This is a genomic window from Saccharothrix luteola (genome assembly GCF_020859565.1).
GTDB classification, from domain to species: Bacteria; Actinomycetota; Actinomycetes; order Mycobacteriales; family Pseudonocardiaceae; genus Actinosynnema; species Actinosynnema luteola.
The window spans coordinates 115,343-170,865 of sequence record NZ_JAJHUO010000017.1 but is presented as its reverse complement, the minus strand read 5'-3'; the positions used below and the strand labels follow the sequence as shown (position 1 = coordinate 170,865).

General features: G+C 72.5%; 58 protein-coding genes and 2 pseudogenes (2 of these 60 running past the window's edge). 30 read left to right on the top strand and 30 right to left on the bottom strand.

Annotated features, from left to right (window positions below):
• The 3 genes in view from LNK82_RS24095 to LNK82_RS24085 are tightly spaced (at most 22 nt apart) and all read right to left on the bottom strand, a layout consistent with a single transcriptional unit that may run on beyond the window.
• Positions 1–785, bottom strand: partial view of a glutamate-cysteine ligase family protein gene (locus LNK82_RS24095; RefSeq protein WP_230569258.1) — the 5' portion only. It extends 694 nt beyond the left edge of the window; 785 of the gene's 1,479 nt are visible here — the first part of the coding sequence; its start codon is at positions 783–785; its stop codon lies beyond the left edge, outside the window.
• A 22-nt stretch (positions 786–807) separates the two neighbouring features.
• Positions 808–1,467: a 4'-phosphopantetheinyl transferase family protein gene (locus tag LNK82_RS24090; RefSeq protein ID WP_230569257.1), complete on the bottom strand. Its 660-nt coding sequence runs from the start codon at positions 1,465–1,467 to the stop codon at positions 808–810.
• On the bottom strand, positions 1,464–2,309 hold the full coding sequence (locus tag LNK82_RS24085) for a metallophosphoesterase family protein (RefSeq protein WP_230569256.1): 846 nt from the start codon (positions 2,307–2,309) through the stop codon (positions 1,464–1,466). The genes LNK82_RS24090 and LNK82_RS24085 overlap by 4 nt, the downstream gene beginning before the upstream one ends.
• Before the next feature lie 417 nt (positions 2,310–2,726).
• Between LNK82_RS24085 and LNK82_RS24080 the strand changes: the two are divergent.
• Both LNK82_RS24080 and LNK82_RS24075 read left to right on the top strand, forming a co-directional pair.
• Positions 2,727–3,068, top strand: a pseudogene (locus LNK82_RS24080) (transposase); the annotation flags it as partial.
• A gap of 102 nt (positions 3,069–3,170) precedes the next feature.
• The gene (locus tag LNK82_RS24075) at positions 3,171–3,422 is read left to right on the top strand and encodes a hypothetical protein (RefSeq protein WP_230569255.1); all 252 of its coding nucleotides are present in this window, start codon (positions 3,171–3,173) and stop codon (positions 3,420–3,422) included.
• A 62-nt stretch (positions 3,423–3,484) separates the two neighbouring features.
• On the opposite strand, the gene LNK82_RS24070 is transcribed toward LNK82_RS24075, so the two are convergent.
• The 8 genes from LNK82_RS24070 to LNK82_RS24030 form a co-directional block, all read right to left on the bottom strand.
• A complete protein-coding gene (locus tag LNK82_RS24070; RefSeq protein ID WP_230569254.1) occupies positions 3,485–6,376 on the bottom strand; it encodes a TIR domain-containing protein in 2,892 nt (963 codons plus the stop codon).
• 22 nt (positions 6,377–6,398) lie between these two features.
• Positions 6,399–7,571: a GAF domain-containing sensor histidine kinase gene (locus tag LNK82_RS24065; RefSeq protein WP_230569253.1), complete on the bottom strand. Its 1,173-nt coding sequence runs from the start codon at positions 7,569–7,571 to the stop codon at positions 6,399–6,401.
• Positions 7,568–9,289, bottom strand: a complete 1,722-nt coding sequence (locus LNK82_RS24060; RefSeq protein ID WP_230569252.1) for a sodium/solute symporter — start codon at positions 9,287–9,289, stop codon at positions 7,568–7,570. The genes LNK82_RS24065 and LNK82_RS24060 overlap by 4 nt, the downstream gene beginning before the upstream one ends.
• Positions 9,286–9,672, bottom strand: coding sequence for a DUF485 domain-containing protein (locus LNK82_RS24055; RefSeq protein WP_053721694.1), 387 nt, complete (start codon positions 9,670–9,672; stop codon positions 9,286–9,288). The genes LNK82_RS24060 and LNK82_RS24055 overlap by 4 nt, the downstream gene beginning before the upstream one ends.
• Positions 9,669–10,508 carry a LytR/AlgR family response regulator transcription factor gene (locus LNK82_RS24050; RefSeq protein ID WP_230569251.1) on the bottom strand — a complete coding sequence of 280 codons (840 nt, stop codon included), beginning with the start codon at positions 10,506–10,508 and terminating at the stop codon, positions 9,669–9,671. Before LNK82_RS24050 ends, LNK82_RS24055 begins: the two co-directional genes overlap by 4 nt.
• Before the next feature lie 36 nt (positions 10,509–10,544).
• A complete protein-coding gene (locus tag LNK82_RS24045; protein ID WP_053721693.1) occupies positions 10,545–10,853 on the bottom strand; it encodes a hypothetical protein in 309 nt (102 codons plus the stop codon).
• Positions 10,854–11,155: 302 nt separating this feature from the next.
• Positions 11,156–14,134, bottom strand: a complete 2,979-nt coding sequence (locus tag LNK82_RS46985) for an AfsR/SARP family transcriptional regulator (RefSeq protein ID WP_268996914.1) — start codon at positions 14,132–14,134, stop codon at positions 11,156–11,158.
• 44 nt (positions 14,135–14,178) lie between these two features.
• A complete protein-coding gene (locus tag LNK82_RS24030) occupies positions 14,179–16,662 on the bottom strand; it encodes a DEAD/DEAH box helicase (protein WP_230569250.1) in 2,484 nt (827 codons plus the stop codon).
• Between the two features lie 288 nt (positions 16,663–16,950).
• Between LNK82_RS24030 and LNK82_RS24025 the strand changes: the two genes are divergently transcribed.
• Both LNK82_RS24025 and LNK82_RS24020 read left to right on the top strand, forming a co-directional pair.
• On the top strand, positions 16,951–18,135 hold the full coding sequence (locus LNK82_RS24025; protein WP_230569249.1) for an acyl-CoA dehydrogenase family protein: 1,185 nt from the start codon (positions 16,951–16,953) through the stop codon (positions 18,133–18,135).
• Positions 18,136–18,162: 27 nt separating this feature from the next.
• Entirely contained in the window at positions 18,163–18,951 is a 789-nt protein-coding gene (locus LNK82_RS24020; protein ID WP_230569248.1) for an SDR family NAD(P)-dependent oxidoreductase, read from the top strand.
• Here LNK82_RS24020 and LNK82_RS24015 read toward each other — a convergent pair.
• Entirely contained in the window at positions 18,936–19,616 is a 681-nt protein-coding gene (locus LNK82_RS24015; RefSeq protein WP_230569247.1) for a DUF2306 domain-containing protein, read from the bottom strand. The genes LNK82_RS24020 and LNK82_RS24015 overlap by 16 nt on opposite strands.
• A 28-nt stretch (positions 19,617–19,644) precedes the next feature.
• Positions 19,645–20,802: an epoxide hydrolase family protein gene (locus LNK82_RS24010; protein ID WP_230569246.1), complete on the bottom strand. Its 1,158-nt coding sequence runs from the start codon at positions 20,800–20,802 to the stop codon at positions 19,645–19,647.
• Positions 20,803–21,038: 236 nt separating this feature from the next.
• Between LNK82_RS24010 and LNK82_RS24005 the strand changes: the two genes are divergently transcribed.
• The 4 genes and pseudogenes from LNK82_RS24005 to LNK82_RS23990 all read left to right on the top strand — a co-directional run bounded on the left by LNK82_RS24005 (position 21,039) and on the right by LNK82_RS23990 (position 23,469).
• Positions 21,039–21,728: an energy-coupling factor ABC transporter permease gene (locus LNK82_RS24005; RefSeq protein ID WP_230569245.1), complete on the top strand. Its 690-nt coding sequence runs from the start codon at positions 21,039–21,041 to the stop codon at positions 21,726–21,728.
• The gene (locus tag LNK82_RS24000; RefSeq protein ID WP_230569244.1) at positions 21,725–22,027 is read left to right on the top strand and encodes a PDGLE domain-containing protein; all 303 of its coding nucleotides are present in this window, start codon (positions 21,725–21,727) and stop codon (positions 22,025–22,027) included. Before LNK82_RS24005 ends, LNK82_RS24000 begins: the two co-directional genes overlap by 4 nt.
• Positions 22,024–22,614, top strand: a pseudogene (locus tag LNK82_RS23995) (energy-coupling factor transporter transmembrane component T family protein); the annotation flags it as partial. The gene LNK82_RS24000 and the pseudogene LNK82_RS23995, both read left to right, overlap by 4 nt.
• 63 nt (positions 22,615–22,677) lie before the next feature.
• The gene (locus LNK82_RS23990; protein WP_230569307.1) at positions 22,678–23,469 is read left to right on the top strand and encodes an energy-coupling factor ABC transporter ATP-binding protein; all 792 of its coding nucleotides are present in this window, start codon (positions 22,678–22,680) and stop codon (positions 23,467–23,469) included.
• Between the two features lie 10 nt (positions 23,470–23,479).
• Here the strand turns inward: LNK82_RS23990 and LNK82_RS23985 are convergent, their stop codons facing one another.
• The 4 genes from LNK82_RS23985 to LNK82_RS23970 form a co-directional block, all read right to left on the bottom strand.
• Positions 23,480–24,661, bottom strand: a complete 1,182-nt coding sequence (locus tag LNK82_RS23985) for a lytic polysaccharide monooxygenase auxiliary activity family 9 protein (protein ID WP_230569243.1) — start codon at positions 24,659–24,661, stop codon at positions 23,480–23,482.
• A gap of 90 nt (positions 24,662–24,751) precedes the next feature.
• Positions 24,752–26,044 (bottom strand): MFS transporter, encoded by a 1,293-nt coding sequence (locus LNK82_RS23980; protein WP_230569242.1) that lies wholly within the window; start codon positions 26,042–26,044, stop codon positions 24,752–24,754.
• Positions 26,045–26,157: 113 nt separating this feature from the next.
• On the bottom strand, positions 26,158–26,577 hold the full coding sequence (locus tag LNK82_RS23975) for an SRPBCC family protein (protein WP_230569241.1): 420 nt from the start codon (positions 26,575–26,577) through the stop codon (positions 26,158–26,160).
• 30 nt (positions 26,578–26,607) lie between these two features.
• Positions 26,608–27,183 carry a uridine kinase family protein gene (locus LNK82_RS23970; RefSeq protein WP_230569240.1) on the bottom strand — a complete coding sequence of 192 codons (576 nt, stop codon included), beginning with the start codon at positions 27,181–27,183 and terminating at the stop codon, positions 26,608–26,610.
• A gap of 266 nt (positions 27,184–27,449) precedes the next feature.
• On the opposite strand from LNK82_RS23970, the gene LNK82_RS23965 reads away from it, so the two are divergent.
• The 5 genes from LNK82_RS23965 to LNK82_RS23945 are packed head-to-tail and all read left to right on the top strand — an operon-like array spanning position 27,450 to position 30,567.
• On the top strand, positions 27,450–27,914 hold the full coding sequence (locus LNK82_RS23965) for a hypothetical protein (RefSeq protein WP_230569239.1): 465 nt from the start codon (positions 27,450–27,452) through the stop codon (positions 27,912–27,914).
• Entirely contained in the window at positions 27,911–29,107 is a 1,197-nt protein-coding gene (locus LNK82_RS23960; RefSeq protein ID WP_230569238.1) for a PPE domain-containing protein, read from the top strand. Before LNK82_RS23965 ends, LNK82_RS23960 begins: the two co-directional genes overlap by 4 nt.
• Positions 29,104–29,370: a WXG100 family type VII secretion target gene (locus LNK82_RS23955; protein ID WP_230569237.1), complete on the top strand. Its 267-nt coding sequence runs from the start codon at positions 29,104–29,106 to the stop codon at positions 29,368–29,370. Before LNK82_RS23960 ends, LNK82_RS23955 begins: the two co-directional genes overlap by 4 nt.
• A complete protein-coding gene (locus LNK82_RS23950; RefSeq protein WP_230569236.1) occupies positions 29,363–30,001 on the top strand; it encodes a hypothetical protein in 639 nt (212 codons plus the stop codon). The genes LNK82_RS23955 and LNK82_RS23950 overlap by 8 nt, the downstream gene beginning before the upstream one ends.
• A 29-nt stretch (positions 30,002–30,030) precedes the next feature.
• The gene (locus LNK82_RS23945; protein WP_230569235.1) at positions 30,031–30,567 is read left to right on the top strand and encodes a hypothetical protein; all 537 of its coding nucleotides are present in this window, start codon (positions 30,031–30,033) and stop codon (positions 30,565–30,567) included.
• Here LNK82_RS23945 and LNK82_RS23940 read toward each other — a convergent pair.
• Positions 30,494–31,261 carry a helix-turn-helix transcriptional regulator gene (locus LNK82_RS23940; protein ID WP_230569234.1) on the bottom strand — a complete coding sequence of 256 codons (768 nt, stop codon included), beginning with the start codon at positions 31,259–31,261 and terminating at the stop codon, positions 30,494–30,496. The genes LNK82_RS23945 and LNK82_RS23940 overlap by 74 nt on opposite strands.
• A 54-nt stretch (positions 31,262–31,315) precedes the next feature.
• Between LNK82_RS23940 and LNK82_RS23935 the strand changes: the two genes are divergently transcribed.
• Complete coding sequence (locus LNK82_RS23935; protein ID WP_230569233.1) at positions 31,316–32,068, top strand: ESX secretion-associated protein EspG; 753 nt, start codon at positions 31,316–31,318, stop codon at positions 32,066–32,068.
• 72 nt (positions 32,069–32,140) lie between these two features.
• Here the strand turns inward: LNK82_RS23935 and LNK82_RS23930 are convergent, their stop codons facing one another.
• From LNK82_RS23930 to LNK82_RS23915, 4 genes are read right to left on the bottom strand one after another with little or no spacing between them, the layout of a single operon-like run.
• Complete coding sequence (locus LNK82_RS23930; protein WP_230569232.1) at positions 32,141–32,395, bottom strand: hypothetical protein; 255 nt, start codon at positions 32,393–32,395, stop codon at positions 32,141–32,143.
• Complete coding sequence (locus tag LNK82_RS23925; RefSeq protein WP_230569231.1) at positions 32,383–32,661, bottom strand: YbaB/EbfC family DNA-binding protein; 279 nt, start codon at positions 32,659–32,661, stop codon at positions 32,383–32,385. Before LNK82_RS23925 ends, LNK82_RS23930 begins: the two co-directional genes overlap by 13 nt.
• Positions 32,658–33,677, bottom strand: a complete 1,020-nt coding sequence (locus LNK82_RS23920) for a CHAP domain-containing protein (protein WP_230569230.1) — start codon at positions 33,675–33,677, stop codon at positions 32,658–32,660. Before LNK82_RS23920 ends, LNK82_RS23925 begins: the two co-directional genes overlap by 4 nt.
• The gene (locus tag LNK82_RS23915) at positions 33,677–34,450 is read right to left on the bottom strand and encodes a type VII secretion target (RefSeq protein ID WP_230569229.1); all 774 of its coding nucleotides are present in this window, start codon (positions 34,448–34,450) and stop codon (positions 33,677–33,679) included. The genes LNK82_RS23920 and LNK82_RS23915 overlap by 1 nt, the downstream gene beginning before the upstream one ends.
• Before the next feature lie 90 nt (positions 34,451–34,540).
• Here LNK82_RS23915 and LNK82_RS23910 point away from each other — a divergent pair, with 90 nt between their 5' ends.
• The 6 genes from LNK82_RS23910 (at position 34,541) to LNK82_RS23895 (ending at position 37,818) form a co-directional block, all read left to right on the top strand.
• Positions 34,541–35,887: a replication-associated recombination protein A gene (locus tag LNK82_RS23910; protein ID WP_230569228.1), complete on the top strand. Its 1,347-nt coding sequence runs from the start codon at positions 34,541–34,543 to the stop codon at positions 35,885–35,887.
• Positions 35,888–35,988: 101 nt separating this feature from the next.
• Positions 35,989–36,381 carry a hypothetical protein gene (locus tag LNK82_RS23905; protein WP_230569227.1) on the top strand — a complete coding sequence of 131 codons (393 nt, stop codon included), beginning with the start codon at positions 35,989–35,991 and terminating at the stop codon, positions 36,379–36,381.
• Positions 36,378–36,809 (top strand): DUF6346 domain-containing protein, encoded by a 432-nt coding sequence (locus LNK82_RS48360; RefSeq protein ID WP_372470614.1) that lies wholly within the window; start codon positions 36,378–36,380, stop codon positions 36,807–36,809. The genes LNK82_RS23905 and LNK82_RS48360 overlap by 4 nt, the downstream gene beginning before the upstream one ends.
• Entirely contained in the window at positions 36,731–37,096 is a 366-nt protein-coding gene (locus LNK82_RS23900; RefSeq protein WP_230569226.1) for a hypothetical protein, read from the top strand. Before LNK82_RS48360 ends, LNK82_RS23900 begins: the two co-directional genes overlap by 79 nt.
• Positions 37,093–37,224, top strand: coding sequence for a hypothetical protein (locus tag LNK82_RS46980; RefSeq protein ID WP_268996913.1), 132 nt, complete (start codon positions 37,093–37,095; stop codon positions 37,222–37,224). Before LNK82_RS23900 ends, LNK82_RS46980 begins: the two co-directional genes overlap by 4 nt.
• 21 nt (positions 37,225–37,245) lie before the next feature.
• Positions 37,246–37,818 (top strand): SAM-dependent methyltransferase, encoded by a 573-nt coding sequence (locus LNK82_RS23895; protein ID WP_230569225.1) that lies wholly within the window; start codon positions 37,246–37,248, stop codon positions 37,816–37,818.
• 51 nt (positions 37,819–37,869) lie between these two features.
• Here the strand turns inward: LNK82_RS23895 and LNK82_RS23890 are convergent, their stop codons facing one another.
• From LNK82_RS23890 to LNK82_RS23870, 5 genes are read right to left on the bottom strand one after another with little or no spacing between them, the layout of a single operon-like run.
• Positions 37,870–39,630, bottom strand: a complete 1,761-nt coding sequence (locus LNK82_RS23890; RefSeq protein WP_230569224.1) for an IucA/IucC family protein — start codon at positions 39,628–39,630, stop codon at positions 37,870–37,872.
• Entirely contained in the window at positions 39,623–40,906 is a 1,284-nt protein-coding gene (locus LNK82_RS23885; protein ID WP_230569223.1) for a lysine N(6)-hydroxylase/L-ornithine N(5)-oxygenase family protein, read from the bottom strand. Before LNK82_RS23885 ends, LNK82_RS23890 begins: the two co-directional genes overlap by 8 nt.
• A complete protein-coding gene (locus LNK82_RS23880; RefSeq protein ID WP_230569222.1) occupies positions 40,903–41,481 on the bottom strand; it encodes a GNAT family N-acetyltransferase in 579 nt (192 codons plus the stop codon). The genes LNK82_RS23885 and LNK82_RS23880 overlap by 4 nt, the downstream gene beginning before the upstream one ends.
• Positions 41,478–43,181, bottom strand: a complete 1,704-nt coding sequence (locus LNK82_RS23875; protein ID WP_230569221.1) for an IucA/IucC family protein — start codon at positions 43,179–43,181, stop codon at positions 41,478–41,480. Before LNK82_RS23875 ends, LNK82_RS23880 begins: the two co-directional genes overlap by 4 nt.
• Positions 43,178–44,560: a pyridoxal phosphate-dependent decarboxylase family protein gene (locus LNK82_RS23870; protein ID WP_230569220.1), complete on the bottom strand. Its 1,383-nt coding sequence runs from the start codon at positions 44,558–44,560 to the stop codon at positions 43,178–43,180. Before LNK82_RS23870 ends, LNK82_RS23875 begins: the two co-directional genes overlap by 4 nt.
• Before the next feature lie 268 nt (positions 44,561–44,828).
• Between LNK82_RS23870 and LNK82_RS23865 the strand changes: the two genes are divergently transcribed.
• The 6 genes from LNK82_RS23865 (at position 44,829) to LNK82_RS23840 (ending at position 50,808) form a co-directional block, all read left to right on the top strand.
• On the top strand, positions 44,829–45,224 hold the full coding sequence (locus LNK82_RS23865; RefSeq protein ID WP_053721663.1) for a DUF948 domain-containing protein: 396 nt from the start codon (positions 44,829–44,831) through the stop codon (positions 45,222–45,224).
• Positions 45,221–45,490 carry a hypothetical protein gene (locus LNK82_RS23860; RefSeq protein ID WP_230569219.1) on the top strand — a complete coding sequence of 90 codons (270 nt, stop codon included), beginning with the start codon at positions 45,221–45,223 and terminating at the stop codon, positions 45,488–45,490. The genes LNK82_RS23865 and LNK82_RS23860 overlap by 4 nt, the downstream gene beginning before the upstream one ends.
• 81 nt (positions 45,491–45,571) lie before the next feature.
• The gene (alaS, locus tag LNK82_RS23855; RefSeq protein ID WP_230569218.1) at positions 45,572–48,244 is read left to right on the top strand and encodes an alanine--tRNA ligase; all 2,673 of its coding nucleotides are present in this window, start codon (positions 45,572–45,574) and stop codon (positions 48,242–48,244) included.
• Entirely contained in the window at positions 48,231–48,743 is a 513-nt protein-coding gene (gene ruvX, locus LNK82_RS23850; protein ID WP_230569217.1) for a Holliday junction resolvase RuvX, read from the top strand. Before alaS ends, ruvX begins: the two co-directional genes overlap by 14 nt.
• Entirely contained in the window at positions 48,740–49,960 is a 1,221-nt protein-coding gene (gene mltG / locus LNK82_RS23845) for an endolytic transglycosylase MltG (protein ID WP_230569216.1), read from the top strand. The genes ruvX and mltG overlap by 4 nt, the downstream gene beginning before the upstream one ends.
• Positions 49,957–50,808, top strand: a complete 852-nt coding sequence (locus LNK82_RS23840; RefSeq protein WP_230569306.1) for a shikimate dehydrogenase — start codon at positions 49,957–49,959, stop codon at positions 50,806–50,808. The genes mltG and LNK82_RS23840 overlap by 4 nt, the downstream gene beginning before the upstream one ends.
• Before the next feature lie 160 nt (positions 50,809–50,968).
• On the opposite strand, the gene LNK82_RS23835 is transcribed toward LNK82_RS23840, so the two are convergent.
• Genes LNK82_RS23835 through LNK82_RS23825 form a run of 3 tightly spaced genes read right to left on the bottom strand, consistent with a single transcriptional unit; the run spans position 50,969 to position 53,340 of the window.
• Entirely contained in the window at positions 50,969–51,238 is a 270-nt protein-coding gene (locus LNK82_RS23835; RefSeq protein ID WP_230569215.1) for an HPr family phosphocarrier protein, read from the bottom strand.
• A gap of 30 nt (positions 51,239–51,268) precedes the next feature.
• Complete coding sequence (locus LNK82_RS23830; RefSeq protein ID WP_230569214.1) at positions 51,269–52,573, bottom strand: PTS transporter subunit EIIC; 1,305 nt, start codon at positions 52,571–52,573, stop codon at positions 51,269–51,271.
• The gene (locus LNK82_RS23825) at positions 52,570–53,340 is read right to left on the bottom strand and encodes a GntR family transcriptional regulator (RefSeq protein ID WP_230569213.1); all 771 of its coding nucleotides are present in this window, start codon (positions 53,338–53,340) and stop codon (positions 52,570–52,572) included. Before LNK82_RS23825 ends, LNK82_RS23830 begins: the two co-directional genes overlap by 4 nt.
• 166 nt (positions 53,341–53,506) lie before the next feature.
• Between LNK82_RS23825 and LNK82_RS23820 the strand changes: the two genes are divergently transcribed.
• The 4 genes from LNK82_RS23820 to aroC all read left to right on the top strand — a co-directional run.
• Positions 53,507–53,743, top strand: a complete 237-nt coding sequence (locus tag LNK82_RS23820; RefSeq protein ID WP_230569212.1) for a PTS sugar transporter subunit IIB — start codon at positions 53,507–53,509, stop codon at positions 53,741–53,743.
• Entirely contained in the window at positions 53,740–54,192 is a 453-nt protein-coding gene (locus LNK82_RS23815; protein WP_230569211.1) for a PTS sugar transporter subunit IIA, read from the top strand. The genes LNK82_RS23820 and LNK82_RS23815 overlap by 4 nt, the downstream gene beginning before the upstream one ends.
• A gap of 96 nt (positions 54,193–54,288) precedes the next feature.
• Positions 54,289–54,846 (top strand): prepilin peptidase, encoded by a 558-nt coding sequence (locus LNK82_RS23810; protein WP_230569210.1) that lies wholly within the window; start codon positions 54,289–54,291, stop codon positions 54,844–54,846.
• A 609-nt stretch (positions 54,847–55,455) separates the two neighbouring features.
• Positions 55,456–55,523, top strand: the start of a protein-coding gene (gene aroC / locus LNK82_RS23805) for a chorismate synthase (RefSeq protein WP_230569209.1). The gene runs 1,132 nt beyond the window's last position; only the first 68 of its 1,200 coding nucleotides appear in the window; it begins with the start codon at positions 55,456–55,458; its stop codon lies off the right edge, out of view.

Here is a 55,523-nt window from a genome sequence, read left to right as displayed (position 1 = left end):
CCGAACCACACCCGCGGCCGGACGCCCTGCTCCTTCAGCTCGTCGCTGCGCGTGTCCGTGGCCTGCTGGAACAACGCGATCCGCGTCTCCCGCCACAGCTCCTTGCCCAGCAGGAACGGCGAGTTGGCCCCGATCGCGACCTGCACGCCCGCGATGGCCTGCGCCGCGTTCCAGTACGCCGCGAAGTCCTCCGGCGACACCTGCAGGTGGAACTGCGTGCTGGTGCACGCGGCCTCCGGCACGATCGAGTCCGCGGTGAGCTGCAACCGCTCGACCCCGCTGATCGCGATCTGCAGGTCCTCGCCCCGCGCGGCCAGCACCTGCTCGTTGAGCAGCGTGTACCGCGGGTTGCCCGAGAGCGCGTCCACGGCCAGGTGCTTCGGCTGCAACGTCGGCAGGATCCCGATCATCACCATGTGCGCGTCGACGCCGCGCGCCTTGTGCTCGGCCTCGTTCAACGACGCCCGCACGACGTCCTCGAACGCGGTGATCCCGCCGCCGGTCAGCAGCCGGGGCGCGACGTTGATCTCCAGGTTCCACTGGCCGAGCTCGGTGACGAAATCCGGGTCGGCGATGGCCTCCAGCGCCTCGGCGTTGCGCATCGCCGGGTCGCCGGCGTCGTCGACCAGGTTGAGCTCGATCTCCAACCCGGTCGTCGGCCGGTCGAACTCGAACCTGGACTCGCCCAGCATCCGGGCGAACACGTCCAGGCAGCGGCGCACCTTCGTGCGGTACCGCGTCCGGTCGTCGCGGGTGAACTGCTGTCGCCCGACCTCGTCGCCCATACCGCCGCCTTCCCGATCCCGATCAGCGCGCGGGTACCGCGATCGCGGTCACCACAAACCCCTCCCGCGCGAGCCAGCGACCGGTGAACCCGTCCAGCGCCACGCCGTCCACCACGGGCGGCTCGACGAGGATCCGCGCGGTGAACGTGCCGTCGTCCGGGTTGATGGTCACCTCCGCATCCTCGAACCCCAGCCACGTCCGCGCCAGCGGGAACCACGCCTTGTAGACGGTCTCCTTCGCGCTGAACAGCAGCCGGTCCCACGCCACCTTGTCGCCCGAGGCCCGCAGCTCACCCATCCGGGCCAGCTCACCCGGCACCGCGACGGCCTCCAGCACACCGTCCGGCGTGGGCTCGTTCGGCTCGGCGTCGATCCCGATCGTCCACACCTCGGACGTTCGGCCGACGGCCGCCGCCCGGTAGCCCTTGCAGTGCGTGATGCTGCCGACCACGCCTTCCGGCCACGTCGGCTCGCGCTTCGGACCGGGCAGCAGCGGCGCGGGTGGGAACCCGAGGGCGGCCAGCGCCGTGCGCGCGCAGTGCCGGCCCGTGGTGAACTCCCTGCGCCTCTTCTCCACCGCCCGGGCGACGTGCTCCTCCTCTTCGGGGAACAACACCACCCCGTCGGGGTCGTCGAACGCGTCGAACGCCGACACCGGCGGCGGCAGCAGGTCCGTGATCACCGTGCGTCCCCCTCGCGCAGCACGTCCAGCAGCGGCGCGGCGGTCCAGCCGCGCGGCTGCCACTCCCGCGGGTAACCGAGCGACACCTCGTCGAAGCGGACGCCGTCCTTGCGGATCGTGCGCGGGATGTGCAGGTGCCCGTAGACCATCACCGCCGCGCGGAACCTCAAGTGCCAGTCCGCGGTCCGCTCGCTGCCGCACCACAAGGCGAATTCGGGGTACCGCAGCACGAACGTGGGATCGCGCACGAGCGGCCAGTGGTTGATCAGCACGGTGCGCAACGAGCTGTCCACGGCGCGCAACCGCCGCTCGCTCTCCTCGATCCGCGCCGCGCACCACGCCTCGCGGCTCGGGTACGGGTCGGGGTGCAGGAAGTACTCGTCGGTGCAGATCACCCCGGCCTCCTGCGCCGCGGCCAGCGCGGACGCCTTGTCCGTCGTGCCCGCCGGGCGGAAGGTGTAGTCGTAGAGCGTGAACAGCGGCGCCACCGCCACCGGCCCGCCGACGCCCTCGAACACCGCGAACTCGTCGTCGGGGGTGAGCACGTCGATGCTGCGGCACAGCTCGACCAACTGCTTGTAGCGCACCTCGCCGCGGGACTGCGCCGGGTCGTCCTTCGTGGTCCACAGCTCGTGGTTGCCCGGCGACCAGACCACCTTGGCGAACCGGCCGCGCAGCACGCTCAACGCCCACTCGACGTCGTCGAACTTCTCCGCCACGTCACCCGCGACGATCAGCCAGTCGTCCGGCGAGTGCGGCCGGATGGCCTCGACGAAGTGGCGGTTCTGCTGGTACGTCACGTGCAGGTCGCTGGTGGCGAGGAGTCGCGGCGCAGTGCTCACACCTTCGAGCGTATCCGTGCGCAGCCGGTATCGGGGAGTGACCGCTCATCCGCTCGTCGCTCCTGCGTTGCCGTTCGGCGGAGTGCCGGTGGCCGCGTGACGCTGGACCACTCCCGTTCGTCGCGCGTTCCCTTACCAGGGAGCGCCGGTGTTCCTAGCGTGATGGGCATCACGACGTCCTGGGCGGAGGACCTGATGACCAACTACGTACGACCAGCGCAGCCGTTCGGTCGAACGGTGGGCGCGGAGATCGCCCGTCAGGTGCAGCAGCACGCGCACCCCGCGGTCGCCCCCAGGCGCACGGACGACGCCGCCCTGGCCATGTTGCTGCGCGCCCGCCAGCGCGGTGACGCCCAGCGGCAGGAGCCGTGGGTGCGCCGGGCGCCGGAGGCGCCACCCCGACCGCCGCACGCCGACGTGATCGAGCAGCTGGCCGTGCGCCTGGTGCCGCCGTCGCTGTGGGCCGTGGTGGAGCCGCTCCTGCCGCCCGCGAAGGTGCGCCGCCAGGGCGGTGGCCGGGGCCGGGTGTCGGACCGGGCCATCTTCACCGCGATCGTGTTCGTCCTGACCAGCGGTTGCGCGTGGCGGCACCTGCCGCCGACGTTCGGCGTGACCGTGCCGACCGTGCACCGCCGGTTCCAGGAGTGGAGCGAGGCCGGGTTGTGGCTGCGGCTGCGCCGGGCGGCGGTGGAGGGCGCGGCGGGCGACGCCGAGTGGCTGCGCCTGGTGCTGGAAGCGGCGGAACGACGCGGCGCGCGCGCAGCGGGCTGAACGGTACGGGGAACGACGGTGGCAACGCGGGCGTCCCAACTGTGAACCGGGACGTCCGCGACGCCGTACGTCCCACTGGAGGTGTAAGTCATGAAGGAGCTGTCCAGACGCGAGATCGCGCTGCTGAGGGCGACGGTCGCGAACCGGGTCGACCTGACCCGCAGCGCCGAGCCCGACGTGCGGGTGGACGGTCTGCCGTTCTGCGATCCGACCGCGGCGCGCGCCCTGGTGCACGCCGGTCTGATCGCACCGGCGAGCCCGGTCGCGCCGGGTGACCGCGCGCCCGCCCGTCTCACCGCCGCCGGCGCCGCGGCCCTGGGACTGGCGGTCCTCGCGGCCTGACCGGTCCCCCGGTCGACCGGGGGCATAACGCCTGACCGGCCTCGTCGTACCGCCGGGGCGGCTCAGCCGGACAGCTTCGCCAGCCTGGCCGCTAGGTCGGCCAGCACGCGCTCGCCGTCGTGCGGCGGCAGCTCGCTCAGCGTGGACTTCGCGGGCACGCCCTGGAACCGGCTCAGCGCGGGCGTCTCGTGGAACAGGCTCGGGCCGACCAGGACCGGGATGATCCGGCAGCCACCCTCCTCGGCCGCGGCCAGCAGGCGTGGCAGCTCCTCGGAGTTGATGTAGTCCGAGGCCAGTGAGTCCGCGCTGACCAGCACCAACGCCGCCTTGGCGCGGGCCAGGGCGGCGGTGATCTCCCGGTGCCACTGGTCGCCGAGCTCGATCCGGCGGTCCGACCAGACGTCCAGCGGGAGCGGCTTGAGGTGCACCTGGAGCCGGGTCAGCCAGTAGGCGTCCTGGTGGCTGTAGCAGACGAACACCTGGTCACGGGGCACCGGCAAGCGCTTGCCGGCCAGTTCGACCAGGTCGTCGCGGCGCAGTTGGCCGAGGTAGAACCGGAACTGCGGGTCGTCCGCGACCAACCGGCGCCCGCGCGGGTCGTGGAACAGGTGGTCGCCGCGCAGGCCCTCGAACAGCTCCGCGCGCTGCTCGTCGAGCCTGAGGATCCCGTCCGGTGTGCGGGCCAGCTCCAGCAGCAGGTCCACGCACACGGCCTCGTCCGGCCGGTCGCGCGTGACGAAGTCGACCACGACGTCGTGGTACTTGAGCTTCAGCCGTTCGGTGACCTTGGCGCGGGCGTGGGCGAGGTCGGTGCGCACCGCCTTGCGGCCGGGCTCGGTCTGCTCGACCCCCGCCGTGACCGCGATCTGCCAGCACAGCATCTGCGCGGTGAGCAGGCTGCCGGCCGAGGCGCGGGAGATCTCGGCCTTGCGGTCGAACGCGATGTTCAGCGCGTTCTCGCCCTGCTCGATCATCTTGACGATCAGGCCCTCGACGGCCGCGCCGAGCCGGAAGACCCGGATGCGGGTGGCGACGTCCGTGCCGACGGAGACCAGGTGGCGTGCCGTGCCGGGGATGCCGAGCAGCACCAACCGCCGTTCGTGGGAGCTGTTGTCCGCCAAGAGCTTCAGGTAGTCGGCCAGCTTGTTCTGCAGGTCTGCCGGTAATCGCTGGAAGTCGTCCACCGCGACCAGGCCGGTGTGCTCGTCGGGCAACGCGGTGATGGCGGGCAGGTCGGCGGGGTTGCGGGCGCTCAACACCGTGACCTCGCCCAACCGGTCCCGGTCACGGGCGACCGCGTTGCGCAACATCGTCGTCTTGCCGATGCCGGACGGCCCTTCGAGCACGATGCCCAGGCCCGGCTGGCGCAGCGACATCCGGAACTCGACGAAGTCGTCCGGCTCCACGAAGGTCACCGTCGGCACACCGGCCACGGTGAACACGTCACCGAGGCTGCGGGGTTCCGCCACGGTCTTCGCGTCCACCGGCATCGGCGGCTCGCCGCGGAGCTGCCGTGCGGCGAACCGCACGCCTTCGACCACGCTCAACAGCGCCTCGTCCAGGCTGTCCCAGTCGACCACCGGCCGACCACCCGTGGGCAACGGGGCCAGCGACCCGAACGGCTGCTCCTCCCACGACGTGGGCCGGGCCACCACGGGCAGCACCACAGCGGCCTTCCGCCGGTGCCGCTCCAGGGCCACGCCGAGCTCGCGGCTGGCACCGTAGCCGGTGGCCAGCAGGTAGCGGCTCACGACCAGCAGCACCAGGTCCGCGTCCCGGACCACCGGGACGACCACGGTGTCGAAGTCGAAGCTCTCGTCGACGAACCTCAGCGCCACCTGCGACAGCGCCCCCTCCGACAGCAGCCCCGCCAGCGACTCGGTCAACGCCTTGGCGAACACGTGGTCCGGTTTGGTGACCACCACGACCAGCCTCGGCGCGCGCGGCTCGTCGCGGACCACCGGCACGGTCGTCGGGCCGGGATCACCGGGGTACCCGGGTCCTTCCACACCGCCGCCCGCGATGCCGAGCGCGGCGAGCAGCCGGTCCCGGGCGGCCTCCGAGCCGAGACCCACCAGGTCGCACGTGCGCTGGAACAGCTTCGTCGCGGTCCTCACCGCGACCTGGACGGCGATGACGTCGCCCGGCAGGTTCCGCGCGGCGGAGATCTCCTGCGCGGACAGGTTCTGCGACACGACGACCACTGTGCGGTCGACGCGGTCGAGCTCCGGCGTGGAGCCGAGGCGTGACGGCCGCAGGGCTCGGGCGTCCAGCACGGCGGAGTACCCCGCCTGCCGGAGCTGGAAGGCGATCCACTCGGCCCACTCCGCGTCGGCCGAGGCGTACACCACCGCGAAGTCCGCGCGGTCGGCCTCCACCACGCGGGTCTCACCCGTCCGGATCCAGGCGACCGTGCTGGTGTCCTTTACCTCGACCCGGACCCGCGCGTACGCGCCGGCCTCCTCGGTGTGCCTGATGACCTCATCGAAGAACCAGTCGGAGGCGATGACGCTCACCCCGTGGGCCGTGGCGGCGACCCGGAACGCTGCGGAGTCGAAGAGCCGGAAGGCCAGGACCACCCCTGGGCCGCTCGGGCGGCGCTCGCCCCGGAGGACTTCGCCCGCGTGCACCGCCACGTGCAGCCCCAGCCGGTCGTCCTCGGACCGGTCGGCGTTGTACCGGTTGAGTTGCCGCGCAAGTTGCCTGAGCCACTTCTCAGCGATGGCGGCCTTCGGCACGTCGGGGGCAACGAGGATCAGATCCCCGTTGTCCCCGGCCTCGCGGTACGTGGTTTCCAAGGTCAGCCCCGCTCGGCGGAATGATCTCTCGATCACGCCCGACAATGCCTTGTGGCGTTGCTCCTGCACCAGTTCGGTGCGTCCTCTCCAGGCCCGGGGGGCGATGCCGAGGACCACGATGGTGCGGTGCTGCGGGTAGTCCGTCGGTCGCGTCATCCGCCCCACCTCATCCGTGCCGCTAGGCGTGGACGCCCGCCTGGTACTTCGGCACCCTCACGCTGATCTTCGTGCCGAGCCCCTGCGCCGTTTCCACGACGAGACCGTAGTCGTCGCCGTAACAGCGCCGGAGGCGCTCGTCGATGTTCCCCAGCCCTATCCCGGCCGTCTCGCCGACCTGGCCCGCCAACGTGCGGCGCAGTGCGTCGGGGTCCATGCCGATGCCGTCGTCCTCGATGGTGATGTGCGCTTCCGCGCCCGCGTCCGCCGCCTGGATCGAGATGTGCCCCGGCCCGACCTTGCCCTCCATCCCGTGCCGCACCGCGTTCTCCACCAGCGGTTGCAGGCACAGGAACGGCACGGTCACCGGCAGGACCTCCGGCGCGATCTGCAACGTCACCTTGAGCCGCTCGCCGAACCGCGCCCGTTCCAGGGCCAGGTACTGGTCGATCGACTTCAGCTCCTCCGACAACGTGGTGAAGTCGCCCGCCCGGCGGAACGAGTACCGGGTGAAGTCGGCGAAGTCCAGCAACAGCGTGCGAGCGCGCTCGGGGTCCGTGCGCACGTACGACGCGATGGCGGACAACGAGTTGTAGATGAAGTGCGGCGAGATCTGCGCCCGCAGCGCCCGCACCTCCGCCTCGACCAACCGGGTCCGCGACCGGTCCAGTTCGGCCAGTTCCAGCTGGCCCGACGCCCACCTGGCCACCTCGTTGGTCGCCCGCACCAACCCGGCCGACGCCTCCCGGCTGTACGCCGCCAGCACGCCGACCACCCGTCCCTCCACGGTCAGCGGCGCGAGCACGGCCGTGTGCACGGGGCAGTCGGGCGCGGAGCACGTGATGTCGAACGCCCGGGTGCGGCCGGTGTCGAACACGTCGGCGGCCAGGCCCATCGCCTCGGCCGCGTGGTGCTCGCCCTCGCCCTCCCACGCCACGACCTCGGTCTCGTCGGTCAACGCGAGCGCGGGCGTGCCGAGCAGCGTCCGCAGGTGCTTGGCCGACTTCTTCGCCGCCTCCGGCACCAGCCCGGCGCGCAGCGGGGGAGCGGCCGACCACGCGGTGTGCAGCGTCTCGAACGTGATCCGCTGCTCGTGGGTCAGGAAGTCGTTGCGGGTCCGGGACGTCCACCACAGCGTGATCACCACGGCCACCCCGACGAGCAGGATCGCGCCCGCCGTCCACAACGCGGTCACAACCGGTCCTGACTGCGCAGACCCAGGTTCTCCGGCGCGTGCAAGCGCACCATGACGTGGTTCACCCCCGGAGGCACCTTGCGCGGCGTCAGCAGCGACACCACGTACATCACGACGAAGCCCAACGGCACGGTCCACGCGGCGGGCCGGGCCAGGAACACGTGGTACCACGCGCCGCCGCCGCGCGTGCTGATCGTGACCAGGCCGGCCACCAGCGCGGGCAGGCCGCCCGCCACCATCCCGGCGACCGCGCCGACCGTGCTGATGCGCGTGCTCCAGATGCCCAGCACGAGCAGCGGGCACAGCGACGACGCCGCCACCGCGAACGCCAGGCCCACCATGTCCGCCACCGGCACCTTGCCCACCAGCCACGTCATGCCCAACGGCACCAGCACGGCCAGCACCGTCGACACCCGGAACCCGCGCACGCCGCGCAGCCGCAGCACGTCCCGGCTCAGCACGCCCGCCAGCGACACCATCAGGCCGGACGACGTGGACAGGAACGCGGCGAACGCCCCGCCGGCCACCAGCGCGCCCAGCAGCTGCCCGCCGAGCCCGTCGATCATCCGGCTCGGCAGCACCAGCACCACCGCGTCCGTGTCGCCGGTCATCAGCAGCTCGGGCGTGTACAGCCGGCCGAGCGCGCCGTAGATCGGCGGCATCAGGTAGAACACGCCCAGCAGACCCAGCACGATCAACGTCGTGCGCCGCGCCGCCCGGCCGTTCGGGTTGGTGTAGAAGCGCACGATCACGTGCGGCAGGCCCATCGTGCCCAGGAACGTGGCGATGATCAGCGAGTACACCGCGTACAGCGGGAACCGCTCGCCGCCGCGCATCGGCAGCGCCCACACGTCGTTGGTGTTCGACGGGATCGACCGCACGTGCGGCACCGCCGCGCCCTCCGGGAACGTGAGCCGCGTGCCGGCCGACACCTCGTGCCGGCCCACGGTCAGCTGCCCACCGCCGTCGACCCGCTCGCCGTCCACCCGGCCGGAGCCGTTGTAGGGCGTGGCGCGGGACGCGTCGAACGTCGTGTCGGAGTCGAACGTGACCGTGGTCTGCTTCGGGAACTCGGGGAACTGCGGCCCGGTCAGGTCACGCGCGCCGTGCGCGTGCCAGGCCATCACCAGGAACACCACCGGCACCGCGATCGCGGTCAGCTTGAGCCAGTACTGGAACGCCTGCACGAACGTGATGCTGCGCATCCCGCCGGAGATCACGTTCGCGGTGACCACGACGGCCACCACCAGCGCGCCCACCCAGTCCGGCGCGCCCGTCACCGTGTGCAGGGTCAGCCCGGCCCCCTGCAACTGCGGCAGCAGGTACAGCCACCCGATGCCCAGCGCGAACACGCTCGCCACCGCGCGCACGGCCGGCGAGGCGAACCGGGCCTCGGCGAAGTCCGGCAACGTGTACGCGCCGCTGCGGCGCAGGGGAGCGGCGACCAGCGCGAGCAGCACCAGGTAGCCCGCCGTGTAGCCGACCGGGAACCACAGCATGTCCGGCCCGTGCGCGAAGATCAGCCCGGCGATGCCGACGAACGACGCCGCGGACAGGTACTCGCCGCCGATGGCGGAGGCGTTCCACCACGGCGAGACGGTGCGCGAGGCGACGAAGAAGTCCGACGTCGTGCGCGAGATCCGCAGCCCGTACGTGCCGACCAACATCGTGCCGACCGCGACCACCAGCACCGCGACGATGCCGTACCCGCTGCTCACGAACGTTCCACCAGCTCCGCGAACTCCCGCTCGCTGCGCTCGGCCTGGCGCACGTAGAACCAGCCCGCCAACACGAACACGGGGAACACCAGGAAGCCCAGCAGCAGCCACGGCAGCGGCAGGCCCAGCAGCCGTTGCGCGCCGACCTGGGGCGCGAACGTGAACACCAGGGGCAGGGCCGCCACGCTCCCGCACACGACCGCGCACAGCAGCAGCCCGAGCCGCCGCTGGGTGCGGATCAGCGACCGCATGTAGACCGCGCCCAGCTCGCTCTGCTCGTCGATCTCCCGTGACGCGGGGTACGGGCGCGGTGCGCGCGGCGCGCGGGTGCGCGGGCTCGTCACCACGACCCGCTGGGTGTGCGGTCGCTGCGGCGAGGTCACGACGGCTGCCGGTTGCGGCGCACCAGCAGCTGCCGGAGGTGCCGGGCGTGCCGCCGGCTGACCGGCAGCACCGCGCCGCCGATGTTGACGCTCAGGTGGCCGTCCTCCAGCCGCAGCTCGTCGATGTGGCCGAGCGAGACGAGGTGGCTGCGGTGGATGCGCACGAACCCCGCGGACCGCCACCGCTCTTCCAGGCCGTTGAGCGCGGCGCGGACCAGTCCGCTCCCGGTCGCGGTGTGCAGGCGGGCGTAATCGCCGTGGGCCTCGACGTACCGGATGTCGGCCAGCCGGATGAACCTGGTGATGCCGCCGAGTTCGACCGGAATGACTTCGTCGCCCACGTCGGGCGTTTTCTCGGCGGGCGCGGCGGCGGCCGGTTCCGGCGTCTTCGAATCAAGCACCTCGTGCACGATCCGGTGCACGGACTCGGCCAGCCGTTCCGCCCGAACGGGCTTGAGCAGGTAATCGAGCGCTTTCAGCTCGAATGCCTCGACGGCCGGTTCCTGGTGCGCGGTGACGAAGACGATGCGCGGCGGCTGGGCGAACCGGGACAGCACGCGCGCCAGGTCGAGCCCGTCGAGGCCGGGCATGCGGATGTCGAGGAACACGGCGTCGACCGGCTGACCGGCGTCCATGGCGCGGTGCAGCGTCCGCAGCGCCTTGGTCGCGTCGGTGACGCCCTCGACGTGGGCGACGCGCGGGTCGGAGCGCAGCAGGTAGACGAGGTCCTCCAGCGCGGGGGCCTCGTCGTCCACGGCGAGCACCCTCAGTGTTCGCTCGAGCGCCCCACGGCGCTCCGGGCCCTCGCAGAGAGGGCAGGGAAGTCCTGAGGTCATGGAGTTCCAATGCGGTGTGGTCGGCAGCGTCGGCGATTAGACCACCGGACGCCTATCCTCACCCTTCGGGGTGGCCAAGGGCAATGACCGGCGCGCTGCCTGGGCGTCACCGAGAGTCATCTCCAGTTCGAGGAACGCCTCCTCGGCCCTGCGTGCGGCCAGCGAGACCGACGCCGCCGCCGCGCTGCCGACCAGTCGCCGCGTCGGCTCGTGCAACCCGCGCACCACGTCGGACCACTCATTCGCCAGCCGTGCCAACTCCGTCAGGGCGCAGACCAATTCGGCGGAAGTGCGCGGCGCCGGGTCCACGATCCGCGCCAGTCCGACGTGCGGATCGGAATCCATGACATCCCCCACGAGTGCGCCGCCGAAGTATCGAAACCCGATGCTCTCGTTCACCGACCACGCGGTCAACGACCCGGAGGAGTGGTCTTAATTGGCGCAAATCCGCGTGTCGAACGTTCAGGTCCCGCGTGTCGAACCTCCAGGACCCCCGAGTTCGTCACTCAGGTCGTCCGATGGGGTACCCGAGCGTTGAATTCGGGGGTCGCGAACGTTCGACACGCGGGCGCTGAACGTTCGACACGCGCGAGAGTCCTACATTCGGAACGCGTGTGTCCTACGTTCGGGCACCCCGAGTTCAACGCTCACGACAGGTCGGACAGGGCGGCGGAGGCCAGGGACTCGAACTCCGCGAAGCCGCGGCGGGAGGCCAGGTCACGGCCCACGCGGGCGTGGCGGAGGGCCTCCTCGCGGCGGCCGTCGGCGGCCAGGGCGTGGACCAGGTTGACGTGCGAGCGGGCGACGCCGTAGCGGTACTCCGACGACGTGGCCAGTTCCAGCGCACGCAGGTGGGCCGCCACCGCACGGGCCGGTTTGCCCAGGTGGCGCAGGACCAGGCCGAGTGCGTTGTGCACCTCCGACTCGATCCGCCGGCTCCCGCCCAGCTCCTGCACCAGCGCCAACGCCCGCTGGGCCGTCCGCATCGCCTCCGCGTGCTCCCCGGCCAGGCACAACGCCGCCGCCAGGTGGGCCATCGACTCCGCCCGCGGGTGCCGAGCGCCGCTCCGGTACCACGCCTCCAACGCGTAGCGCTGCAGCTCCGCCGCACGCGCGTAGTCCCCGGACGCCGTGCTGCACCGCCCGAGCAGCGCGGCACACGCCGCCTCGATGTTCACCCCGTCGGCCGCACGCGCCAGCTCCAGCCCCTCGGACAGGAACGACTCGGCAGTCGCCAGGTCGCCGCGCATCAACCACACCGCGCCGAGCCCGGTCACCGCCGAGATCCGCACGTGCGGCAGCGCGCCCTCCACGTCGCCCAGCTCCGCCATCCGCTCGAACGACGCGAGCGCGGCGGGCAGTTCGCCGAGCTCCAGGTGCACGATCCCGTCCAACCCGACGTGCAGCCACTCCGCCCGCGCGGTCGGCTCCACGGACCGCAGGTACCGCTGCGCGACCCGCAGGTTGCCCAGGTTCCGGTGCTCGGTCGCGAGCCACACCGTCATCATCGTCTCGGCATCACGGTCACCGGCCGCCCGCGCCGCGCCCAGCGCCGCGCCGACCGCGTTCAGGAACTCCACGTGGTGCCCGTGCGACCCGAGGTACCCGCTCACCGAGTTGATCAGCTGCCACGCCATCGGCAACGGCCCGTGCACGGCGCAGTGCTCGGTCGCCGCCAGCACGCTGGCCCGTTCCGCGGCCAGCCACCCCCTGGCGTCGTCCGGGCTCATCCGGGGCGGCCCGGACATGCCCAGCTCCGGGTACAGCACGTCGCCGACCTCGTTCGCCGTGCGCAGGTACCAGTCGAACAGCCGCAGCCGCGCCGCCGCCATGTCCTCGCCCGACGCCTCGGCGCGGTCGGCCGCGTAGTCGTGCAGCAGGTCGTGCAGCGCGAACCGGTCGGGCCCGACCCGCTGCAGGAGGTGCGCCGACGCCAGGTCCTCCAGCAGCCCGCGCGCCACGTCCGCCGGCGCGTCCAGCAACGCCGCCGCGCCGAACACGCAGAAGTCCGGCCCCGGCAGCAACCCGGCCAGCCGGAACAGCCGCGCCGCCCCCGGCGCCAGCGCCGCGTAGGACAGGTCGAACGCCCGCCGCACCGCCGCCGTGTCGTCGTTGTCCACCGCCAGCGCGGCCAGCCGGTCGCCACCGCGCAACTCCTCCACGTACGACGCCACGTCCACGTGCGGGGAGCCGACCAGGTTCCCCAGCGCGATCCGCAGCGCCAGCGGCAGGTACCCGCACAGCCGGGCCAGCTCGCCGAGCGCGTCGAAGTGCGTCACGGCCGCGTCCGCGCCCAACGACCGGGCCAGCAGCTTCCACGCCTCGTCACCCCGCAGCACGTCCAGCCGCACGGTCGTGGCACGCAGCCGCAGCTCGTTGCGGCTGGTGATCAGCACCGAGCAGCCGGGGTCGGGGGGCAGCAGGGGCCGCACCTGGTCGACCGACGCGGCGTTGTCCAGCGTGATCAGCACCCGCCTGCCGCGCAGCCGGGCCCGGTAGCCGGCGACCAGGTCCTCCTCGTCCACCGGGATGTGGTCGGCCCGCACGCCCATCGCCCGCAGGAACCGCGCCAGCACGGCGGAGGTCGACAGCGGCGGCGACGTGGAGTGGCCGCGCAGGTTCACGTACAGCTGCCCGTCGGGGTACCGGTCGCGCACCGCGTGCCCCACCGAGATGGCGAACGCCGTCTTGCCGACGCCCGGCGGCCCGCACACGACCACGGTCGCCGTGCCGCGCGTCAACAGCCCGGTCACCCGGGCCAGCTCCGCACCGCGGCCGACGAAGTTGCCCACCGGCGCGGGCAGCTGCGACACCGGCGCCCACGTGCTCGCGACCGGCTGGTGCAGCGCCGGGTCGCCGGTGAGGATCGCGTGGTGCACGGCGCGCAGCGAGTCGCTCGGGTCCACGCCCAGCTCGCGCGCCAGCGCCGTGGACGCCTGCCGGTAGGCGTCCAGCGCGTCGGCCTGCCGGTCCACCCGGTACAGCGCCACCATCAGCTGCGACCAGAACCGCTCGCGCAACGGGTGCTGCGCGGTCAGCCGGCGCAGGTCCGCGACCACCTCGTCGGAGCGGCCCAGCCGCAGCTTCACGTCCACCAGCTCGGAGGTCACCCGCAGCCGCTGCTCGACGAGGTTCGGCACCTCGGTCTCGTGCAGCGACTCTGACGGCACGTCGGCCAGCGGCGGCCCGTGCCAGCACGCCAGCGCCCGCTCGTAGGCGTCGGCGGCGGCGGTGAAGTCCTCGGCGGCGGCCAGCTTCGCGCCCTGCTCGGCCGCAGCATCGAACCGGTGCAGGTCCAGCGCGTCGGGCGGCAGGTCGATGCGGTAGCCGGTCGGCGTGGTGCGGATCAGCGGCGGATCGCCGAGCGCGCGCCGCAACCGCATCACGTACACCGGCAGCGTCTGCGCCGCGCGGTCCGGCGGCGTCTCGCCCCACACCCGGCGGATCAGGTCGCTCGCGGGCACCGAGCGGTTCGCGTCCAGCAGCAGGGTCGCCAGGACGATGCGGTGCTTGGCGGCGGTGACGGGGACCGAACGGCCGTTCCGGCGGACCACGAGAGACCCCAGCACGCCGAACTCGTCCTGCGACAGGGTCAACCGCCTCCGCTCCGTCCCGACGTCTGACATGCTCCAACTCCGGTCGGCACCGGAGTACCACCGGATGGAGCCTGCTACAGCCTGCCGACTTCGGTGATCCGCACGACGGCCGTGCCCGTCTCGTCGGACTCGGCCAGGTCGACCTCGGCGGTGAAGCCCCAGTCGTGGTCCTTCGCCGGGTCGTCCAGGACCTGCCGCACGCGCCAGAGCCCCGGCTCCTCCGTGATCAGCAACAGCGCCGGACCTCGGGCGTCCGGGCCCATGCCGATCTCGTCGTGCTCCTCGAAGTACGGCTCGAGCGCGTCCTGCCAGTCCTCGGCGGTCCAGCCCGCGTCGCCGTCCAGCCGGCCGAGTTCGTAGTAGTTGCGCCGCGCGGCCAGCTCGACCCGCCGGAACAGCGCGTTGCGCACCAGCACCCGGAACGCCCGCACGTTCCCGGTAACGGCCGGTGGCGTGTCGCTGATCGAGGCCTCCACGGCGTCTTCGGAAGGGTTGCGCAGCTTCTCCCACTCGTCCAGCAGGCTGGAGTCGACCTGGCGGACCAGCTCGCCGAGCCACTCCTGCAGGTCGCTGAGCTCCTCGGTCTTGGCGTCCTCGGGCACGGTCTGGCGCAGCGCCTTGTACGCGTCGGCCAGGTACCGCAGCACCAGGCCCTCCGAGCGCGCCAGCTGGTACTGGGAGACGTACTCGGCGAAGGTCATCGCCCGCTCGAACATGTCCCGCACCACGGACTTCGGCGACAGGTGGTGGTCGGCGACCCACGGGTGCCCGCGCCGGTAGGTGGTGAACGCGGCCTCCAGCAGCTCGGCGAGCGGCTTCGGGTACGTCACCTCGTCCAGCAGCTCCATCCGCTGGTCGTACTCGATGCCCTCGGACTTCATCGCGCCGATGGCCTCGCCGCGCGCCTTGTGCTCCTGCGCGGACAGCACCTGGCGCGGGTCGTCCAGCGTGGACTCGATCACCGACAGCACGTCCAGCGCGTACGACGGCGACTCGCGGTCCAGCAGCTCGATCGCGGCCAGCGCGAACGGCGACAGCGGCTGGTTGAGCGCGAAGTTCACCTGCAGGTCCACGGTGAGCCGGATCTCGCCGCCCTGCCGTTCCACCACGCCCGCGGCCAGCAGGCCCCGGTACATCTGGATGGCGCGCAGGATGTGCCTGCGCTGCGCGGGCCGGTCCTCGTGGTTGTCCTCCAGCAGGTGCCGCATCGCGGCGAACGCGTCGCCCGGCCTGCCGATCACGTTGAGCAGCATCGCGTGGCTGACCTGGAAGCTCGACGTCAGCGGCTCGGGCTCGGCGTTCTTCAGCCGCTCGAAGGTCTGGTCGCTCCACGACACGAAGCCCTCGGGCGCCTTCTTGCGCACGACCTTGCGCCGCTTCTTCGGGTCGTCGCCCGCCTTGGCCAGCGCCTTCTCGTTCTCCACCACGTGGTCGGGCGCCTGCACGACGACCGTGCCGACGGTGTCGTAGCCCGCGCGGCCCGCCCGGCCCGCGATCTGGTGGAACTCGCGCGCCTTGAGGTGGCGGGTGCGCTGGCCGTCGTACTTCGACAGGGCGGTGAAGACCACCGTGCGGATGGGCACGTTGATGCCGACGCCGAGCGTGTCCGTGCCGCAGATGACCTTCAGCAGCCCGGCCTGGGCCAGCTGCTCCACGAGCCGCCGGTACTTGGGCAGCATGCCCGCGTGGTGCACGCCGATGCCGTGCCGGACCAGGCGGGACAGCGTCTTGCCGAACCCGGAGGTGAACCGGAACCGGCCGATCATGGTCGCGATGGCGTCCTTCTCGGCGCGGGTGGCGACGTTCACGCTCATCAGGGACTGCGCGCGTTCCAGCGCCGAGGCCTGGGTGAAGTGCACCACGTAGACCGGCGACTCGCGGCCGTGCAGGAGCTCTTCGATCGTCTCGTGCAGCGGGGTGGTGACGTACTGGAAGTTCAGCGGCACGGGGCGTTCGGCGGAGCGGACCACGGTCGTCGCGCGGCCGGTGCGGCGGGTCAGGTCCTTCTCGAAGAACGTGACGTCGCCCAGGGTGGCCGACATGAGCAGGAACTGGGCCTGCGGCAGCTCGATCAGCGGCACCTGCCACGCCCAGCCGCGGTCGGGCTCGGAGTAGAAGTGGAACTCGTCCATGACGACCTGGCCGACGTCGGCGCCCGTGCCGTCGCGCAGGGCGATGTTCGCCAGGATCTCGGCGGTGCAGCAGATGATCGGCGCGGTCTCGTTGACGCTGGCGTCGCCGGTCACCATGCCGACGTTCTCGGCGCCGAACGTCTCGATCAGCGCGAAGAACTTCTCCGACACCAGGGCCTTGATGGGCGCGGTGTAGTACGTCCGCCTGCCCTCCGCCATGGCGGCGAAGTGCGCGCCGATGGCGACCAGCGACTTGCCCGAGCCGGTCGGCGTGCTGAGGATGACGTTCGAGCCGGAGACGATCTCGATCAACGCCTCCTGCTGCGCCGGGTACAGGGACAGCCCCCGCTCCTGCGCCCAGTCGGCGAAGGTGTCGTAGAGGACGTCGGGGTCGGGGGTGGCCGGCAGGCGGTCGGTGAGAGTCATCGCAGGCAGAGCATAGTGGCCGAGCCACCGGTTTCCGCCCTCCCGGTGGACGGCGCCGAACGCACCGGGTGACCACGGCGACCACCCCGTTCGCGCATGGTGGAGAAAACGGTTCGGGGAAACTCCGCAACCTGGAAGATGTGCACGGAGAGTGACCGGTCATACGCTTGCCGCAGGACAAAAGAGTGCCGGTAGGCGGCTGCCACCCTCGCGTTCAGCGGCGGTATCGCCACACCCCGTGGCCGCGTGCCGGAAGGTGCCGTGCCACCAATTCTCCAGGGGTAATCAATGACGAAGCCGCAAGTGCTCCCGCGATCCGCGCTCGTGGACCGTGCCGCGGAGCTCGTGCCCCTCCTCCGGTCGCACGCGCTGTGGACGGAGGAGAACAGGCGCCTGCACGACGAGTCGATCGCGGCGTTGTCCGACGCGGGGATCCTGAGGATGCGGGTGCCCACCCGGTACGGCGGTCACGAGAGCGACGCGCGGACGGTGGTCGACGTGCTGACCCAGATCAGTCAGGGCGACGGGTCGACCGCGTGGAACGTGTCGGTCTGGTCGATGGCCGCGTGGCTGGCGAGCGCGTTCCCCGACCACGTCCAGGACGAGGTGTTCGCCGACGCGGACTCGCTCGTGTGCGCCGTGCTGAGTCCGACCGCGCTGGCCACCCCGACCGACGGCGGCCTGGTCGTGAACGGCCAGTGGCACTTCACGAGCGGCGCGCTGCACAGCCAGTGGCAGGTGGTGATCGCCATGGCGCCCACCCCGGACGGCGCGGGCCAGTGGCCGATCACGGCGCTGGTGCCCATGTCCGACCTGATGATCGTCGACGACTGGCGCACGTCGGGGCTCCGGGGCACCGGCAGCGTGACGACCGTCGCCGAGAACGTCTTCATCCCGGGCGACCGGGTGCTCCCGATGCCCGCCGTGCTCCAGGAGCAGTACGCCTCCGAGCTCAACGCGGCCTCGCCCGTCTACCGGTCGCCCCTGATGCCGACCGGCTGCACGACGTTCACCGGCACGGCGATCGGGATGGCGAAGGCCGCGTTCGACGGGTTCCTCCGGCAGCTGCCCGACCGGAAGATCACCTACACCGACTACGGCAGCCAGGGCGCCGCGCCGATCACCCACTTCCAGGTCGCCGAGGCGTCGTTGCTGATCGACGAGGCCGAGTCGCACGCCTACCGGCTGGCGGACCTGATCGACTCGAAGGCCGTCGACGGGGTCCGGTGGACCGTGCGGGATCGGACTTACGCCCGCGCCGTCCTCGGCCGGGTCTTCCAGCTCACCAAGCAGGCCGTGGACGTGCTCCAGACGGGCAGCGGCGGGTCGTCGGTCTACGAGACGGCCCCGATCCAGCGGATCGCGCGCGACCTGCAAACGCTCAACCTGCACGCGCTCATGCACCCGAACACGAACTTCGAGCTGTACGGCCGCGTCCTGTGCGACGTGGAACCGAACACGATGTACATCTAGCGGGCCAGGCGGCAGGAGGAAATCGGGATGGACACCCTGTTGACCGATCGTGTGGTCGTCGTCACCGGAGCGGGTTCCGGTATCGGACTGGCCACCGCGCGCAAGTTCGCCGAGGAAGGCGCCCGCGTCGTCGGGGCCGACCTCGACCCCCGACCGTTGAAGGACCTCCCCGGAGCGGTCCTCCCCGTCACGGTCGACATGGGCGAGGAGTCCGCCGGGGACCGGGTGGTCGAAGCGGCCGTCGCCGAGTTCGGCGCGGTGGACGTCCTGGTCAACAACGTCGGCGTCTACCCGTACCGGGAGAACGGCTTCCTCTCGGTCGACGACGCCGAGTGGCACCGGGTGCTCAACCTGAACTTCCTGTCCGCGGTGCGGATGACCAGGGCCGTGCTGCCGCACATGATCGCGGCGGGCCGCGGGGCCCTGGTGCACATCGCCAGCGAGGGCAGCCGCGAGCCGGCCCCGTTCTTCGTGGACTACTGCGTGAGCAAGGCGGCGGTCCTCAACCTCTCCAAGTCGCTGGCCAACGAGTTCGGCCCGCAGGGCGTCCGCAGCAACGTCGTCTCGCCCGGCGCGACCCGCACCCCCGCGTGGGACGCGCCGGGCGGGCTGGCCGACCGCCTGGCCGCCGAGTTCGAGATGGAGAAGGAGGCGGCGCTGACGCACTTCGTCCGCGAGGTGCGCAAGCTGCCCACCGGCCGGCTGGGCACCCCGGACGAGGTGGCCTCGGTGATCGTGTTCCTGGGGTCGGACCTGTCGGCCCAGGTGACCGGGGCCGAGTACACCATCAACGGCGGGAGCTACGCCGCCGCTTGACGGGGAGCCCGCGACGGGCGCCGCGGCTGCCGCCGGGGCGCCCGTCGCAACCACAGGGCGACCAGCGCGACGTTGATGATCCAGCCCAGCCAGAACGCCCCGATCTGGCCGATCAGCACCAGGTCCTGGAAGTCGAGGCCGGGCACCAGCAGGACCGGGTAGAACAGCGCCCGCCCGGTGATCGGGGTCATGGCGAACGCGAAGCTGTAGAGCATCCACCGGCGGTGGTCGGAGAAGCGGCGCCGGCGGGCCATCAGGAATCCCGTGATCGTGGTGATCAGGCCCAGGACCGCCCACGCCACCGCGCCCACCTTGCCGATGAGCGTGAGCGAGGTGACCGGCGTGATCGCCAGCGCCAGCACGGCGGAGGGCCCCATCCCGGCGAAGACGTAGAGCCGGCCGCTCGTGCGGTGGACCGCCGGGTGGCGCTGCCGCAGCCACGGCCACAGCTGCAGGCACACGGTCACGATCGCCACCGTGCCGAACGCGATGTGCAGCTCCAGCATCGGGTAGTGCGGCGGGAACGCCGCGTTCAGCTGCGACCGCGACTGGGCCGGGTCGAGGGTCAGGTACGGCGGCAGCGCGTAGACGAGGAACCCCACGACGAGCACCGTGAGTGGGACGACCCAGGGACGACGCCACCACGGTCGGGTGTCAGTGGCCATGGTAGGTCTCCGATCGGTCGGCGCCCGCTCAGGTCCGGAACGGGCGGAAGAAGTCCCGGACGTCCTCGACGAACAGGTCCGGCTGCTCCAGCGCGGCGAAGTGGCCGCCGCGGTCGAACTCGCTCCAGTGGGTGATGGTCGGGTAGGCGCGCTCGGCGATGCTGCGCACCGGGGGCGTGGGGTCGGCCCCGAACACGGCCACCCCCATCGGTTTCCCGACCGGGTGCGGCGGGGCGCCGGTGAACAGCGCGCCCAGGTCGGCCGCCGCCTCGTAGTGCAGCTCGGCGGACGATCCGGCGGTCGCGGTCAACCAGTAGATCGTCACGTTGGTCAGCAGCACGTCGCGGTCGACCGCGTCCTCCGGCGAGTCCTTGGAGCCGGTCCACTCGAAGAACTTCTCGACGATCCAGGCGAGCTGACCCACGGGCGAGTCGGTGAGGGCGTAGGCCACCGTCTGCGGGCGGGTGGACTGCAACCGCAAGTAGCCGGACAGCTCGGCGTCGTAGCGGGCGAGCCTGCCCAGGCGGGCCTGGTCGGCCTCGGTCAGCGCGGCCATTTCCGCGGGGTCGCCGGACGGCACCGTGAGCAGCAGGTTGACGTGCACCGCGACGACGTGCTCCGGGTCGACCCGGGCCAGCTCGAGCGAGACGAACGAGCCCCAGTCGCCGCCCTGCGCGCCGTAGGAGTCGTAGCCGAGGCGGCTCATCAGCTCGGCCCACGCCCTGGCGACCCGGTTGACGCCCCACCCGGCCTCGTCGGTGGGACCGGAGAACCCGAAGCCGGGCAGGCTGGGAATCACGAGGTGGAAGGCGTCGGCCGGGTCGCCGCCGTGCGCGGCCGGGTCGGTGAGCGGCCCGATGACGTCGAGGAACTCGACGACCGACCCGGGCCAGCCGTGGGTGAGCAGCAGCGGCGTGGCGTGCGGTTCCGGCGACCGGACGTGCAGGAAGTGGATGCGCGCGCCGTCGATCTCGGTGATGAAGTTCGGGAGCTGGTTCAGCCGCTCCTCGGCGGCCCGCCAGTCGTAGTCGGTCCGCCAGTACTCCACCAGCTCCCGGAGGTAGCCGAGCGGGACGCCGCGCGTCCAGCCGACGTCCGGTAACTCCCGCGGCCAGCGGACGGTCGACAGCCGGCGGCGCAGGTCGTCCAGATCGGCTTCGGGGACCTGCACGCGGAACGGCTCCATCGTCGACGCCCTTCAGACCGTGTCTCACCCGATCGTGGCAGCACTCGGGCGGCTGAGTTGTCCAGATCCTCACGCACAGTGTCCGGCATGTCGCCCGTCGAGGTCTTCTCCGTTCGTGCGGAGTAGGCGTGGTCCGCACGCGCGCTTGGAGGCCGGTCGCCGTGATCGCGTGGGGAAGGCCTCGGTTGTTGCACAGTGCTGGCCACAGCTCTCTTCTTGCAACTAGCGTGTGGTCCGTGTCCGAACCGGTAGCAATGCACATGAGCGACGGCCTGCTCGACGCGCCGACCTCGCTGCTGTTCGTGGCGGTCGCGGTGGCGGGCGTCGGCGTGGCGCTGGCCAAGGCGCGCGGAGACCTCGACGACCGGACCGCGCCGATGGCCGGTCTGGTCGCGGCGTTCGTGTTCGCCACCCAGATGCTGAACTTCCCGGTGCTGCCGGGCGTCAGCGGGCACCTGCTCGGCGGCGCGCTCGCCGCCATCCTGGTCGGACCGTGGGTCGGCGCGCTGTGCGTGACGATCGTGCTGGTCGTCCAGTCCCTCTTCTTCGCCGACGGCGGCGTCACCGCGCTCGGCGCGAACGTCACCAACATGGCCCTGATCGGCACGGCGGTCGGTTACCTGACCGCGGTGGCGCTGCGCCGGCTCGCCACCCGCGGCAAGGGCGGCCTGGCCGCGGTCGCGTTCGTGTCGGCCCTGGTCAACACGGTGCTGGCGTCGTTCGGCTTCGTGCTGGAGTACGCCATCGGCGGCCAGGGCGGTGTCGCGTTCGGCACGGTCGCCGCCGCGGTGCTCGGCGTGCACGTGCTGATCGGCATCGGCGAGGGCCTGATCACCGCGGTCACCGTGACCGCGGTCGCGGCTGCCCGGCCGGACCTGGTGTACCTGCTGCGCGGCGTGCCGCAGAAGCTGGAGTTGAGGGCGTGAAGCGCTTCTTCCTGGGGTTCGCGGTGGTCAGCCTGCTGCTGGCGGGCGTGGTGTCCTACTTCGCCGACTCGAACCCCGACGGGCTGGACCACGTCACCGAGCAGCACGGCATCGCCGAGCACGCGCAGGACCACCCGCTGGCCGGGTGGCCGCTGGCCGACTACGCGCTGGGCGGCGACGACCGGTTCACCGGCCTCGCGGGCGTCCTCGGCGTGGTGGTCACGCTGGCCCTCGCCGGTGGGCTGTTCTGGTTGCTGCGCAAGCGTCCCGGCGTCGACACCGACACGAAGTCAGGGTGAGCGCGGGGCACGGTTTCCTGCACCGGCCGGGCGACTCGCCGGTGCACCGCCTCGCGCCGCAGGTGAAGATCGTCGTCGCGGTGGTGGCGGTGCTGTGCGTGGTGGCCACGCCGCGTGAGGCGTTCTGGGCGTTCGGGGCCTACCTGCTCCTGCTCACGGCGGTCTGGGCGGTGGCGCGCGTGCCGGTGCGGTGGTTCGCCGCGCGGTCGGTGATCGAGGTGCCGTTCGTGCTGCTCGCCGTGCTGCTGCCGTTCACCGGCGGTGGCGAGCGGGTGGAGGTGCTGGGCCTGCCCGTGTCGGCGGAGGGCGCGTTGGCCGGGTGGAACATCCTGGTCAAGGGCACGCTCGGGCTGCTGACGTCGTTGACCCTCGCCGCCACCACCGCGCCGCAGGACCTGCTGCTCGGCCTGCAACGGCTGCGGATGCCGTCGGTGCTGATCACCATCGCGACGCTGATGCTGCGGTACGCCGAGGTGATCGTGGGCGAGGCCAAGCGGATGCGGGTGGCCCGCATCTCCCGCGGCGACGACCCGAGGTTCCTCTGGCAGCTCGGCGCGACCGCGCGCGGCATCGGCAGCCTGTTCATCCGGTCCTACGAACGCGGCGAGAGGGTGCACCTGGCGATGGTGTCGCGCGGCTGGACGGGCCGGATGCCCGACGGGGCGGGCGGGAGCGGCGTCGGCGACGCGGTGTCCGTCGAGCCGCGGCGGTCCGCGCCCGCGCTCGTGGTGGAGAAGCTCGCGTACGCGTACCCGGACGGCCACCAGGCCCTCTACGGGGTGAACCTGCGGGTCGAGCGCGGTGAGCGCGTGGCCGTGCTCGGGCCGAACGGCGCGGGCAAGACGACGTTCGTCCTGCACCTCAACGGCGTGCTGGGCGGTGGGTCCGGCCGGGTCGAGGTGGCCGGGCTGCCGGTGGAGAAGGCGCACCTCAAGGAGATCCGCCGCCGCGTCGGCGTGGTCTTCCAGGACCCCGACGACCAGCTGTTCCTGCCCACCGCGCGGCAGGACGTGGCGTTCGGCCCGGCGAACTTCGGGCTGCGCGGCGCGGAGCTGGACGAGCGGGTGGAGCGCGCGCTGGCCGCCGTCGGCATGGAGGCGTTCGCCGACCGGTCGCCGCTGCACCTGTCCGGCGGGCAGCGCCGCCGCGTCGCGCTGGCCACCGTGCTGGCCTGCGACCCCGAGGTGCTGGTGCTCGACGAGCCCTCGGCGAACCTGGAACCGGTGGCCCGCCGAGAGCTGGCCGAGGTGTTGCTGGGCTTGGACCGCACCATGCTCATGGTCACCCACGACCTGCCCTACGCCTTGCAGCTGTGCCCGCGCAGCGTGTTGATCGACGGCGGTGTCGTGGTGGCCGACGGACCGACGCGGGAGCTCCTGGCCGACACCGGGCTGCTCGCCCGGCACCGGCTGGAGCTCCCGTTCGGGTTCCGCCTGGACTGATCCCCCGGGATCAGGGGCTGGTGCAGGTCACCGTGGGCAGCGAGTTGGCGCCGGAGTAGTTGGCGGTGAAGCCGAACTTCACCGATGCCTCCGGTGCCACCGTGCCGTTCCACGCCGCGTTCTTGACGATCACCTGCGTGCCGGAGCCGGACTTGACGCCGCTCCACAGGCTGTTGATCGCCTGGTTGCCGCCCCACGTCCAGGTGGCGGTCCAACCGTTGTACGCGCTCTTGCTGTGGTTCATGAGCTCGACCTCGGCCTGGAAGCCGCCCGACCACGCGCTGGTGATCTTGTAGATCGCCATGCAGTTCGGGTCGCCCGGGTTGTTCGGCGTCGTGGTCGTGGTCGACGTCGGGGTCGTGGTGGTCGTGCTGGTGCTGGTCGACGTGGTGGTCGTCGTCGTCGTGGTGGTCGTGGTCGTGCCGCCACCGTTGCCGACGCCGGTCTCCTGGCCGTTGCCGCCGTCGAACACGACGTCGGAGCAGTTGTAGAACGTCTCCGCGCTGTCCGAGCGGGTCCACACCGAGTAGATGATGTGGCGGCCGGACTTGCCGGAGGGCAGGTTCGCGTTCCAGTAGTACTTGCCCTCGACGCTGCCCACCGCACCGCTGTTCGGCGGGTTGGTGACGCTGTGGAACGGCGTGCTCTCCAGGTCGCTCCACGCCAGCGGCCGGGTCGGGCTCCAGCTGTCCTTGGTGATGTACAGGTGGAACGTGCCGGGGTGCGCGGCCCACTTGTTGTAGGTGAAGTTGAAGTTCGCGCCCGCGGTGAGGTGGGTCACCGGGTAGTCGTTGCGCGCGATGTCGAACCCGGAGAACGTCGGGTTGCCGCCGCTGCACAGCTTGCCGTCGGGGATGAACCCGGTGGTGCGACCCGCGCCGTCGGATCGCAGCACGCCGAACCAGTTGTAGAGCGCGTTGGTGCCGCCCGCGGAGACCGCGGCGGAGCACGCCGGGTTCTGCGGCTTGATCTCGCCCTGCGGCGACAGGCCGTCCTTCCAGCACAGGAAGGTCCGGCTGCCCGGGGTCATCATCGCGCCGTGCGCGGACGCCGCGGTCGGGCTGATCACGTTCACGAGCGTCGCGATCAGCAGGCCTGCCACACCGGCCGAGGCCAGCGCGATCCATCGTCGGGCCGTCACGTCGTTCACCTCCTCGTTGAGGTTCTGGGAGCGCTCCCAGGAACAGGACATGACTGTAACCGTGCGTACCTCATCTGTGAATGGGCGATTACGCAGTGCATCTCAGCGGCGCAGCGCGTGCCGCCCTACGGACGCGTCCGGCTACACCCGGACGCCCGCACGCCGCCTGGGACGTTTCGCCGGGCGCACTGGGCCGTGCGGGTGACCGGCGGGCGGGGCCGGGTGGTGCGGCCTGCGCAGCACGCGGTGCGCCAACGCGGTCCGGCGGTGCGGCGGCGCGGCCAGCACGGAGGCCGCGAACACCGTCGCCACCAGGGTCAGCACGCCCGCGAGCACCAGGGTCTCCGGCGCGCCGATCCGTTCGCACGACCAGCCGAGCAGCGGCGCGCCCACCGCGCCCGCCGCCGCGCCGACGGCCGAGTTGACCGCGAGCAGCCTGCCGCGCATCCCGTCCGCCGTGTCCAGCTGGATGCGGGTGCTCATGGTCGTGTCGATGACGACCGCGCCAGCCGCGATGGGCAGCAGCACGACGGCGAAGCCGAGCATGCCCGGCACCAGCCCGCTGGTCACCTGGAGCACGCTCGTCGCGCAGGCGACCACCAGCAGCAGCCGCACGGTCAGCGTCCTGCGCGCCGCCGCGGCCAGCCCGCCCACCACGGTGCCGATCGCGAAGACCGTCGACAGCAGGCCGTAGACGGTCGCGTCGGTGCTCATCGCGGCCATCGTGACCTGGTAGTTGCGGCCGAGGCTGGACAGCGTGAAGCCGAGCGCGAACAGCAGGAGCAGCCGTCCGCTGGCCGCGACGTACCGCAGGCCGGCGGCCACGCCGACGCTGGTGGCCGGGCTCGCCGCCAGCGGGTGCAACTCGGCGCGGCGGATGGTCAGCACCGCGCCCATGACGGCCAGGAAGCTCACCGAGTTGATCAGGAACAGGGCGGGCGAGCCGAGCGCGGCGGCCAGCACCGCGGCGCTGCTCATGCCCAGGATCCGGCCGGTCGAGCTGAGCACCGAGCCGAGCGCGACCGCGTTGCCCAGGTCTTCGCGGGGCACCACCTGCGCGCCGAACCGGCCGAGCGCGGGCAGGTCGAACACCGACACCAGGCCCGCGGCGAACGTCAGCGCGAACACCACCGTGATCGGCGCGCCCCGCCACACCACGAGCGCGAGCACGGCGGCCAGCACGGCGTGCAGCGCCTGGCAGGCGAGGATGATCCGGCGCACCGGCAGCCGGTCCGCCAGCGACCCGGCCCACGGGCCGAGCAGCACCGACGGCAGGGTGCCCAGCAGCACCGAGAGGCCGACCGAGGTGGCAGAGCCGGTGCGGTCGAGCACGACCCAGTTCAGACCGATCAACTGCATCCACGAGCCGGTCACCGAGATCAGGTCGGCGAACGCCCAACGGCGGTAGTTGCGGCTCCGCAAAGCGCGGAACATCGAAGCTCCCTTGAAAGTGATCCGGGGCCTCGACGTGCGGACGTGCCCAGGTGAACGGCGTTCACACTAGGTGTCGCTTTTCCGCGTTCAAACTCGATTATCAGTGAAAACAGTCACGTAACGCTCTGCGTCGCCAGCGCTGCGAGCCGGCTCAGCGCCTGGACGAGGTGCTCGTCGGTGATCTCGTGCGCCTCGCCGCCGACCGCCGCCTGGTGCTCGCCGCCGACCTCCAGGTGCAGCACCACGCGGCTGCGGCCGGGGCCCTCGTCGTCCACCTGGAGCCACCCCGAGTAGCCGCCGCCCTCCAGGTCGCCCCACTCCAGCCGGCGCTGCTCGGCGTCCGCGGCCAGGTAGCCCTCGGCCTCGTCGATCTCGTCGCCCATCGACACGTGCCCGGTGACCCGCTCCGGGCCGCTCGACTCCACCTGCAGCCCGTCGGGCAGCCACGCCTCCATCGCGGACACGTCACGGGCCAGGTCGAACACCACCCGCGCGTCGACCGGGATCGTCTGCTCGTGCTCGTACTCAGCCATGCCGGCAGCAGTACCCCCGGCACGTCCGGGTTACACCGACGCGGGCGCCATGCCCCCGATCGTGGCGAGCCGCACGTGGTGGGGGCGGACCGGGCGCATGCCCGCGTCCACGCACCGGCGCACCACGCCGGAGTGCTCGCGCAGCAGCCGCAGGCCGCGGCGGGCCAGGAGCGGCACCGGCTTGCGCGCCTCGGCCACGTCCCGGGCGAACCGGCGGGCGAACGTGACCAGCGCGTTCGGCGCGAGCACGATGGCGTCGGCCAGCACGCCGGCCTCGCGGCAGCCCGCCACCAGCCGGTCGGCGAACAGGCCCTCGGCGATGAACAGGCCGGGTGCGGTCACCGTGCGGCAGCCGACGCGCCGGTCCTCGCCGAGCGCGTACACGGGGGCCTCGACGGTGCCGGTGGTGGCGAGCTCGACCACGGCGGCCAGGGCGTCGGCGGTGTTCCAGGAGCCCTCGGCGTCCCAGTCCGCGCGGCCGTTCTCGTCACGGGGCAGCAGCGGGTCGTCGCCCTCGCGGTAGTAGTCGTCGAGCCGCAGCACGGGGAGGCCGAGGTGGTCGGCGAGGGTGGACTTGCCCGAACCGGAGGGGCCGGCGAGCAACACGGCGCGCGCGTGAACGGCAGGTGACGGCACGGGTGACGATTTTCGCACAGCTCCGACCCGGATCGCGCACCGCCGGCGGAATCGGATCACGGTCGCCTTGTCGGATCGTGCACGGCCCGAGGGCGGCCCGCACGGCCGCTTCGCCCGATCGCGCGCTGCCGGAAGGCCCGGTCCGCGTGGCGGGGCTTGTCCGATCGTGCACCGCCGCTGCTCCCGCTGTGCACCCGCTCTGGCCACCCGCGCGCGGGCACACCACGATGTGGGCCATGGTGGTCAGGGTACGCGGCGTCGAGGACGCCAGGCGGATGCGCGAGGAGCTGCGCGACGAGCAGCGCGGGTCGGGCGCGGTCGCGGTGCCGGTGGTGGCCGGGCCGAGCGGCGCGGGCACGGCGGGCGTGGTGGCCGAGGGCGGCGACTTCATCGAGCTGGACCTGGCCTCCTTCACCACGGCGGTGTCCGACCTGGAACGGCTGCACGGCGTGCTGACCGAGCTGCTGGCCCGCGCGGACCGCGAGATGGACCAGCCGCTCGGCGACGGCAAGGGCCCGGTCGCGCTGAACATGCGCCGGGCGTTCGGCCTGCGCGGCGGCGACGTCGGCGGCGGCGTGCGCACGGCGCTGCGGTCGTACGTGCGGGAGCTGGCGCTGCTGCGCGACGCGCTGGAGCAGGTCGGCAAGACCCAACGGGCACAGGACGACCAGGTGCGGCAGGACTTGGAGCGGCTGCGGTGAACGAGCGCGAGCGCAAGGGCGGGTACTGGTCGGACTTCCACGACCACTCGCCGGCCACCCGCCGGCGGAACGAGAAGCGGGTGCGGCAGCGCCGGGCCAACCGGCAGCCGGAGACCTTCGGCAAGATCAACTGGCGGGCGTACACGCACCGGCAGCTCTGGGACATGGTGAAGTCGGCCGACGCCGCGCAGATGGCCACGCGCACGTACGAGTGGCAGCGGCTGGCGGCCGACATCGACCAGGCGACCGGGGACGTGCAGAAGATCGTGCAGAGCCTCGCGCTGTCGTGGCGCGGGCCGTCGGCGGTGGCGGCGGCGGCGTCGGTCTCGGAGCTGACGAAGTGGGCCGCGCAGTCCTCGGAACGCGCGGCCCTGGTCGGCGAAGGCCTCGACGGCTACACGTCGGCGGTGCAGGAGGCGGCCCGGGCGATACCCGAGCCGGTGCACCCCGACGCCGAGAAGTGGTTCCGCGCCGGGTACGACGTGACCACGCTCGACGGGCCGCAGGGCGCGTACATGCTCAAGCAGCTGCTGGACGACCACCTGCCCGACAAGCGCGAGCAGCAGGAGGCCATGGACCGCGCGGTCCGGGTGATGGAGCAGTACGAGGCGGCCAGCCACGGCATCGGGCGTGAGCTGCCGGTGTTCGACGAGGCTCCGGTGGTGACCCAGGCGGCCGGGACGCAGCCGAGCGCGCCCCAACCGCTGCCCGACTACCGGCCGCCGTCGTCGCCGCCGCCGTGGATCGCGTCGCCTCCGGCCCACGAGAGGCCCGCCGTGCCCGCACCTCTTCAGCCCGGCGAGGGGACGACGTCCGTCGCCGCCGCCGGTGCGCCCGGTCCGGCCGGCGGCTACGGCGGCCCGGGTGGCTTCGGTTCGCAGTCCGGCTTCGGCCCTGGCGGCTCGTTCGGCCACGGCCACGGTCCCGGCGGCGGGGCGGGCGTCGCCGGCGGTCCGGGCGGCTTCGGCCAGGGCGGCGCGTCCGGCGTGCTCGGCGCGGTGCCGGGCGGTGCGGCCGCACGCGGCGGCGTCGGACCGGTCGTCGGCGCGGGCGGACCGCAGGGCTTCGGCATGTACCCGCCGATGGCGCCGGGCAACCGCGAGGAGGACGGCGAGCACCGCAACCGCTACGACGCGGGCCTCGACCTGCTCGACGACCTGCCGCCCGCGTTCCCGCCGGTGCTCGGCGAATGAACGGCGGCTACCAGGTCGAGCCGGACGCGTTGGCCGCGTTCGCGGGCCGGTTGGACGAGGTGGCCGACGAGGTGCGGGCCGCAGCGGCCACGCTGGAGCAGCCGTCGGGCGACCTCGGGCCGGAAGGCGTCACGGAGGCGGTCGACCGGTTGGCGGCCGAGTGGGTGGGCGTGCTGCGGGGCGTGGAGCTGGACGTCGTGGCGGACGCGTTGCGCGCGGCGGGTGAGACCTATCGGCAGGCCGACGAGCTGCGCCATGACTGACTACCGGGGTCTGGGCTTCGATCCCGCGCCGGGCCACGCGGGCGCGGTGGCGGCGGCGAGCGAGCGGTTCTCGATCCCCCTCACGGCCCCCGGTTCACCACCGGGACCGTGGACGGGCGCGGCGGCGGACGGGTTCAGGACGCGGTTGGAGGCGGTGGTGTCGGAGCTGACGGCGGTGCGGCGCGCGATGCGGGCGGCGGCCGAGGTGCTCGACGGCTGGGCCACCACGCTGCTGGGCAACCAGCGGCGCGCCGAGGAGCTGGACCGGCGCGCGCTCGGGTTGCGGCGCGCGCTCGCCGAGGCGTCCGACGAGCTCGACCGGACCGGCGCGATGGCGTCCTTCACCACCGCCGACGGCGAGGCGCACGACCGGGCCGTGGCGCGGCACGACGAGCTGCGCCGCCAGCTGGACGACGTGCTGGAGGAGGCCCGGCTGCTGGAGCGCGACCACCGCGCGGAGGCCAGGCGGGTCGCCGAACGGCTGCGCGCCGAGGAGCCGTCGACGGTCATCGCGGACACGTTGACGAGCTTCTCGTCCCTCACCGCGGAGCTGGCGTCCGTGCTGCTCGGCCCACCTCGGCCCGCGTCCACCAGGGGCGCGGCGGCGGCGTTCCGGGCGGGCCTGGGGTGAGACTCGCTCCCGTGCCGGGGGTGACCCCGGTGGCACTCGGCACTCCCGAACGCACCGCGGCGGAGCTGTTAGCCGTGCTTCGCAGGCTCAAAGGCAGCCGTGACCCCGGACTGGAGGTGTCCGCCACGCAGGCCGCGGAGCTGGCGCACCAGCACGGCGCCGGCCTGCTGGCCGTGGTCGAGCACCGCGACGCGGACCCCGCGCTGCTGATGGCGGGCGTGGTGGCGGTCGACCGGCCGGCCGACCCCGGCGAGCTCGGCTTCCACCTCGACGGCCCGTCGATCCGCGAGGTCACGCGCGGCGAGACGGCGACCGGCTACCCGGTGGTGATCGTGGAACGCATCCCGGTGGCCGGGCCGGGCGCGCAGCTGCAGGTCGTCGTGAGCGACCCGGACCACCCGCGGATCGCGGTGTTCACGCTGCACTCGCCGACCGGGCGCGGCTGGCTGGAGGTGGCGGGCATCGCGGGCCGGTTCGTCTCGGGCGTGGAGTTCAGCGGTTACGGAACTCGCTCGGCGTCCGGCCGACCACCTGGCGGAACGTCCGGGAGAAGTGCGCGGCGCTGACGAAACCGCAGTCCTTGGCGATCTCGCCGATGCCGCGCGCCGCCTTCGCCGGGTCGGCGAGCAACGCCTTGGCCCGGTCGATCCGCAGGCCGCGGATGCGCTCGGACACGCCCTGCCCGTCGTCGAAGAGCTGGTAGAGGCGGCGGCGGGAGATGAACAGCGCCTCGGCGACCCGGTCCGCGCTCAGGGCCGGGTCCGACAGGTGCTCGCGCATGTACTCCAACGCTTCGCGCCGCCGTGCGACCAGGGAGTCCACGCGCTCGAGTTCGGCCCGCAGCGCGCTGCGCAGCACGAGTTCGGCCAAGCCGAGCAGGTGGTGGGACAGGCCGTGCGGGTCGAGGGCGTGCGCGGCGGCGAGCACGTGGGCCACGGCGCCGGAGAACACGGCGTGCAGCGCGGCGTCGACCGGGACCGGCTGGAACATCAGCGGTTTCAGCTCGCCGAAGCCGACGGTGAGCCGTGCCTCGGCCACGGTCAGCATCACCACGTCCGGCAGCACGTGCAACGCGCAATCGGGAAACCGAAGTGCGGCGCCGTTGCCGGGCACGCCGCCCGACACCGTGCAGCCGACCACCAGCTGGATGTGCTCCGGGGTGGCCGCACCCCCGCTGAGCGCGGCTTTGGCCGCCGCCGCGCCGGAAGCTCGCACAGTCAGGAACCCGCCGGCGACGTCCACGTCGAGCAGCGTAGCCACCGGTGTTGCCCAACCGGCCGCGAAAGCCGCCGCGGACCGCTACCTTCTGGCCCCATGGCGCGACGTTCGGCGACCGCGGTCGTCCTGTCCCACCTGGAGTTCGACCTCTTGTGGGAGGACCTGGGCACGGGTGCGCCGCCCTACCCGCTCGAGGTGCCGTCGCACGGCGAGACGATGGACGACCGGGACGTCCTCGGCGCCGAGGTGCTCCGCACGTTGACCGAGGCGGGGCTGGCCGACGGCGCGGACGTCTCGCCGGAGCTGGAGGACCTGTTCACCCTGCTCGCGCACGGCGAGGTCTCGGTGGACGCGCTGGTGTTCCGCCCGTACCCGTGGCGGGTGCTGGCCACGGCCCGGGGCAGGCGCGGCGTGCTGGCCGTGCTGAACGACCGCGAGGTGGCGCTGGAGCCGATCACGGACCTGGCGTCCGCGATCACGCGCGTCATCGGCGACGCGCCGGCGGGCCCCGGCGAGCAGGTGCGGATGCCGAGGTCCGTGTTCGCCGCCGCGATGGACGCCTACGCCCAAGCCGGCCACACCGCGCTGGAACGCACCCTGGCCCAGGCGGACATCACCGGCCGCGCCACCCGGTCGATCACCACGCTGGTCGACTCGCCGCGCAAGTCGACCGGTCAACTGGCGGCCACCGGCCCGCGCGGCCGTTCCCGCGTCCTGAGCTGGACCGAAACCGCCGCCGGCCGCTACGCCCTGACCACCGAGGAGTCCCACCAGACCGAGTGGGTCCACCTCTCACCCGCCGACACACCGTGGCTGACCCGCCACCTGACCGCCCTCCTGGCCACCTGAACGCAGGACTCTCGCGAGAGTCCTACGTTCAGAACGCGTGTGTCCTACATTCGCGTACCCCGAGTTCAACGCTCAGGACGTCAGCAGGTCCGGTGGGACGACGTCGGAGACGATCGACAGGCCCTCGGCCACGGCCGCCGCGGCGGCTTCGTCGGCCAGCTGACGGATCAGACCGGCCAACGCGGCGGGGCGCAGGGCCAACGCCTCCCGCGCGAACGACAGGTCCACCAGCTTCCCGTGCAGGTCGACCACCACCGTCACGCCCGACGCCGAAGCCTCCCGCCGCACGGCGTCCAACCGCTCACCGAGCCCCATCACACCCGCCACGTCTCGGGAGTCGTGTCCTCGACCGACTCCACCAGCCTCGCCCGAACGTCCAGCCCCAGCGCCGACACCTCGTCGCCGACCACGTGCCGGGCCCGCGCGTTCGCCCGCGCCGTCGCCGTGTCGACCAACGCCAGGATCGCCCGCGCCAACCCCGACTGCCCCAGCCGCAACGACCGCGAGTCCAACGCCAGGTCGAGCAACCCGCCGCCGGGACCGACCTCCACCGCTATCCCCGTGTCCGGGTCGTGCGCGTTCCCCGTGATCACGGGTGCACCCCTCCGTAGAACGTCGCCGAGCTCAGCCGGTGCGTGTTTCGCCGCACGCTGTCGCCCGAGTTGCCCTCGATCAGCGTCACCGTCCCGCCGGAGACCTTCTCCACGATCCCGATGTGCGTGCTGGTCGCGGGGCTGCTCGGTCCGCTCCCGAACAGCAGCACGTCACCCGGCTTCACCGCGCTCAACGACGTGTAAGCCTTGCCGTGCCGCTGCCCCCACCGGAACACGTCGCCGGTGAACGGCAGGATCGGGATGTCCACCCCGGCCTTGCGCCACATCGCCGTGGTGAACGACGCGCACCAAGGCGCCGTCGGCCCGTACGGGTTGCGGTTGCTGCCCGGCGGGTTCTCCCGGGTGCCCAGCTCGCGCCGCGCGGCCGAGATGATCGTCCGCGAACGGCCGCGGGCACGCGCGCCGGACGGCTTGGTCGAGCCGCGGGTGCGCTCGGCCCGGCCGTCCGCGACGCCGTCGTGCTCGACCTCCTTCTCCAACGCCCGGAGCTTGCGCGCGGCGTCCTCCAACTCGCCCCGTACGTGCCGGACGGCGGCCGTGGTCTCCTTCGTGTACTTGGGTTCCAGGTCGGCCGCCTGCGCCACGGCCTTGAGCAGCGCGGCCTGCGTGCCGACGGCCTTGCCCGCGTCCAGCAGCCGTGCCGCCTGGTCGAGGTACTCGTCCACGGCCTGCCGCGCCCGCGTGTGCCCGGTCGTCAACGCACTCGTGACGCCGGCGACGATCTTCTCCGCGTCACGCGCGGCGTCGGCGGTGACCCGCAACTGCCTGCCCAGCCGGTTCGAGCGCTTCTCGAAGCCCTCGGAGTTGTCGCCCTTCCAGTGCTCCAGCACCGCCTTCGAGGCCTTGCGCTGGTCCTCGTGCTGGTCGGTGAGGCCGGCCGCGGTCTGGTGCAGCGCGTACTGGACCTTCACCGCGTCCTCGGCCTTGCCCGCCAACGAGTTGCGGTGGCCGATCATGCTCTCGGCGAAGTGCCGGGCCATCTCCCGCGTGTCCACTACCCTTCCCCTCCGCCGCTGACTCCGCCGCGGCCCGCGCCGCCGACGACCTTGCCGCGCAGCGAACCGGCGATGTCGTCCTCCTGGTCCTGGTACGCGCGGGCGGCACGACCGGCGGACGTGGCCAGCGCGTCGGTGTTGTGCGCGACCGCCTTGACCTGCTTGCGCAGCGCCGCGCCGAAGTTGTCCAGCGCGTCGGCGAACCCGGACTGCTTGCCGATGCGCCCGAAGCTGTCGTCGGCGATCTCCCGCACCTCGCGCACGTGCCGCCGGCCGATCGCGGTGAGGTCGTCGGCCGAGTTCCGCGTCCGCCGCGCGTAGTCGCGCAGCACGCCCAGGTCGACCGAGAACCCGCCACCGCCCGAGCCGCCGCGGGACCCGCCACCGCCCCCGCCGGACCCGCCGCGCTTCATGGCCTCGACGCCCCGCCGAGCCTCGTCCAGGTGACGCTTGTACGCGCCGCTCGTGTACGTGGTCCACGGCGTCCACCCGCCGTCCCCGGCGACCTTCTTCGCCGCACGGGCGTTCTCCGCCGGGTCGAACAGCTCCCGGTTCGACTCCAGCCCGAACTCGCGCCGCCGCGCGGGCCCCAGCCCACCCAGCATGTTGATCTGCCACAGCCCGTAGGAGTTGTCCGGCGGGGTGGAGTTGTGCGCCCGCGGGTCGCCGCCGGACTCGGCCAGCGCGACCGCCACCGCGATCGTCAGGTCCTGCCCGCGGAACCCCGCGTCGTGCGCGTGCCGGGCGATCCGCTCCGGACTCAGCGTGCTCATGCCGTCACCCTGCACGGCCCGCGACCTGCGGCGGAACCTCCGTTGCACGCTCGGACAGCGGCTGTGCACGGGGAAGCTACAGTCGAACACGTGAACGAAGGGCTGTTCGACGACGGGCTGTTCGGCGTCGACCCGGAGGAGAAGGCCGCGCGCATCGCGGCCAACGCGCCGCTGGCCGTGCGGATGCGCCCGCGCACCCTGGACGAGGTGGTGGGGCAGGACCACCTGCTCGGGCCGGGCGCGCCGCTGCGCAGGCTGGTGGAGGGCTCGTCGCCCGCCTCGATCATGCTCTACGGCCCGCCGGGCACCGGCAAGACGACGCTGGCCACGCTCGTCTCCCAGGCCACCGGCCGGCGGTTCGCCGCGCTGTCGGCGCTGTCGGCCGGCGTGAAGGAGGTGCGCGCGGTCATCGAGGAGGCACGCCGCCGCCTGGTCCGCGCGGGCGAGTCGACCGTGCTGTTCATCGACGAGGTGCACCGGTTCTCGAAGACCCAGCAGGACGCGCTGCTCGGCGCGGTCGAGGACCGGATCGTGCTGCTGGTCGCGGCGACCACGGAGAACCCGTTCTTCTCCGTCGTGTCGCCCCTGCTGTCCCGCTCGCTGGTGCTGCAGCTGCGGCCGTTGACCGACGACGCGGTGCGCGTGCTGGTCAAGCGCGCGGTCGAGGACGAACGCGGCCTCGGCGGCGCGGTCACCGTCGAGCAGGACGCCGAGGACCACCTGGTCCGGCTGGCCGGCGGTGACGCCCGGCGCGCGCTCACGGCGCTCGAAGCCGCCGCCGACTCGGTCGGTCCGGGCGGCGTGCTCGACCTGGCGACGCTGGAGGCGACGGTCGACAAGGCGGCCGTGCGCTACGACCGGCAGGGCGACCAGCACTACGACGTGACCAGTGCGTTCATCAAGTCGATCCGCGGGTCGGACGTGGACGCGGCGCTGCACTACCTGGCCCGGATGATCGAGGCGGGCGAGGACCCGAGGTTCATCGCGCGGCGGCTGGTCATCCACGCCAGCGAGGACGTCGGCATGGCCGACCCGACCGCGTTGCAGACGTGCGTGGCGGCGGCGCAGGCCGTGCAGCTGATCGGGCTGCCGGAGTGCGCGCTGAACCTGGCCCAGGCCACCATCCACCTCGCCACCGCGCCCAAGTCGAACGCCGTCACGACCGCGATCGGCGAGGCCATGTCCGACGTGCGCAAGGGCGCGATCGGGTCGGTGCCCGCGCACCTGCGCGACGGCCACTACGCGGGCGCGGCGAAGCTCGGCAACGCCCAGGGCTACCGGTACCCGCACGACGTGCCGGAGGGCGTGCTGACCCAGCAGTACGCGCCCGACGACCTGGTCGGGCGGGACTACTACCAACCGACGGGCAGGGGAGCGGAGCGCGTGCTCGCCGAACGCCTGCCGAAGCTGCGCAAGGTCGTCCGCGGCCAGGAGTGACCGGTCGGGGGTGTCCGGTTCGCCGGATACCCCGCTGTGATCAATCCGGCAAGCGCGCCGAACGCCCGACACGCACCGTCATCACCTCACTACCTTCGGCCATGACCCTGCTCGCGAAGGCCGGCGGCCTGTTCAAGAAGCTGGACGAGTTGATGGTCAACGCGCGGCAAGCGCCGGCCCGTCGGGGCGACGCCTTCGTCGACACCCTCAAGGCGAGCCAGGCGGCGGACCTGAAGCGCATCGACGACTTCGTCAACCGGGGCACCACGGGCATCCCGGTCGGGACGATCGCGCGCGACGCGTTCGACGGGGCGAAGCAGGCCGTCGTGGACGGGCTGACCGGGCTGCCCCGGGATTTCCGCGCAAGCTCGGCTTCGAGGTCGGCGAGGAAGGGCCGAGGTCTGGGACGCCGGTGGTTGGCTCACCTGGCGGAAGTTGGCGCAAGAAGAGAAGGCGGCCGACGCGGAAAAGGAAGTGGACGCCAGGCGGGATGAAGCGCAGCGGCGTGTTCGCCGGTCGACACGGTCCCGGCTACCGGGTGGGTGGCAACTACGTGGTGGCCACGGAATGCAAGCGGCACGGGCCGGTCAGCACCCACGGGTTCGGATTCTGGTACCGGTGCACGGCGGGGTTCCACTTCCACGGCCGCACCTACGACTCGACCACACCTGGCGCCGTCAGGCCGGTGAACTTCTTGACCCTTGCCGACCTCGCCCGCCAAAGTGCCGCTCAAGCTGACGGAGAGCAGTCCCAGGAGCCCGCGCAAGTGGGTGCGGGGCGCCGACCAGCCGATGAGGAACTGGGGCCGGCTCGTCGTGCCGTTCGGCCTGCTGTGGTTTCATCGTGGCCGTCAAGAGCACCGAATGGGCATTCCAGGGCTGCAGCTCCCAGACCACCATGGCTTTGGCGTCGTATGGCCTGATCCTGCTGATCGTCGGAAACGCGTTGCGGCGGGGGATCTTCGCGCCTTCTGCCACCGTCACGCCGAACGGGCTGAAGTTCGGCAAGGACAGGACCCTCGCCTGGCACGAGATCCGGCACGTGGGGTTGTCCAAGCGTGGCGTGCTGGAGATTCACCCGCACGTGGGCGAGGTGGTGCGAATCGGCCGGTTCGGTGACGAGCAGGTCGAGAGCATCGACGCCGCGCTCCGCGACAACGGCGAAATCAGTTATGCCCGCGAAGGCGGAGGGGCGATCATGGCCGGATGAACGCCCCGCTCAACGGCCACGCCCTCCTCGACTTCAACACCCCGCTGTCGGACACGAAAGCGTACGACCTGATCACCACCTTGCAGCCGCTGTCCGGAGCGACGGTGGTGGACTACGGGTGCGGCTAGGCGGAACTGCTGCTCAGGGCCGTGGAGCACGAACCGACCGCCCGCGGGTTCGGCGTGGACAGCGACGACTACGCCATCACCCGAGGGCGGGCGAACGTCGACGCCCGCGGGCTGGCGTCACGCGTCCGGCTGGAACTGGCGGACGTCACCACGTGGGAGGCGGAGCCCGCGGACGTGGTGATCTCGATCGGCGCGTCGCACGCCTGGGGCGGCACCAAGCAGACCCTGGAGGCCATGCGCGACCGCCTCCGCCCCGGTGGCAGGCTGCTGCTGGGCGACGGCTTCTGGGAGACCACTCCCAGCCCGAAGGCGCTCGAGATCTTCGGCGAGGACGAGTTCGGCACCCTCGCCGACCTGGTCGACCTGGCGATGGCCTGCGGTTACCGGCTGCTGTCGGTCACCACCGCCACCCTGGACGAGTGGGACAGCTTCGAGTCCCGCTGGTGCGCGTCGCGGGAACGCTGGCTGCTGGAGAACCCGGACGACCCGCAGGCCGCCGAGGTCCGCGCGATCGTCGACGACCACCGCGACGGCTGGCTCAAGGGCTACCGGGGCCAGTTCGGCCTGGCCTACCTGACCCTGGCCCGCCTCTAGGACCCCGGCCGCCTCGCCCGGCCGGGGATACCGGACGAGGCGGCCGAACCTTCACCAGCCGTCCGCCGGCGGGATCGGGACGGCGTCGTGCAGCGGGTTCGGCAGGGTGCCCGTCCTCGGGACCGGGGGGCGCGCGGTCAGGTCCTGGTAGCCCAGGGTGACGCGGTAGCCGTTGAGCGGGTAGCGGAGGAACTCCGGCGTGGTCAGGGAGCCGGAGTCCATCCGGCCGGCCAGGTCGGGGAAGCGGTCGCGGTAGGCGTCGACCTCGCCCCGCACCAGGCCCCAGAAGCGGTCCTCGGGCAGGGGGAACAGGGCCGACAGGGGGCGGAAGACGCCGACCAGCAGGGCGTCCACGATGTACTGGCGCAGGATCGGCCACGGCTTGCGCGGCAGCACGGGGTCGTGCGCGTCCGGTTCCAGGCCACGCGCCGGCACGCGGTCGACGGACACGTTCACGTCGTCCACCAGGTCGAGCAGCGCGACCCGCACCGGCACGTGGTCGCCGTCCGTGATCACCACGACGTTCTCGCCGTGCGGGTTGAACGTGACGCCGTACGTGTAGAGCACGTGCAGCAGCGGCCGGAGCAGGGCGCGCAGCAGCGCGGCGAACCACACCGCCGGGTCGGTGCCGCCGACGTACTCCAGCACCAGCGGCCGACCGGCGCGGTCCACGTGCAGCAGGGCCGCCAACGACCACGAACGCTCACCGGGCCGCAATGCCACCGGCGCGCGCCAGATGCACCCCATCGTCTCCAGCCACTGGTACGGGACGGCGCCCGCCCGTGACAGCCGGGGATGCCGGACGGTCACCGAAGCGACCTCGCCCAACAGTTCCGTGCCCCACTCGCCGATGAGCTTGTCGGCCGCCCACAGACCCGCGAGCCACTGCGTGACGACCGGCGCGGCGAGCGTGCAGTGCGGCGGGATGCCCCGGTACACCGACGTGTTCAGCACCCGCAGCGGCAGCTTGACCTGGTACCGCGTCGGCGAGTCCACGTTGGACATGGTGCGGATCGCCTGGGTCGGCAGGTACCAGTCCGGCGACTCGCCGAGCTCCACGATCCGGCCGGTGGCCAGCTCCGGCGCCCACAGCGTCCGCACGACGTGGTCGAGCTGCCACGGGTGCACGGGCAGCCACACGTAGGCCGCCGGGTCGACCCCCGCCTCCTGCAACGACTCGGTGAACCGCTCGACCGCCATCGGGTCGAGCTCCCGCGCCCGCACCACCTCCTCCGACAGCGACGACGTGCCGCGGAACTCCGCCAGCCCCCGGTGCACGGCCAGCCACGGCAGCCGCACGGGCGTGCGCGCCTCCGGGCTGTGCCGCGCCAGGTCGTCCGCGGAGAACCCGACCCGCCCCTTGTTCGCGATCAGCCACGGGTGCCCGGTCAGGTGCCCGTCGAGCTCCGCCTGCGGCAACGGCACCAGCTCCGCCACCGGCCACGCGGTCGACGCCAGCGCCACGTCGGCGGCCAGGGTCGCGGTCACCTCGGCCAGGAAACCGGCGGTCGTCGCCGGGTCGACCCGCAGGTGCCGGAACGCGTCCACCACGAACAGCTGCACGTCGTCGCACGGCTCCACCACGTCGTCGCCGAGGATCCCGGACGCCGCCCGGCGCACCGACCCCGGCCGCACCACCCACCCGCCGAACGCCGACCGCGTCGCCGAGAACGCGTAGACCGCGTCGTCGAACCGCAGCTCGTAGCCGGCCGGGTCGTCGGCTGGGGTCGGGGTCAGCAGCCCTTCGAAGCACAGCTCGCCGATCGCCTTCGCCAGCAACGCCGCCGAGCACTCGTGCCACAGATCAGTCAACGTCGTCTCCCGGTTGCCCCTCGTCGCTCGGGGCGCTGAAGCTGGTGTAGGCGGTGTGCTTCGGCAGCGGGTAGACCTCGCGCCCGGTCACCGCGTTGACGATGGTCGCGTTGCGCACCGCCCCGATGCCGAGGTCGGGCGCGGCCACGCCGTGGCTGTGCAGGTCGGCGTTCGCCACGAACACCCGGCCGGTCACGGACGGGTCCAGCGCGATCGAGTGGTCCAGCGCCACGACGTAGCGGCCCTGCGGATCGCGCCGCACGAACGGCTCCAACGGCTCCAGGAACGGCGTCGGGGCCTGCGCGTACCCGGTGGCGGCCACGACGACGTCGGTGCGGTGCCGGAACGTCCGCCCGGTGTCCCGGTGCGCGCACTCCAGCACCACCTCCGAACCGGAGACCGACGACGACACCACCGTCACACCCGGCCGCAGCTCGACCGGCGCGAGCCCGTGCTCCCACTCCCGCCGGTACAGCAGGTCGTGCAGCTCCTCCAGCGTCTCCGCCGAGATCGCCCGGTAGTGCCGCCAGTGCTCGGCGCGCAACGCGTCCCGCCGGTCCTGCGGCAACGAGTGGAAGTGCCGCACGTACGACGGCGTGGTCATCTCCAGCACCAGCTTGGTGTAGTCCAGCGGCGCGAACACCGGCGTGCGGGTCAGCCACGCCACCGCCGGCCCGCCGTCCAGGTTGCGCCGCACCAGGTCCAGCACGATCTCCGCGCCGGACTGACCGGACCCCACCACGGTCACCCGCTCGGCGGACGGCGGCCGGTGCAGGTAGTCCGCGCTGTGCACCAGCCGATCACCGAGCCCGGCCAGCGCGGGCGGCACCGACGGCGTGGTGCCCACCCCGAGCACCAGGTGCCGCGCGTCCACCGAGAACCCCGGCCCCGACACGGCGAACCGGCCGTCCTCCCACCGCACGGACGTCACGGCGTGCGAGAACCGCACCGGCAGCCGCGACGCCGCCCACCTCAGGTAGTCCTCGTACTCGCGCCGGGTCGGGTGGAACCTCTCCCGCACGTAGAACGGGTACAGCCGGTCCGCGTCACGCAGGTAGGCCAGGAACGACAGGGGGTGCGTCGGGTCGACCAACGTCACCAGGTCGGCCAGGAAGCTCACCTGCAGCACCGCGTCGCCGAACATCATCCCGCTGTGCCAGCGCAGTTCCGGCCGAGCCTCCAGCACCACCACGTCCAGGTCGTCCACAGTGGACGCCAACGCGGCCAGCCCCAGGTTGAACGGGCCGCACCCGATCGCCACCACGTCGGCGTTCATCGCGTGCGCACCATCAGCAGGGCCACTTTGTCCGGCAACAACACCTCGCCCACCGGCGCGAACCCGCCCGCGGTGAACGACGCGATCGCCCGCCGGTTGCGCACGTCCGGCTCCAGCAGCACCCGCGTGCACCGCGGGTCGGCGTCGAACAGCGCCGCCGTCACCTCCGGCAGCAGCTTGCGCACCAGCCCCTGGTCGGTCATCGCCAGCTCGCCGACGGCGACGTGCAGCCCGAGGTCGTGCGGCCGGGCCTGGTAGACCTGCGCGACCACGTCCCGCGCCGCCCGGTACACCTCCAGGTAGATCACCGGGTCCTCGCCCCGGCTCACCAGCACCGGCAACGAGTGCCGCCCGGACAGCTGCGTCCGCAGCTCCTGCTCCCACCGCTCGCGCGGCCACGCCTGGTGCCAGAACGCGACCACGTGCGGCGCCTGCATCCAGCGGTGCACCAGGTCGAGGTCGCGGGTGTCCGGGTCGACCGCGCGGGCCCGCCAGCCGCCCGAGAGCACCGGCAGCGGGGGACCGGGCACGGCCGACAGGTCGTCGGTCGGCCGGTAGGCGTCGAGGTGGCTCACCGGGCGCACCTGCCCTCCCGCAACGGGTTGGGCGCGTCGAAGTACACCGACTGCGCGTCCAGCGGCGCGAGCACCTCGTCGATGCCCTCCAGCCTGGTCAGCAGGTTCGCCTTGCACGGCAGCACGTCCGCCTCCAGCCACCGCCGGGCCAGCCGGTCGCCGTCCGGGCCCGCCTCCGCCAGCGCGGGCAGCGCCGCCTCCAGCCGTGCCGCCATCACGCCGAGCAGGTCGCGTTCGTCGGCCAGCCCCTCCACCCCGAGGCAGCCGATCACCGCCAACGCCTGGTTGCGCAGCAGGTAGTAGGTGAGCCGGTCGTCCACGACCGCGTCGTCCACCACGGCCAGCGTCGACTCCTCGACGCCCAGCCGCTCCAGCACCCGCGGCAGGTGCGAGGACGCCAGGTAGTAGCCCTGGTTGTCGCGGTACCGCCCGCCGACCACCCGGCCCGCCGGGTCCAGCCGCACCAGCGTGTTCTGCTGGTGCGCCTCCAGCCCGATGCCGGTCTCCGCGTACAGGCGCAGCATCGGCACCAGCACGCGGTCGGTGTAGTCGGCGACCCACTCGGCCGCGTTCAGCCGCAGCACCAGCTCGCCCAGCAGGGACCGCCCGATGCCCGGCCGCGGCGCGACCATCCCGGCCAGGCACCGCGAGTCGCCGAGGTCGTGCGGCACCTCGCGCACGGCCACGTCCAGCCCGGTGACGTCGCCGCCCTCGTCCACCGCGAGCCACGACGGGTCGCGCACGACGCTGAACTCCGGGTGCGCCTTCTCCGTGCCGGCCGCGTAGCCGGACTCCAGCAGCAGGTGCACCTCCGAGCCGCGGCGCAGCTCGGTGGAGGTCGACTCGCGCCGCGAGTTCGTGATCCGCAGGCCGAGCGACAGCTTCAGCATCACCGGCGCGCCGGTCCGGTACACCGTGCGCAGGCTGGAGGTCGGCGACCACGCGGGCCCGAACTCGCCCAGCGGCTCCAGCAGCCCGCGCGAGATCAACGACGCGATCCGCGGCCTGCTCAGCAGGTCGTGCGCCTGCCACGGGTGCGCCGGCACCAGCACCCGGCCCGGCTCGGGGGTGCGCCCGGCCAACGCCGACATCAGCGTCAGCGCGTCCGGACCGGCCACGGAGCCGTGCGACACGACCTCCCGCGCCGCCGAGAACCAGAACAGCGGGAACGACCCGCGCAGCTCCGGCGCGTACCGGGCGTTGTCGGCGTCGGACAGGCCGTCCCGGCTCTTGGGCGCGGGGTGGTGCAGGTGCCCGAGCATCAGCCGCTGCTCGGCGTCCAGGAACCGGTCCGCGGGCCCCACCGGCTCACGCCGCCGGTAGGCCACGAACTCCGCCACCCGGCGCACCGACTCGGCCGTGCGCTCCACCAGGTCGGCCGTGTGATTGCCGGCTGCGCCGGTGACTCCGTCAGCGGTCGTCCGGTTTCCGGCTCCGCCGGAGGCCAGCTCCGCGCCGACCAACGCCGCCGCCACCACCGGATCCGCGGCTCTGCCGGCCAACGTCACGGGCCCGAACCGGTGCCGCCCGGTGGGGGACCAGTACCGCACGTCCGCCTCCAAGGGCACCCCGAGCACCTCGATGCGCACCTGGTCCGTCACCGGCACGTTCCGCTCCCGCACCCAACAGCGCAACAACGCCTCCAGGTGCGCGTGCTCGGCGGTCGACCGCGGGTCGCCCTCAAGCGGATCGGGTGTCATGCAGCTCCTTCCAGCAGTCGTTCGGCCGCGGAACCGGCCTCGCGGACCAGGGTCAGCAGCGCGACCAGGTCCGCCTCCCGGGCGTTCGGGTTGAGCAGGGTCAGCTTCAGGCACGTCACCTTGTCCACCTCGGTGCGGCCGATCAGCGCCGCGCCGGCCCGCAGCAACGCCCGCCGCAGCCGCGCGTTCACCTCGTCGGCCAGCGCCTCGTCGGCCGGCCGGTACCGGAACACCACCGTGGTCAACGTCGCGCCGCCGACCAGCTCGAACGACGGGTCGGCGGCGATCAGCGCGGCGGCGTGCCCGGCCAGCTCGTGGCACCGGTCCACCAGCGCGCCCAGCCCGGCCCGGCCCAGCGCGAGCAGCGTCGCGGCCACCTTCACCGCGTCCGGCCGGCGCGTGGTCTGCAACGACCGGCCCAGCGCGCCGTCGTAGCCCTCGGCCCGGTCGTCCTCCGGGTTCAGGTAGGCCACCGAGCGCTCCAGCGGCCCGAACAACGCCGCCGAACGCACCAGCAGCACGCTCGCCGCGGCGGGCTGCCAGCCGATCTTGTGCAGGTCCGCGGTCACCGAGTCGGCCAACGCCAGCCCGTCCACCAGCCCGGCCAGCTTCGCCGAGAACAGCGCGCCGAAGCCGTAGGCGGCGTCCACGTGCAGCCACGCGCCGTGCTCGCGGGCGATCCCCGCCAGCTCCGGCAACGGGTCCACCGAACCGAAGTCCGTGGTGCCCGCGGTCGCCACGACGGCCACCGGCGTGCCGCCCGCGCGCAGCATCGCCGCCAGCGCGTCCGGCCGCATCCGCCGGCGCGAGTCCACCGGCACCGTGCGCACCGCGTCCTCGCCGAGACCCAGCGCCGCGCACGCCCGCGCCACCGAGAAGTGCGCGAGCTCCGAGCAGAACACCGCCGGGTCGGGCAGCCCGGCCACCCCGTCGGCCCGCACGTCCAGGCCGAGCCGGGCCGCCGCCGCGTCCCGGGCCAGCAGCAGCGCGGTCAGGTTCGACAGCGTGCCGCCGGGGGTGAACACGCCGTCCGCGTCGGCGTCGAACCCGGCCAACCGGGCGAGGGCCGCGACGACCCACCGCTCCACGGCGATGGCGGCCGGACCGGAGTCGTAGGTGTCCAGGGAGGCGTTGCCCGCGCCGGCCAGCGCGTCCGCCGTGACGGCGACGGCCAGCGGCGGCGGTTGGAGGTGGGCGGCGGCGAACGGGCTGGTCAGGTCGATGCCACCCTCCGCCAGCACGGTCGTGACTCGGGCCAGCGCGGCGTCCGCGCCGATGCCGTGCTCGGGCACCTCGCCGAGCACCCGGCGGGCCCTGGCCAGCACGTCGGCGGGCCGGCCCGGCGGGATCGGTCGTCCGGAGGGACTGACGGCGAACACGGCACCTCCGACGATCGACTAAGGTTAGGCTTACCTCATCTACTCGGGTGGTGTGTGTCAAGCCCCTCGGTGACCATGCGTGGTGTGACGATCACTCGCGACACCACGCTAGCCGCCGCGATGACGATCGAATCGACGCCAAATGGGGGGTCTTGCGGCGGCGTCCCACCACGTGGCACAGCCGTGCGCCGATGTCGTTCGGAGGCCCCGACGCGGTCGCGGTAACCTTGGCCACCACCTTGAGCCGTGCAATCCACCAGGAGGATCCGTGTCGCCAGGGCAGATCGCCGCGCTGGTCGCCGCCGGCGCGTTCGTGCTGCTTGTGCTCCTGCTGGCGATCCCGTTGATCAAGCTCGGCCGGACGCTGGACGAGGCCACGATCGCCATCCGCAAGGCGCACCAGAACAGCGACCCGATCTTCACCGGCGCGAACACGACGATCACGCACGTGAACACCCAGCTGGAGCGGGTGGACGGGATCACCGCCAACGCCCGCGCGGTCACCGGCAACGTCTCCGCGCTCACCTCGCTGTTCACCGCCACGCTGGGCGGGCCGCTGGTCAAGGCCGCCGCGCTGTCCTACGGCGTGAGCAAGGCCATCCGCGCCCGCCGCGCGGCCAAGGAGGCTCCCAGCAAGCACACTCGACGCAGGGGCAGGCGATGAGGCGGCTGTTCTGGTTCGGGCTCGGCATCGCCGCCGGCGTGTTCGCGGCCCGCAAGGCGGGTCAGGCCGCGCACGCCGCCACGCCCGCGGGCATCGGCGAGAACGTCGGCCAGGGCCTGCGCGAGCTGGCGGGCGCCCTCGGCTCGTTCGGCGCCGAGGTGCGCGCCGGAATGTCGGAGCGCGAACAGGAGTTGCAAGACACCGTGGAACGTCAGACGGGCTTCACGCCGGGTCGGCGAGCGCGTGGGGCGAACGACGCCGGGTAGGTCGTTCGTTCGCCTCGCCGCGCCCGTGCCCGATCGTCGGCTCGGCCGACGTGACTTCCACACTCCCGAAGGACAAGACCCGTGCAGACCCACGAGATCATCAAGCGCTTCCGCGAGCACTTCGAGAACGCCGGCCACAAGTACGTGCCCAGCGCCTCGCTCCTGCTCGACGACCCGAACCTGCTCTTCGTCAACGCCGGCATGGTGCCGTTCAAGCCGTACTTCCTCGGCGAGGCCCCGCCGCTCGCCCCGCGCATGACCAGCATCCAGAAGTGCGTGCGCACGCCGGACATCGACGAGGTCGGCAAGACCACCCGGCACAACACGTTCTTCCAGATGGCCGGCAACTTCTCCTTCGGCGACTACTTCAAGGAAGACGCCATCCGGCTGGCCTGGGACCTCGTCACCAAGCCGCGGGCCGACGGGGGCTACGGCCTGGACCCCGAGCGCATCTGGGTGACCGTCTACCTGGACGACGACGAGGCCGCCGACCTGTGGCAGAAGGTCGCCGGGCTGCCGCCCGAGCGCATCCAGCGCCGCGACGTCGAGGACAACTACTGGTCGATGGGCGTGCCCGGCCCGTGCGGCCCGTGCTCGGAGATCTACTACGACCGCGGCCCCGCCTTCGGGCAGGAGGGCGGCCCGGTCGTCGACGAGGACCGGTACCTGGAGATCTGGAACCTGGTCTTCATGCAGAACGTCCGCGGCGAGGGCGGCGCCAAGAAGGACTACCCGATCCTGGGCGAGCTGCCGGACAAGAACATCGACACCGGCATGGGCGTCGAGCGCGTCGCCATGCTGCTGCAGGACGTCGACAACGTCTACGAGACCGACCTCGTCCGCACGGTGATCACCAAGGCCGAGCAGCTCTCCGGCCGGGAGTACGGCGCCAACCAGACCGACGACGTGCGCTTCCGCGTCATCGCCGACCACGCCCGCAGCGGCGTGCTGCTGGTCGGAGACGGCGTGACGCCCGGCAACGAGGCCCGCGGCTACGTGCTGCGCCGCCTGCTGCGCCGCATCGTCCGCTCCGCCCGCCTGCTCGGCGTGACCGAGCCCGTGCTGGTGCGGTTCGCCGAGGTCGTGCGCGACGCCATGGGCCCGTCCTACCCGGAGCTGGTGTCCGGCTTCGCCCGCATCGAGCAGGTGCTCAAGGCCGAGGAGGACACGTTCCTGCGCACGCTGGACGCCGGGTCGCGGATCTTCGAGAACGCCGCCGCCGAGGTCAAGTCCGACGGCCGCGCCACGCTGCCCGGTGACAAGGCCTTCCAGCTGCACGACACCTACGGCTTCCCGCTCGACCTCACCCTGGAGATGGCCGCCGAGGCCGGCCTGACCGTGGACGAGGACGGGTTCCGCAAGCTGATGGCCGAGCAGCGGGCCCGCGCCAAGGCCGACGCCGCCGGCAAGAAGACCGGGCACGGCGACCAGACCGTGTACCGGGAGCTGCTGGAGCTCGGCGCCACCGAGTTCACCGGCTACACCGAGCTGGCCAGCGAGGCCACCCTGCGCGGCATCGTCAGCGGCGGCAAGCGGGTCAAGTCGGCTCGTGAGGGCGACATCGTCGAGGTCGTGCTCGACCGCACCCCGCTGTACGCCGAGTCCGGCGGCCAGGAGAGCGACGCCGGCACGATCGTCACCGCCAACGCCGAGCTGGAGGTCGTCGACGTCCAGAAGGTGGCCCGCAAGCTGTGGGTGCACCAGGTGCGCGTGGTCAGCGGCGAGGTCGCCGAGGGCGAGCACGTCGAGGCCCGCGTCGACCCGGAGTGGCGTGTGGGCGCCCGCCAGGGCCACTCGGGCACGCACGTCGTGCACGCCGCCCTGCGCCAGGTGCTCGGCCCGTCGGCCCTGCAGAGCGGCTCGTACAACAAGCCGGGCTACCTGCGGCTGGACTTCGCCTGGACCGGCGGCCTGTCCGAGGAGGCCCGCAGCGAGATCGAAGAGGTCTCCAACCTGGCCGTCCGCAAGGACCTCCCGGTGAAGGTCGTCTACACCGACATGGGTGGCGCCCAGGAGATGGGCGCCGTGGCCCTGTTCGGCGAGACCTACGACGAGACCGTGCGCGTGGTCGAGATCGGCGGGCCGTGGTCGCGCGAGCTGTGCGGTGGCACGCACGTCGAGCACTCGTCCCAGATCGGCCCCATCACGGTGATCGGCGAGTCGTCCGTCGGGTCCGGCGTGCGCCGCCTGGAGGCCTACGTCGGCATCGAGGCCTTCAAGTACCTGGCCCAGGAGCGGGCCCTGGTGCAGAACGTCGCCACCATGCTGAAGGTGCCCGACGCCGAGGTGCCCGCCCGGGTCGAGGCCCTGGTGGAGCGGCTGCGGGTGGCCGAGAAGGAGCTGGAGAAGGTCAAGGCCGCCCAGCTCGTGGCCAACGCCGGCTCCCTGGCCGAGCAGGCCCTGGACGTGCGCGGCGTGTCCGTGGTGGCCCTCCAGCTGCCGGAGGGCACGTCGGGCGCCGACGTGCGGACCATCGCCGGCGAGGTGCGCAACCGGCTCGGAGACAAGCCGGGCGTGGTCGGCCTGTTCGCCCCGGACGGCGACAAGGTCAGCTTCGTGGTCGCCACCACGTCCGCCGCCCGTGACCTGGGGCTGGCCGCCGGCAAGCTGGTGCCGGCCTTCGCCCCGGCCGTCGGCGGACGAGGCGGCGGCAAGCCGGACCTCGCCCAGGGCGGCGGCACGAACCCGGGCGGTGTCGGCGACGCCATCACCGCCCTGCGCACCGAGGTGGACCGCGCCGTTGAGCAGCGCTGACCGCCCCGCCGGCGACGATCCCGGCCTCGGTCGGAGGCTGGGCGTCGACGTCGGCGCGGTGCGCGTCGGGGTGGCGTTGAGCGATCCGGGCGCGTTCCTCGCGACGCCGCTGGTCACCTTGGCGCGTGACGTGAAGACCGGCCGGGACCTGCGCGACCTGGCCGGTCTGGTCGCCGAGCACGACGTGGTGGAGGTCGTCGTCGGCCTGCCGCGCACGCTGGCGGGCAGGCACGGGCCGGCGGCGGAGGCCGCGGCGGCGTACGCTGCGGCGTTGGCCGAGCGAGTCGCACCGGTTCCGGTGCGGCTCACCGATGAGCGGCTGACCACCGTCACGGCGAGCCGGGTGCTCGCCGAACGCGGGGTGCGAGGCAAGAAGCAACGCGCCGTCGTCGACCAGGCTGCCGCGGTCGAGATCCTGCAGTCCTGGCTGGACGCACGGGCGCGACAAGTGGCTCGATCCGATGCGGAGCGGGCCCCCGGAGCTAAGGACGGCTCGTGAACGACGACCTCGGGTTGTTCACCGATCCAGAGACCCGCCACGACGAGCGGGCGGCGCGCGGCAGGAGCGACGCCGCGGCCCGTCGGGCCAAGCGCAGGCGCAAGCGGACGATCCTGTGGGTCGTCGTGGCGCTGGTGCTGACCGGCGGCGGTGTGGGCGCGTACTACGGGTACCGCACGTTGAGCGGGATCGGCTCGTACGACGACTTCGCGGGCGCGGGCGAGGCGGACGTGGTGGTCGAGGTCAAGGACGGCGACCTCGTCACCACCATCGCGACCACGCTCAAGGAGCAGGGCGTGGTGGCCAGCGCGCGCGCGTTCACCGAGGCGGGCGCGAACGACTCGCGGGTCACCGCGATCCAGCCCGGGTTCTACCTGATGAAGACCAAGATGTCCGGCCAGGCCGCAGTGGCGCGGATGGTGGACGAGGCGGCCAAGATCGTGCCGCTGGAGGTCAAGGGCGGCAACGTGCTGCACGACCTCACCGCGCAGGACGGCAGCATCACCAAGGGCATCCTCTCGAGGCTGTCCGACGCCTCGTGCGTGGAGCTCGACGGCGTCAAGCAGTGCGTGCCGGTCGACCAGCTGCGCGACGCGGCGGAGAACGCCGACCCGGCCGCCCTCGGCATCCCCGAGTGGGCGCTGCCCGACGTCGCCGCGGCGCCGAAGGAGAACCGGCTCGAAGGGCTCATCGCGCCGGGCCTGTACCACGTCAAGCCGGGCGCGAGCGCGGCCGAGCTGCTCAAGGGCGTGATCGCCACCTCCCTGGGCCGGTTGCAGGGCTACGGCATCCCCAGCGGCTCGGGCAAGACGGGTTTCCGCCCGTACGAGGTGCTGGTCATCGCCTCCCTGATCGAGAAGGAAGGCGTGACCAAGGACTTCGGCAAGATCTCGCGGGTCGTCTACAGCAGGCTCGCGCTGCCGCAGAAGCTGGAGCTGGACTCGACGGTCAACTACAAGCTGGACCGGCCGCACATCACCACCAGCGACGCGGACCGCGAGAAGTCCGGTCCGTACAACACCTACAAGGTGCACGGGTTGCCGCCGACGCCGATCGGCTCGCCGGGCCGTGAGGCGATCACCGCCGCGATCACGCCCGAGGCCGGGCCGTGGATGTACTTCGTGAAGTGCCAGAAGGACGGCACGTCGTGCTTCACGAACACCTACGACGAGCACCGGTCGGTGTCGGACAAGGCCCGCGCGGAAGGCGTCTTCTGACCGTGGCCCAGGCTCGCCGCGCGGCGGTCATCGGCTCGCCGGTGGCCCACTCGTTGTCACCGGTGCTGCACAACGCGGCGTTCACGGCCCTGGGCCTGGCCGACTGGGCGTACACGCGCGTCGAGTGCGTGGCCGACGAGGTGTCGGCCCTGGTCACGGGCCTGGACTCGACGTGGGTGGGCTTGTCGGTGACCATGCCGAACAAGCGCGCCGCGCTGGCCGTCGCCACGGCCGCGACGTCGCGGGCCGTCCAGGTGGGCGCCGCGAACACCCTGGTGCCGGTCGACGGCGGGTGGCGTGCGGACAACACCGACGTGGACGGCGTCCTCGGCGCGCTGCGCGCGTCGTGCGGCTTCACGTCCGGCTCGCGCGCGGTGCTGCTGGGCGCGGGCGGCACGGCCACCGCGGCCCTGGTGGCGCTGGCGTCCGTGGGTGTCCGCGCGGTCACGCTGGTGGTCCGTTCGGTGAGCCGTGCGGCGGAGGCGGAGTCGTGCGCGTCCCGCCTCGGCCTGGCCCTGGACGTCGTGACCTGGGACGCCGCCGACTTCGCCGCCCTGGCGTCGGCCTCGGACGTCCTGATCAGCACGGTGCCGCCGGACGCCACCGAGCCGATCGCGGGGGCGTTGGCCGAGGCGCCGTGCGTCCTGGACGTCATCTACCACCCCTGGCCCACCCCGCTGGCCCACGCCGTGGAGAAGCGGGGCCGCACCCTCGCCACCGGCCTGGACATGCTCCTGCACCAGGCCTTCGGCCAGTCGGAGCAGTTCACCGGCCACCCTGCCCCGCGCGAGGCGATGCGCACCGCCCTCCGCACCGCCACCGACAACCTCCTCCCGCTCCCCCTCTAACCCCCGCTCGTCCGCGAGAGTCCTACGTTCGCGTCGCGTGAGTCCTACGTTCAGAACGCGCGTGTCCTACGTTCAGGACCCCCGAATTCAACGCTCAGAACGCGCTGGGCCCTGCTCGCGCGAGGGTGCGAGCAGGGCCCAGCCGGTCGTGCCGAGGGGATCAGCCCTCGTCGAGGTCGGTGGCGATGATCTCCGCGATCGCCTCCAGCGCGGCGTCCGCGCCCTCGCCGTCCGCGGTCAGGACGACCTCGTCGCCGTGCATCGCGCCGAGCGTCATCAGGCCCAGCACGCTCGCCGCCTCGACCGGTTGGCCGTCGTCCTTGCGGATGGTGACCGTCACCGGTTGCCCGGCCGCCGCCTTCGCCAGCAGTGCGGCAGGGCGCGCGTGCAGTCCGACCTTGCTCGCCACGGTGACCCGTCGCTCAGGCATGACCCGTCCTCTCGTTCCTTCGACTCGCCGTCAGGACGCGGTGGCGTCCGACCGGCCTTCCTTGTCGCCCTTGGCGGCCGTGGCGGTCTTGTCGCCCTCGACCACGCTCGCGTCGGCTTCCGGGTCCTCGTCCTCGCTCCGGCCCGGTGTCCTCAGGTTCCACTTGGTGATGACGAAGCGGAACAGGAAGTAGTAGATGGCCGCGTAGATCACGCCCAGCACGAGGATCAGCAGGGGCTTGGTCGAGATGTTGAAGTTGAGGGCGTAGTCGATGGCGCCCGCGGAGAACCCGAACCCGCTGTGGATGTCCAACGCGTTGCTGATCGCCAGGGACGTGCCGGTGAGCACGGCGTGGATCACGTACAGCGGCCACGCCACGAACATGAACGCGAACTCGAGCGGTTCGGTCACACCCGTGATGAACGAGGTCAGCGCCGCCGAGCCCATGATGCCCGCGATGACCTTCTTCTGCGCCGGCCGTGCGGTGTGCACGATGGCCAGCGCCGCCGCCGGCAGCGCGAACATGAAGATCGGGAAGAAGCCGGTCATGAACGTGCCCGCGGACGGGTCGCCCGCGAAGAACCGCTGGATGTCGCCGGTCTTGCCCTCGTACTCGCCGAAGACCTGCCACATGAACGTGTTCGGGATGTGGTGCAGGCCCAGCGGGAGCAGCAGGCGGTTGATGGTGCCGTAGATGCCCGCGCCGATGATCGTGCTGTTGGAGATCGCCTCGCCGACCGAGGTCAGGCCCGCGTCGAACCACGGGTAGATCAGGCCCATGACGACCGCGACCGGGATCATCACGCCCGCGACCAGGATCGGCACGAACCGCCGGCCGCCGAAGAAGGCCAGGTAGGCGGGCAGCTTGATGCGGTGGTACTTCTGCCACAGCACGGCGGTGATCAAGCCGACCACGATGCCGGTCAGCACCGAGTAGTTGATCAGCTCCTGCTTGGCGTCCGCCGCCGCGTCCTCCGGCAGCGGCAGCACGAGCGGCGACATCGCCTTGAAGACCGCCTCGGTCACCACGAAGCCGACCACGGCGGCCAGCGCGGTGGAACCGTCGCCGCGCCTGGCGAAGCCGATGGCCACACCGACGGCGAACAGCAGCGGCAGGTTGGCGAACAGGGCGTTGCCCGCCCCGCCGATGACGCCGGCCACGGCGTTCCAGCCCAGCCAGTCCTTGCCGAGGATGTCGTCCTGGCCGAGTCGTAGCAGGAGCGCGGCTACGGGCAGCGCGGCGATCGGCAGCATGAGGCTGCGGCCGAATCGCTGCAGCCCGGCCAGGCCCTTGATCTCACGACCGCCGGTCGCCTGTGGGGCGCTGGCGCTCATGGGGTACCTCCTTTGGCGGAGTGGTGCGGGCCGGATTCCGGGTCGGTCCGGTCCAGTTGCATGGTCACCTGGTAGAGATCGCCCCGGTACCAGGACGTCATGTCCTCGACGGGTCTGCCTCGTGAGCTCGAGACCCGGCGGAAGACGAGGAGCGGGCTGCCCGGCCGGACGGCCAGCAGCTTCGCGGTCTCGGGGTCGGCGCCCTCGGCCCACACGGTCTGGCCCGCGTGGTCGAGTTGGACGCCGTACGTGTCGGCGATGAGGGTGTAGAGCGAGGCGGTGAGGTCGTGCTGGTCGAGGTCCGGCACGACCCGCGGGTTGTACCAGCCCCGTTCGACGGCCAGCGGCACGCCGTCCGCCCGGCGCAGGCGGACGAGCCGGCACGCCGGTTCGTGCGGCAGCAGGCCGAGCGCGGCGGTCGCCTCGGGCGGCGGCGCCTCCTCGGCGCAGGCCAGGACCTCCGTCGCGGGGGTCAGGCCGCGCCTGCGCATGTCGTCGGTGAACGACTCCAGGTACAACTGGACGTCCATGCGCCGCCGGGCGGTGAACGTGCCCCGGCCCTTCGCCCTGGTCAGCAGGCCCTCGGCGACGAGCTGGCCCACGGCGGCGCGTACTGTGATGCGGGACACACCGTACTGCTCGGCGAGGTCGCGCTCGGACGGGATCGGCGAGCCCGGCGAGAGCTCCTGCTCGGCCATGCGCCGCAGGATGTCGCGCAGCTGGGCGTGCTTGGGCTTGGGTCCGTCGACGATCTCGTTGCGGCTCATGACACCTCCCCGGCGCTCGCGTCGCCATCCGGGCATTGGTACTTTCCGGTCTAGACCAGTTGGTGCGGGGAGGATGCTCCGCGCGCCAACCGGGTGTCAACCGCCGTTACGGGACCGTGCCCGAGCGGTGGCACCCTCAGGGCAGGTGTCGAGAGAGGACTTCGAAGTGGCGGACGACAAGGCGGCCGGGATTCTCGCCGCGCTCGGCGGCGCGGACAACATCGTGGAGATCGAGCCGTGCATCACGCGCCTGCGCTGTGAGCTGGAAGACGGTTCCCTGGTGGACGAGAAGGCTTTGAAGGGCCTGGGCGCGCACGGCGTGATGCGTTCGGGCAACGTCGTGCAGGTGGTCGTCGGGCCCGAGGCCGACACGATCGCCAGCGACATCGAGGACCTGCTGTGACGTTGCGCGTGACGAGCCCGGTCGCCGGGCGCGTGGTGCCGTTGGCCGAGGTGCCGGACCCGGTGTTCGCGCAGGCCATGGTGGGTCCCGGGGTGGCGGTCGAGCCGGAGCGGGTGCGTGCCGACGTGGTGTCCCCGGTGGACGGGACCGTCGTGACGCTGCACCCCCACGCGTTCGTCGTGGCCACTTCGGAGGGTGCGGCGGTGTTGGTGCACCTCGGGATCGACACGGTGAAGCGCAAGGGCGAGGGCTTCACGGTGCACGTGGTCAAGGGCGAGGCGGTGCGGGCGGGGCAGCCCGTGGTGACGTGGGACCCGGCCGAGGTGGAGGCGGCGGGTTTCGCGCCGATCTGCCCGGTGATCGCGCTGGACGCGGCCCCCGAGGTGTTGCTGGACCAGGCCGGTGGTCCGGTGGCGGCGGGTGACGCGTTGTTCTCCTGGCAGCGCTGATCGGCGGTCCACGGCTGACGGACGAGTGCGGGTGAATGGACCATTCACCCGCACTTCTCGTTGCACCCCCGCCATCCCCGGGACCACCCTGAACCCATGGTCATCTCGGGATTCCTGGCCGGCGCCGCGGGCGCCGGGTTGCTGCGCCGCCTCCCGCGCGGGGCGCACGTCGGTCTGCTGTGGTGCGCTGTGCCGACGGCGGTGTTGTGGTTCGTCGCCTGGGCCTTGGCACCACCGTACTGGCTGCCCGTGCCGCTCTTGCTGGGGTGGCTCGGCGTGCTGCTGACCGTGACCGACCTGCGCCACCGCCGCCTGCCGGACGCGTTGACGCTGCCCGCGTACCCGGCGATCGGCATCACGCTGTGGCTGTGCGGCGCGGACCTGTGGCGGGCGCTGGCGGGCTGCCTGCTGTTCGGCGGCTTCCACCTGCTTGTTCGCCTGCTGGCACCTTCGGCGATGGGCGGGGGAGACGTGAAGCTGGCGGGCTCGCTGGGCGCCGTGCTGGCCTCGGTGTCATGGCTCGCTCTGCCAGTCGGTGCACTGCTGGCCAGCGCGTTCACCCTCGCTTTGGGCCTGAGATGGCCCAGCGACAGCCTTCCCCACGGCCCCGGCCTCTTGGCGGCAACGTGGTTGGTCGCACTCTTCCCCGGCTGACGACACCACCTTCTACCAACGCCACCACAGCCCGACCGTGCTCACTAACGCCGCGCTCACGAACGACGCGCTCACTCACGAACGCCGCGCTCACCGAGCCGCAGGGGCCGACCAAGAAACCGAACTCGCTGCACTCCGGGATGCGGGCCGACCCGCCCCACTCGCGACCCACCCCACCCGCGCCGACCCACCCCGCCCGCGCCGACCCAGCCTGCCCGCCGACCTCAGCCCAGCCCGACCGCCGACCCAGCCCGACCACCTGCTGACCGGCGGCGTGGTGGTCAACGCTTTCGCCTCACCGGGCACTCCGCCCACCGACTGACCGCCGCACCGGCACCGCTTCACCGGCGTGGGAGCTGGCCGTTGTGCTTGACAGGCTCGCCGAGCCGACCGACCGAGCCGACCGACCGAGCCGACCTGACTGACTGAACCTGGTCGACTCGACCTGAGCGACTCGTCTGGGCTGTCGTTCGACACCGAGGCGGACGCGTGGACCGGAGCGCTGCGGGCCACGGTGGCGACCGGCTGGGCCGTCCACCTGGCGGGACCGCGGAGACCTGCGCTGACCTGCGCCCAGGCTCCTGCCGCCGCTGTGGAAGGATTCGCGGCGTGCTGCGCTGGATCACCGCTGGGGAGTCCCATGGACCGGCCCTCGTCGCCGTGCTGGAAGGCATGGT

Excerpts from the sequence above, each read along its gene's own strand:
- LNK82_RS24075 (WP_230569255.1), top strand. The coding sequence starts at position 3,171 with ATGAAGGAGCTGTCCAGACGCGAGATCGCGCTGCTGAGGGCGACGGTC.
- LNK82_RS24070 (WP_230569254.1), bottom strand. The coding sequence starts at position 6,376 with ATGACGCGACCGACGGACTACCCGCAGCACCGCACCATCGTGGTCCTC.
- LNK82_RS24050 (WP_230569251.1), bottom strand. The coding sequence starts at position 10,508 with ATGACCTCAGGACTTCCCTGCCCTCTCTGCGAGGGCCCGGAGCGCCGT.
- LNK82_RS24045 (WP_053721693.1), bottom strand. The coding sequence starts at position 10,853 with ATGGATTCCGATCCGCACGTCGGACTGGCGCGGATCGTGGACCCGGCG.
- LNK82_RS46985 (WP_268996914.1), bottom strand. The coding sequence starts at position 14,134 with ATGTCAGACGTCGGGACGGAGCGGAGGCGGTTGACCCTGTCGCAGGAC.
- LNK82_RS24030 (WP_230569250.1), bottom strand. The coding sequence starts at position 16,662 with ATGACTCTCACCGACCGCCTGCCGGCCACCCCCGACCCCGACGTCCTC.
- LNK82_RS24025 (WP_230569249.1), top strand. The coding sequence starts at position 16,951 with ATGACGAAGCCGCAAGTGCTCCCGCGATCCGCGCTCGTGGACCGTGCC.
- LNK82_RS24020 (WP_230569248.1), top strand. The coding sequence starts at position 18,163 with ATGGACACCCTGTTGACCGATCGTGTGGTCGTCGTCACCGGAGCGGGT.
- LNK82_RS24015 (WP_230569247.1), bottom strand. The coding sequence starts at position 19,616 with ATGGCCACTGACACCCGACCGTGGTGGCGTCGTCCCTGGGTCGTCCCA.
- LNK82_RS24010 (WP_230569246.1), bottom strand. The coding sequence starts at position 20,802 with ATGGAGCCGTTCCGCGTGCAGGTCCCCGAAGCCGATCTGGACGACCTG.
- LNK82_RS23990 (WP_230569307.1), top strand. The coding sequence starts at position 22,678 with ATGCCCGACGGGGCGGGCGGGAGCGGCGTCGGCGACGCGGTGTCCGTC.
- LNK82_RS23985 (WP_230569243.1), bottom strand. The coding sequence starts at position 24,661 with ATGTCCTGTTCCTGGGAGCGCTCCCAGAACCTCAACGAGGAGGTGAAC.
- LNK82_RS23980 (WP_230569242.1), bottom strand. The coding sequence starts at position 26,044 with ATGTTCCGCGCTTTGCGGAGCCGCAACTACCGCCGTTGGGCGTTCGCC.
- LNK82_RS23975 (WP_230569241.1), bottom strand. The coding sequence starts at position 26,577 with ATGGCTGAGTACGAGCACGAGCAGACGATCCCGGTCGACGCGCGGGTG.
- LNK82_RS23965 (WP_230569239.1), top strand. The coding sequence starts at position 27,450 with ATGGTGGTCAGGGTACGCGGCGTCGAGGACGCCAGGCGGATGCGCGAG.
- LNK82_RS23955 (WP_230569237.1), top strand. The coding sequence starts at position 29,104 with ATGAACGGCGGCTACCAGGTCGAGCCGGACGCGTTGGCCGCGTTCGCG.
- LNK82_RS23950 (WP_230569236.1), top strand. The coding sequence starts at position 29,363 with ATGACTGACTACCGGGGTCTGGGCTTCGATCCCGCGCCGGGCCACGCG.
- LNK82_RS23935 (WP_230569233.1), top strand. The coding sequence starts at position 31,316 with ATGGCGCGACGTTCGGCGACCGCGGTCGTCCTGTCCCACCTGGAGTTC.
- LNK82_RS23915 (WP_230569229.1), bottom strand. The coding sequence starts at position 34,450 with ATGAGCACGCTGAGTCCGGAGCGGATCGCCCGGCACGCGCACGACGCG.
- LNK82_RS23905 (WP_230569227.1), top strand. The coding sequence starts at position 35,989 with ATGACCCTGCTCGCGAAGGCCGGCGGCCTGTTCAAGAAGCTGGACGAG.
- LNK82_RS48360 (WP_372470614.1), top strand. The coding sequence starts at position 36,378 with ATGAAGCGCAGCGGCGTGTTCGCCGGTCGACACGGTCCCGGCTACCGG.
- LNK82_RS46980 (WP_268996913.1), top strand. The coding sequence starts at position 37,093 with ATGAACGCCCCGCTCAACGGCCACGCCCTCCTCGACTTCAACACCCCG.
- LNK82_RS23885 (WP_230569223.1), bottom strand. The coding sequence starts at position 40,906 with ATGAACGCCGACGTGGTGGCGATCGGGTGCGGCCCGTTCAACCTGGGG.
- LNK82_RS23875 (WP_230569221.1), bottom strand. The coding sequence starts at position 43,181 with ATGACACCCGATCCGCTTGAGGGCGACCCGCGGTCGACCGCCGAGCAC.
- LNK82_RS23860 (WP_230569219.1), top strand. The coding sequence starts at position 45,221 with ATGAGGCGGCTGTTCTGGTTCGGGCTCGGCATCGCCGCCGGCGTGTTC.
- LNK82_RS23835 (WP_230569215.1), bottom strand. The coding sequence starts at position 51,238 with ATGCCTGAGCGACGGGTCACCGTGGCGAGCAAGGTCGGACTGCACGCG.
- LNK82_RS23830 (WP_230569214.1), bottom strand. The coding sequence starts at position 52,573 with ATGAGCGCCAGCGCCCCACAGGCGACCGGCGGTCGTGAGATCAAGGGC.
- LNK82_RS23825 (WP_230569213.1), bottom strand. The coding sequence starts at position 53,340 with ATGAGCCGCAACGAGATCGTCGACGGACCCAAGCCCAAGCACGCCCAG.
- LNK82_RS23810 (WP_230569210.1), top strand. The coding sequence starts at position 54,289 with ATGGTCATCTCGGGATTCCTGGCCGGCGCCGCGGGCGCCGGGTTGCTG.